Source organism: Bacteroidota bacterium (assembly GCA_017303975.1).
In the GTDB taxonomy this organism is placed as follows: Bacteria; Bacteroidota; Bacteroidia; order JAFLBG01; family JAFLBG01; genus JAFLBG01.
This window is the reverse complement of record JAFLBG010000015.1, coordinates 1-57671: the sequence shown is the minus strand read 5'-3', so window position 1 is coordinate 57671 and position 57671 is coordinate 1. Positions and strand designations below refer to the sequence as shown.

39 protein-coding genes are annotated in these 57671 nt (G+C 36.0%); 22 read left to right on the top strand and 17 right to left on the bottom strand.

Annotation, left to right across the window (positions count from 1 at the left end; translation table 11 throughout):
- Positions 1-34 precede the first annotated feature (34 nt).
- The 4 genes from J0M08_07125 to J0M08_07110 all read left to right on the top strand — a co-directional run bounded on the left by J0M08_07125 (position 35) and on the right by J0M08_07110 (position 8987).
- The gene (locus tag J0M08_07125) at positions 35-5635 is read left to right on the top strand and encodes a hypothetical protein (GenBank protein MBN8702819.1); all 5601 of its coding nucleotides are present in this window, start codon (positions 35-37) and stop codon (positions 5633-5635) included.
- A gap of 150 nt (positions 5636-5785) precedes the next feature.
- Entirely contained in the window at positions 5786-8119 is a 2334-nt protein-coding gene (locus J0M08_07120) for a gliding motility-associated C-terminal domain-containing protein (GenBank protein ID MBN8702818.1), read from the top strand.
- 200 nt (positions 8120-8319) lie between these two features.
- The gene (locus J0M08_07115; protein ID MBN8702817.1) at positions 8320-8697 is read left to right on the top strand and encodes a hypothetical protein; all 378 of its coding nucleotides are present in this window, start codon (positions 8320-8322) and stop codon (positions 8695-8697) included.
- Between the two features lie 29 nt (positions 8698-8726).
- Positions 8727-8987, top strand: a complete 261-nt coding sequence (locus J0M08_07110) for a type II toxin-antitoxin system HicA family toxin (GenBank protein ID MBN8702816.1) — start codon at positions 8727-8729, stop codon at positions 8985-8987.
- A 166-nt stretch (positions 8988-9153) separates the two neighbouring features.
- Here the strand turns inward: J0M08_07110 and J0M08_07105 are convergent, their stop codons facing one another.
- Both J0M08_07105 and J0M08_07100 read right to left on the bottom strand, forming a co-directional pair.
- Entirely contained in the window at positions 9154-12261 is a 3108-nt protein-coding gene (locus J0M08_07105; protein ID MBN8702815.1) for a SpoIIE family protein phosphatase, read from the bottom strand.
- 173 nt (positions 12262-12434) lie between these two features.
- Positions 12435-18557, bottom strand: a complete 6123-nt coding sequence (locus J0M08_07100; protein MBN8702814.1) for a VCBS repeat-containing protein — start codon at positions 18555-18557, stop codon at positions 12435-12437.
- A 196-nt stretch (positions 18558-18753) separates the two neighbouring features.
- On the opposite strand from J0M08_07100, the gene J0M08_07095 reads away from it, so the two are divergent.
- The 12 genes from J0M08_07095 to J0M08_07040 all read left to right on the top strand — a co-directional run bounded on the left by J0M08_07095 (position 18754) and on the right by J0M08_07040 (position 32225).
- Positions 18754-19980 (top strand): T9SS type A sorting domain-containing protein, encoded by a 1227-nt coding sequence (locus J0M08_07095; protein ID MBN8702813.1) that lies wholly within the window; start codon positions 18754-18756, stop codon positions 19978-19980.
- A gap of 90 nt (positions 19981-20070) precedes the next feature.
- Positions 20071-21054, top strand: a complete 984-nt coding sequence (locus tag J0M08_07090; protein MBN8702812.1) for a bifunctional phosphoglucose/phosphomannose isomerase — start codon at positions 20071-20073, stop codon at positions 21052-21054.
- A gap of 1 nt (position 21055) precedes the next feature.
- Positions 21056-21775, top strand: coding sequence for a lipoyl(octanoyl) transferase LipB (gene lipB, locus J0M08_07085; GenBank protein MBN8702811.1), 720 nt, complete (start codon positions 21056-21058; stop codon positions 21773-21775).
- Positions 21776-21810: 35 nt separating this feature from the next.
- Entirely contained in the window at positions 21811-23295 is a 1485-nt protein-coding gene (locus J0M08_07080) for a polysaccharide biosynthesis C-terminal domain-containing protein (protein MBN8702810.1), read from the top strand.
- 5 nt (positions 23296-23300) lie between these two features.
- On the top strand, positions 23301-23735 hold the full coding sequence (gene dut / locus J0M08_07075) for a dUTP diphosphatase (GenBank protein MBN8702809.1): 435 nt from the start codon (positions 23301-23303) through the stop codon (positions 23733-23735).
- A gap of 101 nt (positions 23736-23836) precedes the next feature.
- Positions 23837-24847 carry an NTP transferase domain-containing protein gene (locus tag J0M08_07070; GenBank protein MBN8702808.1) on the top strand — a complete coding sequence of 337 codons (1011 nt, stop codon included), beginning with the start codon at positions 23837-23839 and terminating at the stop codon, positions 24845-24847.
- A 1-nt stretch (position 24848) separates the two neighbouring features.
- Positions 24849-26621 (top strand): tetratricopeptide repeat protein, encoded by a 1773-nt coding sequence (locus J0M08_07065; GenBank protein MBN8702807.1) that lies wholly within the window; start codon positions 24849-24851, stop codon positions 26619-26621.
- Positions 26622-26628: 7 nt separating this feature from the next.
- Positions 26629-27474, top strand: coding sequence for a DUF4292 domain-containing protein (locus J0M08_07060; GenBank protein ID MBN8702806.1), 846 nt, complete (start codon positions 26629-26631; stop codon positions 27472-27474).
- Positions 27452-28699, top strand: coding sequence for a peptidoglycan DD-metalloendopeptidase family protein (locus J0M08_07055; GenBank protein ID MBN8702805.1), 1248 nt, complete (start codon positions 27452-27454; stop codon positions 28697-28699). The genes J0M08_07060 and J0M08_07055 overlap by 23 nt, the downstream gene beginning before the upstream one ends.
- Before the next feature lie 6 nt (positions 28700-28705).
- The gene (locus J0M08_07050; GenBank protein MBN8702804.1) at positions 28706-30823 is read left to right on the top strand and encodes a gliding motility-associated C-terminal domain-containing protein; all 2118 of its coding nucleotides are present in this window, start codon (positions 28706-28708) and stop codon (positions 30821-30823) included.
- A gap of 124 nt (positions 30824-30947) precedes the next feature.
- Positions 30948-31403, top strand: coding sequence for a YbjN domain-containing protein (locus J0M08_07045; GenBank protein ID MBN8702803.1), 456 nt, complete (start codon positions 30948-30950; stop codon positions 31401-31403).
- A gap of 21 nt (positions 31404-31424) precedes the next feature.
- Complete coding sequence (locus J0M08_07040; protein MBN8702802.1) at positions 31425-32225, top strand: carboxypeptidase regulatory-like domain-containing protein; 801 nt, start codon at positions 31425-31427, stop codon at positions 32223-32225.
- A 71-nt stretch (positions 32226-32296) separates the two neighbouring features.
- On the opposite strand, the gene J0M08_07035 is transcribed toward J0M08_07040, so the two are convergent.
- The 5 genes from J0M08_07035 to J0M08_07015 are packed head-to-tail and all read right to left on the bottom strand — an operon-like array spanning position 32297 to position 36631.
- The gene (locus tag J0M08_07035) at positions 32297-32638 is read right to left on the bottom strand and encodes a translation initiation factor (protein ID MBN8702801.1); all 342 of its coding nucleotides are present in this window, start codon (positions 32636-32638) and stop codon (positions 32297-32299) included.
- A 4-nt stretch (positions 32639-32642) separates the two neighbouring features.
- A complete protein-coding gene (locus tag J0M08_07030) occupies positions 32643-34529 on the bottom strand; it encodes a sulfatase-like hydrolase/transferase (protein ID MBN8702800.1) in 1887 nt (628 codons plus the stop codon).
- A gap of 56 nt (positions 34530-34585) precedes the next feature.
- Positions 34586-35266: a DUF5011 domain-containing protein gene (locus tag J0M08_07025; protein MBN8702799.1), complete on the bottom strand. Its 681-nt coding sequence runs from the start codon at positions 35264-35266 to the stop codon at positions 34586-34588.
- Between the two features lie 31 nt (positions 35267-35297).
- Positions 35298-35738: a hypothetical protein gene (locus tag J0M08_07020; GenBank protein ID MBN8702798.1), complete on the bottom strand. Its 441-nt coding sequence runs from the start codon at positions 35736-35738 to the stop codon at positions 35298-35300.
- A gap of 2 nt (positions 35739-35740) precedes the next feature.
- A complete protein-coding gene (locus tag J0M08_07015) occupies positions 35741-36631 on the bottom strand; it encodes a hypothetical protein (GenBank protein MBN8702797.1) in 891 nt (296 codons plus the stop codon).
- 186 nt (positions 36632-36817) lie between these two features.
- Here J0M08_07015 and J0M08_07010 point away from each other — a divergent pair, with 186 nt between their 5' ends.
- The 5 genes from J0M08_07010 (at position 36818) to J0M08_06990 (ending at position 41931) form a co-directional block, all read left to right on the top strand.
- Entirely contained in the window at positions 36818-38968 is a 2151-nt protein-coding gene (locus tag J0M08_07010; GenBank protein MBN8702796.1) for a transglycosylase domain-containing protein, read from the top strand.
- Positions 38969-39022: 54 nt separating this feature from the next.
- The gene (locus J0M08_07005) at positions 39023-39721 is read left to right on the top strand and encodes a CoA transferase subunit A (GenBank protein ID MBN8702795.1); all 699 of its coding nucleotides are present in this window, start codon (positions 39023-39025) and stop codon (positions 39719-39721) included.
- Positions 39722-39789: 68 nt separating this feature from the next.
- Positions 39790-40446 (top strand): CoA transferase subunit B, encoded by a 657-nt coding sequence (locus tag J0M08_07000; protein MBN8702794.1) that lies wholly within the window; start codon positions 39790-39792, stop codon positions 40444-40446.
- Positions 40439-41575: a hypothetical protein gene (locus J0M08_06995; GenBank protein ID MBN8702793.1), complete on the top strand. Its 1137-nt coding sequence runs from the start codon at positions 40439-40441 to the stop codon at positions 41573-41575. Before J0M08_07000 ends, J0M08_06995 begins: the two co-directional genes overlap by 8 nt.
- Positions 41566-41931, top strand: a complete 366-nt coding sequence (locus J0M08_06990) for a YraN family protein (GenBank protein MBN8702792.1) — start codon at positions 41566-41568, stop codon at positions 41929-41931. The genes J0M08_06995 and J0M08_06990 overlap by 10 nt, the downstream gene beginning before the upstream one ends.
- Positions 41932-41942: 11 nt before the next feature.
- Here J0M08_06990 and J0M08_06985 read toward each other — a convergent pair whose 3' ends face one another.
- Positions 41943-42470 carry a CopD family protein gene (locus tag J0M08_06985; protein MBN8702791.1) on the bottom strand — a complete coding sequence of 176 codons (528 nt, stop codon included), beginning with the start codon at positions 42468-42470 and terminating at the stop codon, positions 41943-41945.
- Between the two features lie 73 nt (positions 42471-42543).
- Here J0M08_06985 and J0M08_06980 point away from each other — a divergent pair, with 73 nt between their 5' ends.
- Positions 42544-43056 (top strand): acyl-CoA thioesterase, encoded by a 513-nt coding sequence (locus J0M08_06980; protein MBN8702790.1) that lies wholly within the window; start codon positions 42544-42546, stop codon positions 43054-43056.
- Positions 43057-43211: 155 nt separating this feature from the next.
- Here J0M08_06980 and J0M08_06975 read toward each other — a convergent pair whose 3' ends face one another.
- The 9 genes from J0M08_06975 to J0M08_06935 form a co-directional block, all read right to left on the bottom strand.
- The gene (locus tag J0M08_06975) at positions 43212-44066 is read right to left on the bottom strand and encodes a hypothetical protein (GenBank protein MBN8702789.1); all 855 of its coding nucleotides are present in this window, start codon (positions 44064-44066) and stop codon (positions 43212-43214) included.
- Between the two features lie 329 nt (positions 44067-44395).
- On the bottom strand, positions 44396-44635 hold the full coding sequence (locus tag J0M08_06970; protein ID MBN8702788.1) for a hypothetical protein: 240 nt from the start codon (positions 44633-44635) through the stop codon (positions 44396-44398).
- 181 nt (positions 44636-44816) lie between these two features.
- Positions 44817-45521, bottom strand: coding sequence for a hypothetical protein (locus J0M08_06965; GenBank protein ID MBN8702787.1), 705 nt, complete (start codon positions 45519-45521; stop codon positions 44817-44819).
- Positions 45522-45576: 55 nt separating this feature from the next.
- On the bottom strand, positions 45577-46665 hold the full coding sequence (gmd, locus tag J0M08_06960) for a GDP-mannose 4,6-dehydratase (protein MBN8702786.1): 1089 nt from the start codon (positions 46663-46665) through the stop codon (positions 45577-45579).
- A gap of 51 nt (positions 46666-46716) precedes the next feature.
- Complete coding sequence (gene deoC / locus J0M08_06955) at positions 46717-47529, bottom strand: deoxyribose-phosphate aldolase (GenBank protein ID MBN8702785.1); 813 nt, start codon at positions 47527-47529, stop codon at positions 46717-46719.
- 48 nt (positions 47530-47577) lie between these two features.
- On the bottom strand, positions 47578-47958 hold the full coding sequence (gene gcvH, locus J0M08_06950) for a glycine cleavage system protein GcvH (GenBank protein MBN8702784.1): 381 nt from the start codon (positions 47956-47958) through the stop codon (positions 47578-47580).
- 94 nt (positions 47959-48052) lie between these two features.
- A complete protein-coding gene (gene sprA / locus J0M08_06945; GenBank protein MBN8702783.1) occupies positions 48053-55300 on the bottom strand; it encodes a cell surface protein SprA in 7248 nt (2415 codons plus the stop codon).
- Between the two features lie 13 nt (positions 55301-55313).
- Positions 55314-55904: a Holliday junction branch migration protein RuvA gene (ruvA, locus tag J0M08_06940; protein ID MBN8702782.1), complete on the bottom strand. Its 591-nt coding sequence runs from the start codon at positions 55902-55904 to the stop codon at positions 55314-55316.
- Between the two features lie 23 nt (positions 55905-55927).
- Positions 55928-57671: NADP-dependent malic enzyme (locus J0M08_06935; protein MBN8702781.1), on the bottom strand; the 1744-nt coding region annotated here is incomplete at its 5' end.

The following is a 57671-nucleotide window of genomic DNA, read 5'->3' as shown; positions in this document are numbered from 1 at the left end:
AAAAAATAGTGAGTGTATTGTTAATACTTGAATTATGACAAAAAAAATTTTAATTGCCCTCCCCTTAGCCCTACTAGTTATTGTTGGAGGATTGTTTTTTTCTAAATACCAATCCTCTAATGGTGCTGGTTCATCACAGCAAAAACAAAATTTTAGTAGTTATATACTAGCCTACACATGGTCTCATATTTCTGTAGAATCAACTATTAGAATTGTATTGGCGAATCCTACCCAAGCAGAGGTGGAGATTGGAGTGCCTGTTAAAGAACGGTTGTTTGAGTTTGCGCCATCCATTGAAGGAGAGGCCGTTTGGTTAGATTCTAAAACTATTGAGTTTAAACCCAAGTATAAATTAGAACCGGATAAATTATATCGAGCTTCCTTTTATCTTTCTAAAGTGCTTGATGTGCCTAGCGAGTACGAAAGATTTGATTTTACTTTCAATACATTGAAACAATCTTTTTCGGTAGATGTTCAGAATGTTACATCTGTTGAGCGCGAAGGTGATCTTTCGTACGAAGTGTCCGGAGCGCTTGATTTTGCTGATGTGGTAGATAGTGGTTTGGTAGAGAGAATTTTAACTGCAAAGTTAGATGAAGTGAATATGCCAATATATTTTTTACGAAAAGGAACTAAGGAGTTTCAGTTTATTGTAAAAGATATTAAGCCTGCTGATGTTGCAAAACAATTAGTTATTAGTTGGACTGGTGCTGATTATAATATTGATGGTAGTGGTACAAAAGAAATAACAATTCCTTGCTTTTCTTGCTTGGAGTTAATGAATTTGAAGGTTGTCAACGAACCTGAACAATATATTTCTCTGCAATTTTCTAAAGCAATATTGCCAGACCAAGAGTTAAGTGGGTTGGTAACACTCACAAATGCTACTAATTTGAAATTTAGTGTTGATAATAATGAAGTAAAAGTTTTTCCTTCTGCACCGCTTATTGGTGAGCAAACGTTGCAGCTAAATGTTGGTATTGCAAGTGTAGGTGGCCTTAAGCTTTTAAAGCAATATACATATTCGGTAGTATTCGAAGATATTAAACCTCAAGTAAGTTTTGTTGGAAAAGGGACTATTTTGCCCACTACCAATGGAATGTACATGCCATTTAATGCTGTAAACCTGAAGGCGGTAGATGTAAAGGTTATTAAAATTTATGAAAACAACATTCTTCAGTTTCTTCAAGTTAATACGTTGGACGGAAACAATGAATTGTATAGAGTTGGAAAGACGATTCTAAAAAAGACGATTCCTCTTTCGTATAAGTCTGCAAAGGATTTAAAGCAATGGCAGCTCTATCACTTAGATTTAACAAGCTTGATAAAGATAGAGCCGGGAGCAATTTATAAAGTGTACCTCGATTTTAAGAAAGAGTATTCCCTTTACAATTGCGGTTCTGTAAACAATACCACCGTAGAAGATTTATCGCTTAAAACAGTTGAGGATGATATTGAAGACGAGGAGGCTGAGTATACCTATTACAGCGATTATGGAGATGAAGGGTATTATGAGTACGATGAAGAGTACGATTATAGCTTGCGAGGAGACCCTTGTAGCAAAGAGTACTACCGCTTTAAATCAGCAGTAAGTAGAAGTATTTTAGCTTCCGATATAGGGATAATTGCAAAAAAATCAGAAGATGGTTCGATAAACGTAGCGCTTACTGATTTGAAAACTATCGACCCATTGATTGGTTGCGCAATTGAATTATATGATTTTCAGCAACAGCTTATAGGCAAGGCTGTTACTAACGAACAAGGCTTTGCAACTATATTTTCTACAAAAAAGCCATTTGCAGTTGTTGCAAAGAATGGAACACAACGAGGTTATTTAAAATTAGAAGATGGTGCATCTTTGTCTATGAGTATGTTCGATGTGTCTGGAGAGCAAGTAGATAGAGGCATGAAAGGATTTGTGTATACGGAACGAGGAATTTGGCGACCTGGCGATAGCATATTTTTGGGTTTTGTTTTAGAAAATAAAGTAAATGAACTTCCTTCTAATTATCCGGTAACATTGGAGTTGATAAATCCTCGCGGTCAACAGATTAAACGATTGGTAAATTCCGAGCCTGTAAATGGATTTTATAAATTTGCATTTTCTACCTCTAAAGATGCGCCAACAGGTAATTATACGGCTAACATTGCAGCCGGGAAAGCTGTTTTTACAAAGTCGCTAAAAGTAGAAACGATAATGCCCAATAGGCTTAAAATCAATGTTAAATTTGAAAAAGAATTAATCTCCGCGAGTAAAGAAAACGATGCGCACCTGAAAGTGAATTGGCTGCACGGTGCTCCTGCAAAAAATTTGACTACTAAAATTGATGCGTACTATTCGCCAAACGAGAATTATTTTTCAGATACCTACAAAGGATTTGCGTTTACTAATCCAACATCTAATTTTTATTCAGAGAGCGAGTTGGTTTATGAAGGAAAGACAGATGCCGATGGAGAGGCTATTGTAATGCCTGATTTTTCTGCTAATACAAGTGCACCCGGTATTTTGAATAGTCATTTTACAGTTCGTGTTTTTGAAGAAGGAGGCGCATTCAGTATTGATAAATTTACAGCACCTTTTTCGCCTTATACACATTATGTGGGTGTTAAAATTCCGCAAACAACTAATTATTCTCAAACACTGGTTACAGATACCAATCACGTAATTGATATTGTTTCTGTTTCAGAAAATAAAATTCCAATTTCAAGAGACTTAAGTATTAGTATGTATAAGTTAAACTGGCGTTGGTGGTGGAATAGCTATGAAGGCGAGTTGGCAAATTTTGCAGATAAAACGTACAACCAGTTGTATTTAAGTAAAAAAATTACAACAACCCCAAATGGAAAATCTACATTAACTGTAAATATTCCAAAGAATGATTGGGGTAGATATCTTTTATTGGTACAGGACGAAAAGAGCGGTCATGTAAGCGGGAAAATAATATATTTTGATTGGCCATCGTGGTATGGTCGAACAGACAAAGGCACAGAAGGTGCTACAATGCTTGCTTTTACAAGCGACAAGGAAAAGTATAATGTAAATGATGATGTTACATTAAATATTCCTTCAACAGAAAAAGGAAGAGCGTTGCTATCTATCGAAACTGGCTCGAAAATTATTAAGCAAGAATGGATACAAACAACCAAAGGCACTACACGTTATACGTTTAAGGCAACTGAAGAAATGGCTCCCAATATATACGCATTTGTTTCATTGGTACAGCCACATGCACAACTCAATAACGATTTGCCAATTAGAATGTATGGGGTATTGCCTATAGAAGTTCACAACCCCGAAACGCATTTGAGCCCTTTGCTCGAAACAATAGATGTTTGGACACCTGAAGCAAAAACCTCCATTACTATTAGTGAAAAAGACGGGAAAGATATGGCTTATACGCTAGCCGTAGTGGACGAGGGATTGCTCGATTTAACTCGTTTTAAAACTCCTGATCCGTGGAATTATTTTTATGCACGAGAAGCATTGGGTGTTAAAACTTGGGATTTATATGATATGGTAATCGGTTCGTATGGTGCTGCTGTTGAAAGGCTATTGGCTATTGGTGGAGATGATGCCATAAACAAAAAAGGTAGTTCGAAGGCAAATCGATTTAAGCCAATGGTAAAATACATTGGTCCTTTTTATTTAAAGAAAGGCGAAAAAAGGAAACATGAATTTATGTTGCCTCCTTATGTAGGCTCTGTTCGTATCATGGCAATTGCCGGAAAAGACGGTGCCTACGGCAATGCCGAGAAAACCGTTCCTGTTCGTAAACCGTTGATGTTATTGGCTACACTGCCCAGAGTGCTTGGTCCTGAAGAGGAAGTAGATTTGCCGGTTACCATTTTTGCAATGGATAAAAAGGTGAAAAATGTTAGTGTTAAGATTACACTAAGTAAAGAATTTTCTGCTGTTGATAATGTTTCTAAAGCAATTGTATTTAATGAAGTAGGGGATAAGGTTATTAATTTTAAATTGAAAGTAAAACCTGGTATTGGCGTTGGAAAGGTAGCTGTTGTAGCACAAAGTGGCACCGAGATTGCAAAGCAAGAAATTGAGATTGATATTCGGAATCCGAATCAACCTACTTCCGAAATAATAGAAGCAATTATTGAACCGCAGAAATCGTGGACAAAAGATTTTCAGTTAGTTGGAATGCCTGGTACCAATAGTTCTATGCTGGAGGTTTCGTCAATACCGCCCATTAATTTGCAAGAACGATTAAGTTATTTGGTGAGCTATCCTCATGGATGTATTGAGCAGACAACTTCTTCGGCTTTTCCTCAGTTATACCTGAGTGGTTTAGTAGAGCTTACAGATAATTTAAAGAATCAGATTGATAGAAATATTGCTGCATCTATTGAGCGAATTAAATTGTTTCAAACAAGTGCCGGAGGTTTTGCTTATTGGCCGGGAGAAACTCTTTCTGATGATTGGGGTACAAGCTATGCCGGTCATTATTTATTGGAAGCCAAATCAAAAGGATATACGGTATCAAAACACATGTTAGAGAATTGGAAAAAATTTCAACAGCAAACAGCTCTAAATTGGTCGGATAGAGCAACTTCTGACTATTACTACCATAATACAGATTTGGCTCAAGCATATCGTTTATATACGTTGGCTTTGGCACAAAGTCCCGAGTTGAGTGCTATGAACAGATTAAAGGAAAAAATGAATTTGAGCATATCTGCCAAATGGACTTTAGCTGCTGCTTATGCTCTGATTGGACAAAGAGAAACAGCTAGCAAATTGATAACTCAATTAACTACCAGTGTGGCTCCTTACGCATATGCCGATTATACATATGGCTCTGCATTGCGCGATGAATCTATAATTGTAGAAGCTTTGTTGTTAACAGGTCAAAAAGTAAAGGCAGCGGATGTAGTTAAAAGGATTTCGGGTTCGTTGAATAGCAAGGAATGGTATAGTACACAAACTACCGCATTTGGCTTGTATGCTATTTCTAAGTACTATCTTGGAGAAGCTTTAAGTAAGGGTAATCTGACATGTAGTTATAGTTTGAATGGGGGGGCAACAAGAAGTGCTACAACTATAAAAAGTATTTACCAAGATAAATTAGTTATAAGAGAGTCTGCTAATCAAAAACTTCAATTTAAAAATACTACATCCGCAGTATTGTTTGTAAAGCTTATAAATACAGGTATTCCAAATGTTGGAAAAGCAATTGATGTAAACAACAACTTGAACATGACAATCAAATATACCTCTATGGATGGTAAATCAATTGATGTGTCTAGCTTAGAGCAGGGTACAGATTTTATTGCAGAAGTATCCGTAACAAATCCCGGACTAAAAGAGGCATACAGAAACTTAGCTCTTAATCAAGTATTCCCTTCCGGTTGGGAGATACTCAATACGCGAGCTTTTGATTTACCAACAACAGTAAAATCTGCTATCCCTACTTATCAGGATATTCGGGATGATAGAGTATATACTTATTTTGAGTTGAACAAGAATGAAACCAAAACATTTAGAGTTGTTTTAAATGCGGCTTATACGGGTAAGTTTTATTTGCCTAATACCAATGCCGAGGCTATGTATGATAAATCTATAAGCAATACAAAGCCCGGAAGATGGGTGGTTGTAAAAAGCGCAGCTCCTAATTCTTAATAGTTGTGGGTTACAATAAACTATTCAACTTATAGTGTTGAATAAATGGCAAAAGTATCTGGATTTTGATATTTGTTTTTCGTAAATTGACTAGTGGCATATTTTTGTCTATTTGTATTGCCATTGGAATTGGTTTAAGTTGTTTAATTTATGTATCGAGGGTTTAAGATAGTAATTTTAGTAGTTGCACTTTTTGTTCTTATTAAGAGCAATGTTCGTGCCCATTCTGTGCAAGTAGGTTATTGTATAAGCTGTACCGGAGATTTGCGCTTATACGTAGAGCATTGGCATAACGCAGAAGATCCATCTTCTACAACTATGACATTAGAACTTACAGTAAATGGAAATACTACCAATATAACCGGATCTCCAGCAGGAAGTTTGATTGATGTTGCTTTTGCTGATTTGCCAGCATGTTCTACACCACTAACAGTTTTTGCTAACTGCAATGATGCAAATACCTATAACGATTGGGTGATTTATGATTTCCCAAATGTTCCTTGCGGAGTTCCCTTGTCTTTTAAGATAATTTCAGGAAATACTGCCTTTACGGAGGATGGTTGCGGGATGTATCCAGCTACCGTAAATTTCACAAAATCTTGTGCAACTGCACCACCAACTTTATCTTTGGCAAGCCAAACAGTTTGTGGTGGTAGCTCTTTCGCTGCTACTAACTTTCCTGTTGGAACAGGTATAACATATAATTGGGCAAATGATAATACCTCTATCGGTTTAGGTGCAAGTGGTACCGGTGATATCCCCGGCTTTGTAGCTTCCAATGTCCCAGCTACAGCTGTTTCAACGGTTACTGTGACATTTGGCTGTTTCGATACTACATTTAATTTAACAGTTAAACCTTCGCCCATTGTTACTGTTCCTGCCGATATAGAAGTGTGTAACAACGATAATATTCCTGCAACTAATTTTGTAAGTGCGCCTGCAGGTGGTACCTTTTCTTGGACAAATGATAATACCGCAATCGGTTTAGGAGCCTCCGGTACAGGGAATATACCTTCGTTTACAGCCGTCAATACTACCTCTGCTCCAATTGTTTCTGTTGTGTCAGTAACATCTGTTTTTGATGGATGTACTGGCCCACCCGCTACCTATAATATTACGGTTAATCCTACTCCAACTGTAAATGTGCCTTCTAATATATTAGTGTGTGATGGAGACAATATTTCAGCAACTAATTTTACAAGTATACCTGCTGGCGGTACTTTTACTTGGACAAATTCGAATGTATCTATTGGCTTAGCAGCAAGCGGTTCGGGTGATATAACCTCTTTTGCTGCTGTTAATGGAGGTTCTAGTTCTGTGACTTCTGCTATAACAGTAATTCCTGAAGTGGCTGGTTGTGTTGGAACTCCGGCTGTTTATGCTATTAATGTCAATGCGTTAGCTTCTGCCAATGCAGGTGTAAATACGTTTGTATGCCCTTATACTTCTATTCAGTTGGCGGGATCTGTTGGTGGTTCGGCTACAACCGGCAGTTGGAGCGGTGGTACAGGTACGTATGTTCCTAGTAGCAGCGCTTTAAATGCAATTTACACTCCGAGCTCCGCTGAGTATTTAGCAGGTTCTGTAACACTTACATTAACAACAGACGACCCAGTTGGCCCTTGTGGTGCAGTTTCTGATGATATCACCTATTCTTTTTATCCAAATCCTGTTGTGAATTTTAATGCTGATGTTACAAGCGGCTGTCCTTTGCATTGTGTAAATTTTACCGATTTTACAGTTATTGCAGGAGATGGCAGCAGTATCACAACTTGGAATTGGGATTTTGGAGATGGCTCCGTTGAAACCATTCCCAACCCTAATCACTGTTACACCCAGTCGGGTTTTTATGATGTAGCGTTAACAGCAACTTCTAATAATGGATGTTCGGCTACATCTACCGTAAATCAAATGATAGAAGTGTTTCCCAAGCCAACAGCCGAGTTTGGCGCATCTCCTAATCCGGCAACAATTCTAAATTCGTTGGTTGGTTTTACAAATCAATCATCGTCCGATGTAAATTATTGGGCGTATTATTTTGGAGATGGAGATTCGCTAGTGCCAAGTATTCCGAATGTGCAGCACACATACCCAACGGAACAAACAAGCACATATACAGCGTCTTTAATTGTTCAGAATTCTTATGGCTGCTACGATACAGTAGCGCATGATATTATCATTGGACCAGATTTTATTTTCTATATCCCAAATAGCTTTTCGCCTAACGGAGATGGGATTAACGATTTTTTTAATGGATTGGCTATTGGATGCAATGAGTATCAATTATGGATTTATGATAGATGGGGAGTGCAAATATACACTACCGGAAAGGTTGCTTCCTCTGATGTTGCAACACCCTGGAATGGTAAAGCAAATGGGGGAAGTGATTTAGCTCAAATTGATGTGTATATTTGGAAGGTTCAAATTACCGATGTGTTTGGCAAAAAACACAACTACAACGGACACGTTAGTCTTATACGATAGTGGTTTTTAGCCCATGTTGGTTTTATCAGTTAACTATATATGAGTAAGACCGAAAATGACCATAGTTAGAAGATTTAATTCAAAAGTTAAGGTGTAAAATGTATGTTTTAACAGTTATTTTAAGCTAATTTAGATTAAAACAAAATAATTTTAACAATTTACGTTGTGCTTTATATTGATTTTAATATATCTTTGGGAATATGGCTACAGGTAATGTAAAAGCAACTTATATAAATAATAACAAACGAATAGAGATTACTCTAACAGTCTATTCTTGGGAAGAAAATGGAATATTATATATGTACTCCCCTGCATTAGATTTAACTGGTTACGGAACTTCAAAAAAAGAAGCTGATCAAAGCTTTAAAATTACACTAGGAGAATTTATAAAGTATACACACAACAAAAAAACTATTTTTGAGGAGCTAGAACGATTAGGTTGGACTGTAAATCGTAAAAAGAAAAGAGTAAATGCTCCTACAAAAGAAGAGCTTCTCCAAGATAATGAAGTATTTAGGAAGTTATCCAACAAGAAGAATATTAAGCACTACAATCAGCCTATTGCCATTCCTGTTTAATGTCTTCAAAACAACTTAAAAATATAAGCATTTCTAAGTTTCAATCTTTTTTAGAGTTAGTCCATTGTAAATATGTGAAAACTTCAGGTGGGCATGAAAAATGGACTAGGTCAGATTTGTTAAGACCTATTATATTTCAAACACACATAGATCCAATTCCTGAATTTATTATTCAAAATAATTTAAGAGTGTTAGGATATAAAAAGCAACACTTTTTTGAAATTTTGGAAGGTAAAGTTGAGGTTTCTAAAAAAGGGGATAAAATGTATGTTTTAACATATACCAAATAATATCTTCAGCCCCTATTATTATTATCACTAAAGGTATTCCGAACATACATAGTGATAATACCAACAACGGCTGGAATACCAACAACGTCTGGAAAATTACACACCCCTTTAATCCCCTCTCGAGAGGGGAGAGTTTAGAATGCCTAGTGAATAGAGCTGTTTAGGGTTAAATAGTAATACCAATAATCAATACATCATCAATTTGTTCTGTATTGCCTTTCCACTCGGTAAAGTAAGTAAATAGAATATCTTTTTGTTTGCGCATAGGCAAATGAGCGTTCGACAAGATTAATTGTTGCAAACGTTTACTTGTAATTTTTTTGCTTTTTTCTCCACCAAATTGATCAGCATACCCATCGGTAAAAATGTATAGTTGGTCGCCTTTAGAAACTTCAAGTATGTTGTTTGTAAAAAGCGTTTGCGTGCTCCAGTTGCTGCCTCCAATGCTCAATTTGTCGGGTTTTATTTCTGTTAGTTCAAAAACTCCATCGTTGTTTTTTCTAACCATATACAACGGTCGTTTTGCTCCCGAATACTCTATTGTGTATGTGGTAGCATCTTCTTTTTTAGATAGTGCAATCAACGCTAAGTCCATTCCATCTTTACTATCTACGCCTTCTCTATCTTGCTTCAAAGATTTTTTTACATCTGTATTTAGTTGATTTAAAATAGCTGCGGGTTCTTGTGCCACACCCTCTGCAATAATTTCATTTAGCAATGTATTTCCAATCATACTCATAAATGCTCCCGGAACACCATGTCCTGTGCAATCTACAGCGGCAATGTATGTTTTGTTGTGTGCACTTGTAAACCAATAAAAATCGCCACTTACCACATCTCTTGGTTTGTATAAAATAAAGGATGACGGAATTAATTTATTTAAATCTTCCTGTACAGGTAGCAGTGCGTCTTGTATTTGTTTGGCATATTCAATACTGTCTTTAATGTCGGTGTAGGCATAGCTAAGTTTGTTGTGCGCCACACTTAACTCTTGGGTACGTTCGTTTACTTTGTATTCCAATAATTTGTTACGCTTTTCTAACCTACTGGTTTGGTATCTAAAAATGCCTATAATTAGTAGCAGTGCAGCCGTGGCGTAAGAAGCATACGCCAACGATGTTTTAAATGGATTCTCTAAAATGGTAAATGAAAATTCGTATGATTCTTTTGTCCAATATCCATCGTTGTTTTGGGCTTTTAGTTTAAACGTGTAGTTGCCTGGGTCTAATGGCCCAGTATTGAATTCGGTGTTTTCTGATGGCTGATTCCAGCTGCTTTTTTTTAGACCCTCCAAAATCCATGAAAACTTAACAGATTGAATAGACAACGCTTGAAATTTGAAATATAATTGATTTTGATTGTGTTTAAGTTTTAATCCAACAGGCAGCTGTGTTCTGCTGTCTATGCTGTCTGCAAAGGTAGTCCAATCTACAGGTTGGTTGTCTAATAAAATTTCTGATATCCATAATTTAGGAAGTGTTGTGTTTTCTCTTTCTTTCAAGGTATTGTAAACAGAGACTCCCGAGGTAGATGCCATCCAAATCATGCCATCGTTAGATAGGTAAAACCCATTTTGCAAAATATCATTGCCACACATCCCGTCTTTTATCGAGTAGTGTTTTATCGATTTAGCTTTGAAGCTTGCGGTAAGTTCAATTTTGTTTACACCTGCATCGGTACCTGCCCAAAGTATTCCTTTTTGGTCAACTGCAATGGCATATACATTGTCGGAACTCAGTCCGTCTTTTTCTGTTATGTTTGAAAAAGTGCGACCATCGTAGCAGGTAAGCCCTCCGTCTTCTGTTCCAAAATACATGTTGCCTATTTTGTCTTCACAAATAGAAAGAATGGTGTTTTCGGGTAAATTATTTTTTTCTTGTGTAAATTGAGTAAATGTTTCTCCATTGTATTTCACAATGCCATACTGAAATGTACCTAGCCAAAGCATTCCATTGCTATCAAAAAAAGCGGTGTAAATATTATTGGTTGGTAACCCTTGTTTTGTAGTAATGTTTTCGAGTCCGTTAGTGGTGAGTTTAAATAACCCTGAGCCATAGGTAGAAATCCAAATGGTACCTTTTTTGTCCTTTAAAATACTTACAACAGCCATATTCTCTAGCTTTTTAAGAAAAGGAGGTTGTGTTATTTTGCCGTTTTCAAAAATAAAAGCTCCACTGGTTGTGCCAATCCATAGTTTTTGATTGTCGGCTAATGTGGTAACAATACTGGAGTTGTTGAAATCCTCGTATTTAGCCAAATGCGTCATGGACTTGTTTTGCAGCAAGTACAAACCATCATTTAGTGTAGAAAGGTAGTAGTTGCTTCCTATTGTGTTTATGTTGCTTATTTCCGGATAATCAATACCTGATTCTTTCGTATAGGATAAAAATCCATTGATGTTAAGCACACACACACCGCTGTTCAGTGTGCCAATCCAAATATTTTGCTCATTGTCTTGCATAAGCGAGGTGATGGAGTTGGAGCTCAATCCATTGTTTCGTGTAATAATATCGTAGGTGTTTGTTTTTGTATAATAGTGAACTACACCTGAGTTGCCTGTGGCGATCCATAAATTTTTGTCGACATCAATGATTATTTCATAAATAACATCCCTACTTATTTCAGGTATATTCATTTGTGTTAGCACACCTTCTTTATAATTATATACCCCATTTCCCGCGGTTCCTATGTATAAGGTCGAAGCCTTGTCGTGCTTCATGCAATAGACTGAATTTGCAGCATCAGTAGGTAGTAGCAGTCGTTTTCGTAGTTTGTTGTTTGCATAAATAAATATCCCACTATCTACCGAACCGAAAAATAAAATTCCATTTGGATCTTCTTCTATGGAATAATAAGATGTAACGGGTAATTGCAACGCATCAAATCCCTTTCCATTAAACTTCAAAATTCCGGCACCTTTTGATGCCGCTAGGATATTACCTTGGGAATCTTCGAACAAAGAATTTATTTTGTTGTTTTCCTCATTGCCAAGATTAAACTGCTTAATCTGGTTGTTTTGATATGAGAGAATGCCGTCTTTATTCGAACCAAACCAGATGGTATTGTTTTTGTCTTGAATAATAGATTCAATATTCTTTGATTCGGAATCGAATTTTTTTGAAAAATCAATGAATTTTTTTCCGTCAAATTTATTCAACCCATTTTCACTACCGATCCATTGAAATCCTTTGGAGTCTTGAAATAGACTATATACTTGAATACTGTTAATATGTTCATTTGTCGAGTATTTTTTTGTTGAATATTGTTGAGCCACAATAGTCTTAAGCCCAAGCAAAAACACTATGAATAATAGAGTTTTTTTTAATGGAAAGAAATGGATATATCTGTTGAAATTTAACACGCCAATAAAAATACAAATAAATGAGGGATTGCTAAAAACTAAAATAGCTACCCATGGGTAGCTATTTTAGTTTTCTAATTTAATTTTTATTGCACAATTAATTTTTTCTGCACTTTTATCCCTTCAGAAATGAATTCTAGTGTATAAACTCCTTTTGCGAGTGAACTAGTATCTATGTTAGCGCTCTTAGAAGCATTATTATTGAGTGTTGCGACTTTTAGTTCTTGCCCAATACTATTTACTAATCGGACAGTAAGTTTGGCGGCAATAGCTGAACTAATGTACACCAATCCTTCGGTTGGATTAGGGTACATCGATATCGCATTTCCCAACTCCTCTATACTATTGATAACAATACTGCTTGGCTTTTTTACGTTGGATGCGGAAGAGCCAAATGCCTTACCTTTTGTAGCTGTACAAAACACATTGTTTATAGCTTTTACTTTATAGCTTACATTCGTTTTAGTATATATCGCAACGTAATCTAGGTCGGTAAACACAAGGCTATTAAACGGCACTACACCTAAGCTGTCCCAAATGTTTAGGTTTCCTGTGCTATCTCTGCCTACAGCGTAAGAGCCAAAATTGGCACCTACATAAGGCAGCCAAGATAAATTAGCTTCACCGCTGGTTCCCACGTTTATTTGTAAAAATGCAGGTGCATGTGGTTGACTTAAGTTCCACTCATTTCCACATGTATCGATAGATGATATTTTATAAAAATGCTGTTGGTTGTTAGGATTTGCAGCAGCAGAGGTGTCTGAATACAAGCTCAACGAGTCAAATGGTACAGAGGCTATGTGTTTGTAAAAAGAACCCTGCAAACGATACACTCTAAAACTATCAATATCATGTACAAATGGTTTTTCCCAAACTACAATATTATGGGTAGAGGTTGAATCTACCGTTACCATACATATTTCAACAGGAGGCGGTGTAGTTACGCTTACCGCTAGATTTGAGCTAGCTCCGCTACCACAAGCATTTAAGCCGTATACGGTAATGTTTCCTGCAACGGATGCTAAAGAATAATCTACTGTAATAGAGCTACCGGTGGTTGTTCCTGTAATGGTTGCTCCGGTCGGCACACTCCATACATACGAAGTTGCATTTGTAATGGCAGGTACCGAATAGGTAATTCCTAAATCTAATGGGCAGGTATGTATTATTGCACTTCCAGATATAGCGCTTGCTGCCAATGGTAACGGATTTACTGTAACTGTTGCCATGCTGCTTGTACCACTTCCACAACTATTGGTAGGAGTTACTACTACTTGCCCGGAAATGCTGCCAGCAGGATAGTCGACAGTTATGCTGTTGGTGTTTGTACCTGATTGTATAGTTGCGTTGGCGGGCAAACTCCACTCATATCCTGTAGCACTGGTTGATGTGTTAATGCTGTATGTGCCTGTTCCTGCCTCGCACACAGTTAATGAGCCTGTAATGCTAGATGCTGCGCTTGGCAAAGGATTAACCGTAACACTAAATGCTGGAGAGGATGATCCTGTGCCGCAGGTATTAACCCCTGCTACTGTAATATTTCCGGAGATAGCAGAGTTATTATAGTCAACAAAAATAGTATTGGTACCACTGCCACTGTTTATACTTGCACCCGATGGTAATGTCCAAATGTAACTAGGTGCGTCTTGCAATGCAGATATCAAATATTGATTACCGGTACTTCCTTGGCAAACAACATTGTTTGAAGAAGTAATGGCTCCGGGAGTACTAGGTTTGTCTAAAATGGTAACAAAACCAACTTTTTGTTCTTGATCAAAAGCAGCCAAATTATCAACTACCGTCAATTGCACGTCTTTGGTTCCGGTGGTAGTATAGGTAACAACATGTGGTCCTTGACCGCTAGCGGTAGAAGGATTTGCGCCTGCTCCAAAATTCCAAGCCCATCCAATTATAGTTGTTCCGCTGCTGCTGGTAGCATCGTTAAACACAAACGTGTTTCCGGATAAACATTGTGTTTTATTGCTAGCTGTTGTAAAATCTGCTGTTAATGGACACACTTTACGTTTCACATTTACGTTGCTAGTACTTGGTGCGCAGGCTCCGTTTGATATTGTCCAACGAACCGTTACCGAATCATTTACATTAAACCCTGTAATAGCCGATGTTGGGCTTGTTGGGTTTAAAAGTGTTATGCTACCGTTGGTTGTATTGATAATGCTTAGAGAGCCGGTGCCTACACTTGGAGCGTTTGCTGCTAAGTTGGTTTGAATTCCGCACACTTCAAGTCTTGTGCCTGCATTGGCAGTTGTTGGAGTAGCATCTACGGTTACTGTAAAAGTTCTAACGATGGTGTTGTTGTTTGCTGCTCCATCGTCAACAGTTACTGTAATTACCGCTGTGCCTGATGATGCAGGAGTGTAGGATAAAATAGCTGTTGTAGCCGGGCTGGTATATGTAATTGCTATAGCCGGAATCAACGTGGTGTTGCTTGATACCGCACTAACAGTAAGTGTTTGGGTTTCGGTTACTGTTCCGGAAGAAATACCACTTAAATTAATTGTTTGTGCTCCCGAGCTTTGGCATACAGCAGCAGGATTTGAAATACTGTTAAGTGTAGGTGTTACGTTTAGTGTGTAAATATATCCACTAGAGAAGGTAGAAGTAAGGTAATTTAATTCGCATCCTACTGAACCGTTGTATTCATAAATTGCATAGTGGTAATAGGTGTTAGATTTTAATCCTGTTATGTTCACACTGTTGCTAGAGCCATTGTAAACAACGTAGTTTCCGCCACCTAAATCCGACCCACTTCCAAATGCTGCATTTGCAGAATAACTAGTACCATCAAAAGGTGCTAGGTAAGGGGTAGAAGTTCCAAACTCTCTAACCACTACCACACGATTTATTCCATTTCCTGCAGTCCAGTTAACTGTAGCGGCATTTGTAGTAGTGCCAGTAACAGAAGTGTTGTTGGATGGAGTAGTAGGTTCCGATGCGATAGGGTCAATTTTATTTTCATAAACAAGCAAGGTGTTGGAGTTTGTATTTACCACAATATCGGGATGTCCATCTGCATCAATATCTCCGGAGGTGATTCCTCCATAATAGAATCCGGAATATGCTCCATAGCTATAATCAATACCTGCTGCAAAAGAAGGAACTCCTCCCAAGCTAGCGGTTGTATTTGCTAATACTGTGTGTTTTGTTCCACTTGCATACCCTACAACAATATCCATTTTTGCTGCATCTCCGTCTAAGTTAGCCAGAGAGATAACATCTGCAGTGCCGGAGCTTAGAGTTATGTCAGCACGAGGAAAAGAGTTTGTGTTTATAGTTCCTACGGTAGTAGCGTTTCTGAAAACTGCAATGGTGTTGGTAGCTGTAGCTACGGTCATTTCAGGTTTTCCATCAAAGTTTAAGTCGCCAATGGCTACATCCATGGCATTTGCATTAAGCGTGTAATCAATAGCTGCAGATAGGGAGATAGAGCCAACAGTACTTGAGTTTTTTAGAATAGATACTTTTTTTGCATTTGTTTGAGCAATAGCTATATCGTATTTCCCGTCTAAATCAAGATCGCCTACAGAAAGTCTTCTGCCATTTGCGCTTGTGCCAACAGTATAGTTTACATACGCATCAAAATCAACATTGGTAACAGAGCTTTTGTTTTTTAGCACAGAAATAACATTTCCGCTAAAGTACCCAACAATTAACTCCGGTCGTCCGTCCAAGTCTATGTCAGCCGATTTTAGTTGTCCAGGATAAGATGGTAGCGAAAAATCTTTACGATAATCTATATTGATAGAATTGCTGGTGCTTACATTGTGGAAAATAGAAACGCTGTAAGGGTAATTGTAGTTTGCTGTTGCAATATCTAGCTTTCCGTCTCCATCAAAATCATCTACTACAACACCTACCGGACCAACGTTGCAAGTCAAATCATATTTAGTTGCAAAACTAATATTATTGTTAGTGGAGGTGTTTCGCATAATACTTAGTTTGTTGGCAGACCATCCTGCACTTAATAAATCCGGGCGACCATCTCCATCTATATCAGCAAATACATTGTCATATCCATAAGATGCAACAGCTGTTGTATTAGTTAACACGAATGATCCTGCTGCAATTCCACTTGAAGAGCAAGATTTATTTACAATAAATGCTTTAGAAGAATACCCTGTTAAATTATTTACAGTTACTTGAATAGGAGCATGAGCAACACCAAAAGGAAGTGTTACTTTTAGTTGTGTGGCTGTAGCGCTTACTACGGTGGCTTTAAGACCACCTATAAAAACTTTGTTGTCGGTAAATGTGGTGCTAAAGCCAGTTCCAGTAATCGTAATTACAGTGCCGGGAGCCCCTGATGTAGGGCTAAATGAGCTAATTACAGGTGCTGAGCCAACAGATGTTTGTTGTTCGGCTGTAGCATACGCAGAAGTTAAATAATTAGCGTTACCTGTAGCAATTACACCATTAAAGTCGTACAAGGCAAAATGGTATGTTGTGCCGGGCGAAAGTCCTGTAACTGTTGCTGAAGTAGCGCCTAACATTGAGCCATACATTGCATAATAGCCATTTCCTATTTCACTACCTTGCGCAAAAGTGCTTTTTTGTATGTAATTGTATCCATCTAATGGAGCATCAACTCCTGATCCGGAATAAACCCATCCGCTTGAACTTGTAAAATTACTTGCAGCCGTAGTAGGCATATTGTATAATGTTCCGTTTAGAGTAGGATTTGAAATAGCTTTTGATTTAATACTGCTAGCAGTTGTGTACCCATCGTCTATTGGCCAGTAGCCAGTCATGTTGAGTTCATTCCCTAATAAGGATGAGTTCATATAGGTTTGAATCTCGTATGCACTTAAGTCGGTATTCCAAATACTTACTTCATCAATTTGCCCTTGAAATTGAGATATCCCAGGATAACTTCCTAGACGAATGTTTCTTGTATTGCTTGCTGCTGTTGCAGTTCCAACCCAGTCGTTTGAGCATCTTTTGGCTCCATCCACATATAAATCAGCACCTCCTGAGTTTACAACAAATGCAATATGATGCCAATCTCCATCCGCAATAAAGCCACCGTTTGTTCCTCCTGGTGTTCCTCCGTTTCCTGGCCAGATATAATTAGTAGTATTGCCAAAATACCAGCCTATTATATTCCCTTGGTAAACATAAAGTTGATAGCCATTATAAGAATTAACTACATATTTATTGATGATACTGCTTACGGCATTTGAATTTTGAGTCGTTTTAACCCAACAAGAAACAGTTAATGGAAGGCTGTTTTGTGTATAATGATGAGGAATTACAACCGAGTCGTTTACGCCATCAAAAGCAAGTGCAGTGCGCATGCGGCTAGGCTTTACTGCTAAAAATTTACCAGCTCCATTTCCATTTGTCCAGTTTACTACTAGCGAGTTGGTCGAAACCCCAGAAAAACTAAGGTTTGATGAAGCTATGGTTGGTTCTGCTTGATTGAGTGTGGTTTGGCTGCTAGTTAAGTAAGAGGAAGTAAGATAATTTGTAACAGATCCTGATCCTGCATATTCAATAACCGCAAAGCTGTATTGAGTGCCTGATGAAAGGTTTGAAACGGTTGTAGATGTCCCAATGCCATCGTAAATTACATAGGTATTACTTCCCAATTGTGTTCCATTTCCAAAAACTGCACTTGCGGTGTAGGTCATGCCATATGCAGGCAAAGCAGATACAGAAGAATTTTTTTCTGCCAATACAATTCTTCTTGTGCCATTGCCATTACTCCAGCTTAGTGTCATTTGATTATGCTTTACATTTGTAAAATTCAAATTTTTAGCTTTTGTCGAAGGTTGGGTGTAGAAGGTATAAGTAGGATAGGTATTTGTTTTATAGTTTGGCAAGGCTACTCCGTTGTATTCAAAAACCGCTACAGTATAAGGCAAACTAGGCGATAGATTTGTTACAGGGACTGATGATGCAGAGTTTTTATATAAAACATATGATCCACCTATGGCAGTGCCTGAGCCAAAAGCTGTGCTTGCAGAATAGCCAACAAAATCAGTAGGAACATTTGAGTTGGATGTCCCCTGTGCTAATGTTGTTAATCTATAGGCTCCACTTCCATTTGTCCAAGAAATAGTAGCTCCACTAGATGAAATAGAGGTTGCGGTAATATTTGATGCAGCAGTTGTTGGTTCTTGAGAATAAGACAGGTTAGTTATCCCGATAATTAAGGTGGCAAGTAATGCAATTTTTTTGTAGCTCATTTTTCAAAAATTAATAGCGGCAAATATACTCTAAAAAATGATGGATACAATATCTTAAAACAGGTTGTTTTTTAAGCTGTTGTGTTGTTGAAATGAGTTCATTTTCAGTAAAGTAGGTTCAGTTGAAAATTTAATGTAGTTTATGTATTGACAATCGGTTTAAATAGTGGTAAATTCGCATCCTTAAACAACTGCCATGAAGCAATTTTTTACACTTACTTTCCTTTTTATAACCTTAAATTTTATAGGCTTTAGTCAGAAAGTTTCGATCAACTCCGGGGCATGGAATAGTCCCTCTACATGGAATCCTGCGGCTGTACCGGTAAGTTCAGATAATGTTACCGTACAAAGCATTCACAAAGTAGCACTCAATAAAAATTTAACCGGAGGCGATAAAATTTCTGCTGCTGTTACCGTGTATGGTAACCTGATCGATCAAACCGGTGGTACAGAGTATGATGCAGAAGTTTCTAGTGGAGGTTTTTTGCTAGTAGATGGTAAAACTCAGATGAATGGAAATGTAAAAATTGATGCAGGAGGTTTTTTAATAGTTTATCCCGGAGATACTCTTGTTACAGGAAATTTGGAGTTTGCCAACAATTCTTTTGTGCTGGTGCAAGGAAGCGCTGTTGTGGTTGTAAATGGAGATTTAACAAACAATAATAACAGCTCAGGCATAACTGTAAACGGTAAGGTTCATGTAAATGGCAAATACGAAGGTGGAAATAAATCGGCTATGGATGGTACAGGATTAATGACTACCACAGGGTCGTTAATTACAGATCACAAAGGAACAGTGTTTGGGTCAGAGGACGATTGCTTTGTGGGCCCTTGTTTAGCGCAGGGTGGTAATATAGGTGGATTGCCAATAGAATTGATTTATTTTAAGGCGGAGGCTTTAGGTACTACAGTAAATTTTAATTGGGCAACAGCTACTGAGCAAAACAATAATTATTTTACCATCGAGAGAAGTGCTGATGGCGTTGAGTTTCTTCCTGTGTTAGAAATGAAAGGAGCGGGCAACAGCACTAATATCATCACTTATATTGCAGCAGATAAAAATCCGGTAAATGGCGATAATTATTATAGATTAAAGCAAACAGATTTTGATGGAAATTTTTCATATTCCAAAGTTGTTTATGCAACAGTTTCTAAAAATCAAGGAGTACGTATATATCCAAATCCTGGAGATAAAAATGAAATTGAGTTTGCTATCACCGCAACAGATTATTCCGGTGTTGTAGCTATTTCTATTGTAGATGTTCGTGGTGCGAATGTATTGCCATCCGATTTAACTATAAATGTATCACAATCCGGATTTTTAAAGTTGAGTGATTATGGGGTAAATCTTACTTCCGGTATGTATTTTGCAAAAGTAACTATTGCAAACACCGTTTTGGTGGAGCGATTTGTTATCAAGTAACCCGAATCAAAATTAATCCCTTACTTGCTTTTTTCAGCGAGATATTTGAAAAAAAAATCTATTTTTGGTTTAAACCATACGTAAACTTTTGTGAAGAAATTAATTGAAGATTTTGGTAAACAACTTACACAGGCAATTTCTATAGGAGAAAAAGCCCAATTTACGCAACCTACAACAGCTCTTACTAATATTGTTATTGCCGGGTTAGGTGGTTCTGGGATTGGAGGCAGTATTGTAAGTGAGTTGGTTTTTAGGAATGCAAAGTTGCCAATAACTGTTATTAAGGGGTACGACACTCCTGCATTTATAAACGAACATACGTTGTTTATTGCTTCTTCTTATTCCGGAAATACCGAAGAAACATTAGAAACCTTGTCTGTGGCTATTGCTAAAAAATGCAAGGTTGTTTGTGTTACATCCGGAGGTAAAGTAGCCGAAATAGCCAAACAGAATAATCTAGATTGTGTTCTTATTCCCGGAGGAATGCCTCCTCGGTCGTGTGCAGGCTATTCACTCACTCAATTGTTTTTTATATTAAAAGCATTTGGTGTAATTAATTTTGATTTTTTAGGACAACTGAAAAAAGCCGTAGCCCTATTAAATTCAGAATCTGCAGCTATTCATACAGAAGCAAAAGAAGTAGCGGCATATTTGAATAACAAAATTCCGGTTATATATTCTACCAATTTGTTTGAAGGCGTTGCAATTCGCTTTCGACAACAGATTAACGAAAATGCGAAAATGCTTTGCTGGCATAATGTTGTGCCCGAAATGAATCATAATGAGTTGGTAGGTTGGAAAAACAAGCACGAAGATTTAGCCGTGATTATTTTTAGAGATAAGGAAGACTACCAGCGCAACCAAAAAAGAATAGAGATTAATAAAGAAATTATAAAACAATACACCTCAAATATTATGGAAGTGTATTGTAAGGGCGAGTCTCAGCTAGAAAAGGCTATTTACTTTATTCATTTGGGCGATTGGATTTCTTTTTATTTAGCTGAGCTTAGGCAGGTTGATATTGTAGAGGTAAAAGTAATTGACTTCCTAAAATCAGAATTGGCAAAAATATAACATGCAAAAAGTTTTGTTCCAAGATTTAGCTGTAATTGATTACAAGGAAGCTTGGGATTATCAGGAAAAACTTTTTAATGCAACAATTGCAAATAAAATAAGTAATCGAAATGCTCAAGAAAATGAGCAGATTCAAACCCAAAGTCATTTGTTGTTTTGCGAACACCCACATGTATACACTTTAGGGAAAAGTGGTTCGGAAAATAATTTATTAATTAACTCGCAACAGCTTACTGCGCATGAGGCCACTTTTTATAAGATTAATAGAGGTGGTGATATCACCTACCATGGGCCAGGACAAATAGTAGGTTATCCGATTTTAGATTTAGATAATTTTTTTACAGATATACATAAATACTTACGGTATTTAGAAGAAGTAATTATAGACACCTTGGCTGAGTTTACTATTAAAGCGGGTAGAATTGCCGGATTAACGGGTGTTTGGGTTGATTATGAAAATCCATCTGTGGCTAGAAAAATTTGTGCAATGGGTGTGCGCACAAGCAGATGGGTTACTATGCACGGGTTTGCGCTAAATGTAAATACCGATATAAGTTATTTTAATAATATCGTTCCGTGTGGTATTACTGATAAGGCCGTAACATCTATGCATCTCGAGCTTCAACAAAAGGTGGACGCTACTCAGGTAAAAACTATTCTAAAAGAAAAATTTGCAAAGCGATTCGATTGTGTGTTAAAAGATTCGGGTACTGCTGAATAAATTGCTTATTTTTATTCAAATCAAATAATAAGGAGTTGGCCTCGTTTAAAAAATTAGCCGGAGAAACTGCCATCTATGGAATTCCAACCATTGTTGGGCGGCTATTGAATTACCTTTTGGTGCCGCTTTATACCTATAAATTTAATCCGGAAGAGTATGGGGTTGTTACTGAAATGTATGCCTATTCCTCTTTTTTATTGATTGTTCTTACATATGGAATGGAAACAACCTTGTTTCGTTTTTCGCAAATGGATTACGATAAAAATAAAGTTTATACAACAAGCCTTATTGCCATCGTTACCACATCTGTTTTGTTTGTAGTGTTTTCATTTTTATTTACGCCTCAGTTAGCATCGCTTATTCGTTATCCCGAAAATCAAGAGTATGTAAAATGGTTTGCGCTCATCTTAGGATTTGATGCGTTGTGTAGCGTTCCATTTGCAAAGCTTAGGCAAGAAAACAAAGCCAAGAAATTTGCATTTATAAAGTCGTTGAATATACTCTTGAATATATTGCTAAATCTATTTTTTATAGTGTTGTGCCCATATCTTCTCAAGAACAATATTGCTGTTGATTGTGTAAATATGGTTTATGCAAAAGAAGTTGGTGTTGGATATATATTTTTATCGAATGTATATGCCAGTGCATTTACGTTTCTTCTTTTATTACCTACTATTATTAAGGAGCGATATGATTATGATTATGGCATTTTAAAAAAAATGTTAGTATATACATATCCCTTGCTATTTGCTGGTTTGGCCGGAATTATAAACGAAACCTTGGATAGAATTTTAATAAAATATTTAATACCCGATCATCATGTTGCAATGACGCAAGTTGGTATTTACGGAGCCTGTTACAAAATATCAATATTGATGACCATTTTTATTCAAACATTTAAGTTTGCCGCAGAGCCTTTTTTCTTTTCGCACTCTAAAGAAAAAAATGCAGACGAAATTTATGCAAATGTGATGCGCTATTTTGTTATCGCATGTTTGTTTATTTTTTTAGGAACAATGATGTATATAGATATTATTAAATTTTTTATAGGAAAAGATTTTCGTATTGGCTTACATGTAGTGCCAATACTTCTATTAGCAAATATGTTTTTAGGTATTTATTATAATCTTTCTATTTGGTATAAATTAAGTGGTCAAACTTATTATGGTGCATACATATCGCTAATTGGAGCTGCAATTACATTGATAATAAACTTTTTGTTGATACCTAGAATTGGCTATACGGGGGCTGCCTGGGCTACATTTGCTTGTTATACCAGTATGATGGCTGTTTCTTATTTTGTTGGACAGCGAAAACATAACATAAACTACCCTGTTAAAAAGCTGTCGGTTTATTTTTTAGTAGCAATGTTTTTTTATTTCATCTCCACGTTGATTCCTACCGAAACCATTACAATTCCAGTTAAATTAATTATCAATACCTTGTTTTTATTGGTTTATACATTTTACATTTTTAAAAAAGAGAATTTGTTAAGTAAGATTTCGCTAAAAATTAATTGAGTATGATACAGATTAAAGTTGTAAATAAATCGGAGCATGAGTTGCCAAGTTATGCAACTATTGCCTCTGCGGGCATGGATTTGAGAGCTAATATATTGGAGCCTATTGTTCTTAAGCCACTGGAGCGCGCATTGGTTCCTACTGGATTGTATATAGAATTGCCAGTAGGCTACGAAGCGCAGATTAGACCTCGCAGTGGGTTGGCATTTAAAAATGGAGTAACAGTTTTAAACTCTCCCGGCACAATTGATGCCGATTACAGAGGCGAAATAAAAGTATTACTCATTAATTTATCTAATGAACAGTTTACAATTAATGCCGGAGAACGCATTGCGCAAATGGTTATTGCTTCTCATGAGCAAGCAGAATGGTCATTAACAGAAGTTTTGGCTGAAACGGATAGAGGGGCGGGTGGATTCGGTCATACAGGTAAGAAATAGCAATTCTATTTGTTGTAGAATTTAGATATTCAAAAATCGTTTATTAATCTAAATTACTCCCAAAAATATCTTATTTTAACACCTAAATACGATACAAAAATATGCGAATTATTATACCAATGGCAGGAATGGGAAAACGTATGCGTCCGCATACACTTACGGTTCCTAAACCACTATTGCCAATAGCAGGAAAACCTATTGTGCAAAGACTTGTAGAAGACTTAGCAAAAGTATCCAAAAGCAAAGTAGAAGAAGTGGCTTTTATTATTAGCTCTGCTTTTGGTAAAGATGTGGAAGCTAACCTAATTGCAATAGCCGAAAAATTAGGTGCAAAGGGCACTATTTGCTATCAAAATGAAGCATTGGGGACAGCTCATGCAATATTGTGTGCAGAACAATCTTTAAAAGGAAAAACCTTGGTTGCTTTTGCCGATACACTTTTTAAAGCGGATTTTAAATTGGACGATGAACAAGATGGAATTATTTGGGTACACAAAATAGAAGATCCACGCGCATTTGGTGTAGTAAAGCTTAATACAGAGAATGTGATTACAGACTTTGTTGAAAAACCACAAACATTTGTTTCTGATTTAGCCATTATAGGTATTTATTATTTTAAGGATGGCGAGTATTTAAAGAAGGAACTTCGTTATTTATTAGATAATGATATTAAAGACAAAGGAGAATACCAGCTTACCAATGCATTGGAAAACATGAAAAACAAAGGCACTAAATTTGTGCCCGGTAAGGTTGTAGAATGGTTGGATTGTGGAAATAAAGACGCAACCGTATATACTAATCAACGCGTATTGGAGTTTGTGCGAAAAGAGGAGAAGTTAGTTTCTGCATCAGCACAATTTATTAATTCTACCGTTATTGAACCTTGTTACATAGGAGATAATGTTAAGATTGAAAACTCCATTGTTGGTCCTCATGTTTCGTTAGGAGGCAATACCAAGGTAGAAGGTAGCGTTATCTGTAATAGTATTGTTCAGAACAATAGCGTTATAAAAAATAGCCTCTTGAGAAACTCTATGTTGGGAAGTTATGTTGAATATAAAGGTAAAGCAGATGAGGTAAGTGTTGGCGATTACAATGTGTTTATAAGTTAGTATGATAAATAAATCAGTTACATATTACCTCTTTTTACTACTTATTGCCGTTGCGCAATTTTCTTGCAAAAGCAAGAAAGGTGCTGTGTCTCCATCTTCTGCAAATTCCAACACCACAACTTCTGTTAAAACTTCGAAGCTTAGCGAAAAGCAACAAATTGAAATAGCGCAGAATTATATCAATGCAAGCAAAGAAAAAATGCTTGGAAATATTGATAAAGCAGCAATTTTGTATGCACAATGTATAAAGGCCGATCCCACAAATGCTGCAGCGCTATATGAGTTGGCAGGTATTTATAATTTTAAAAGAGATGTTCGTAATGCAACTGTTTTAGCACGAGAGGCATTTAAACTAGATTCTAAAAATGAATGGTATGGATTGTTGCTAGCAGAGTGTTATACAAAGGAACGAAAATATTCAGATGCCATAAAAGTTTATCTAACCTTGCTTAAGTCGTATCCCGAAAGATTAGATTTTTACGAAAGCTTGGCAAGCCTACAGCTGTTGTCTGGTAAGGTAGATGATGCGATGAAAACGTATGAGAAGTTGGAGTTGATGCTGGGTGTAAACGAAAGCATTTCTATGCAAAAGCTCAATTTATACAAACAACTTAAACAGAACGACAAAATAATAGAAGAGCTAAATAAATTGATTGCTACATTTCCTAATGAGCCTAAGTATTTGGGAATGTTGGGCGAAACCTATATGGAAAAGGGGATGAAGGAAAAAGCGTTGGAGTCGTATTTGCAAGTTTTAAAGTTAGATTCAACGTATGGTTTGGTGCATTTATCACTTTCTGATTATTATAAAACGATTAAAGACGAGCAAAAATCTTTTGATGAATTGAAACTTGCATTTAAAAGCGAGTACATAGATATCGATAATAAAATACAATTACTTCTTCGTTTTTATTATACTTCAAAAGATACCGATTCTGTAGAGCGCACAAAAAATTTAGAGTTATGCAAGATTCTTACCGAGTTATATCCAAAAGATGCAAAGGCGCATTCGGTAAATGGAGATTTTTTAAATAAGTATAAGCAATCCAAAGATGCCAGAAATGCTTATAGAAAGGCTGTTGAATTGGATAAGGAAAAATTTGTGCTTTGGAGTCAGCTGCTTATACTAAATTCAGAGCTAAATGATTTTGATGCAATGTACAAAGAGAGTACAGAAGCTATGGAGCTTTTTCCTAATCAGCCATTGCCATATTTACTTAAAGGAATTGCTGCCATGCAGTTGGGTAAAAGTCAAGAAGCCGTTGATGTTCTTAAGCAAGGTGTTACTTATGTTGTAGATAATAAGCCAATGTTGGGTCAGTTTTACTCCTCCTTGGGCGATGCATATAATAAAGTGCCTGATCATAAATTGTCTGATGAGGCTTATGAAAAGGCACTTTCTGTTGATTCGAATAATGTTTTCGTGTTAAATAACTATGCATATTATTTATCACTTCGCAATCAAGATTTAGAAAGAGCAGAACAAATGTCGAAACGTTCGAATGAGTTAGCTCCTAACAATGATTCGTATTTAGACACGTACGGATGGATTTTGTATCAGATGAAAAAGTATAGCGATGCTCAAATATGGATAGAAAAGGCTATTCAAAATGGAGGTGCAAACAATAGTGTTATTTTAGAACATTACGGAGATATATTATACCAGCTTGGGAAAAAAGACGAGGCGTTGAAATACTGGAAAATGGCAAAAGATAAAGGACAAGGTTCTGATTTTTTGAATAAGAAAGTAGTTGATCAAAAATTATATGAATAATTTTTTGATGAAATATATCTACGCAACCGCTTGCTTTCTTCTAATTCTGACCTCCTGTAAGAGTAAGCGAAAAATTATTAATCAAAGTCAGCAAACAACCGCTAATAACGCAGAGTATAAGAACAAACAAGTTTTGTTGCAGAATTTGAAAAAAAACGAAGTTCAGTTTACAACTGTATCTGGAAAATTTGAATGTGAAGCTGTTATCGATTCTTCAAAAAATTCGTTTAATGTGAATCTGCGAATTTTTAAAGACAGTTTAATCTGGATGTCTATTTCTCCCGCCTTGGGCATTGAAGTTGCACGGGTGTTGATTACCAAGGATAGTGTTAAGTTTTTAAATAGACTCAACTCCTCTTTTTTTATTGGCGATTTTCAATACATAAGCAAACTATTGAATGCTGATTTGGATTATGAGTTGCTTCAGTCGTTATTGGTAGGAAATAGTGTAGAGTTTTATGAAGACGATGACAAGCTGCGTTCAGCTACAGACGGCACATTGCACTTGCTTACTACTACACGAAAAAGAAAATTGCGTAAAGTGCTTGAAAAGAATAAAGAGTATAAAGACCCGATGCAAAGTATTTGGTTGCAGCCAACTACTTATAAAATATCTAGAATTTTATTTAACGAATTTTCTACCGATAGGTCTTTTAATGCCGATTTTTCTAAATTTCAAATGGTTGATTCTACTATATTTCCGTCTAAGATAAAATATGTAATTAAAGCAGAAAAGCAAATAGCTATAGATATTGATTACAGCAAAATTCAACTTAATAAAGAGCTCTCTTTTCAATTTACCATTCCGGAAAAATACGATAGAATAAATTATGAACAGAAAAAGGACAAATAGTATTCTTGGATATTTGTTTGTATGTTTTCTGCTAGTTATTAGCAGTGTGGATTCTATTGTATCTGCTCAAAACAAAAAAGATTTGGAAGGAAAGAAAAAAGCGCTTCAAGACGAAATAAAATACACAAACGAACTGCTGAAAGAAACCAAAAAGAATAAAAAACTTTCGTTAAATCAATTAGTAACCCTTAATAAAAAAATAAATATTCGGCAGGAATTGATTTATACTATTAACAGCGAAATAAAAATTATAAACAAGCAGATTTCGGAGAATAATAAATCAATTGCAGCACTAGAAGCCGATTTAAAAAAGCTAAAGGAAGAATATGCAAAAATGATCTATTTTGCCTATAGAAACAGAGATTCATATGGAAAATTGATGTTTGTGTTTGCTTCAAAAGATTTTAATCAAGCCTATTTGCGGCTTAAATATTTTCAGCAGTATAGCGATTATCGCAAAAAGCAGGCAGCTATTATTTCGCAGACACAAGTGGATTTGAATGTTCAAATAGCCCAGTTAGAGCAGCGAAAAACTGAGAAGACAAGTTTGCTAAGTTCTGAGCAGCAAGAAAAAATAAATTTAGATACAGAAAAGAAAGAAAAAGAAGAGGTGTTGGTTCAGTTGCAAGACAAGGAAAAACAACTGAAGAAAGAGTTAGAGAAAAAGAAGAAAGATGCTGAGAAACTGCAAGCCGCTATTCAGCGTATAATAGAAGAAGAAATAAAAAAAGCACGCGAAAAGGCAAAAGAAGAAAAGCGACCCGAGTCAAAGTCGCTTGTGTTAACACCGGAGTCGCAGCAACTTTCTAATACTTTTTCTAATAACAAAGGTAAGTTGCCTTGGCCTGTTATTAAAGGAATTATAACCGAGCGATTTGGTATACATCCACATCCGCTTATGCCCGATATTGAAGTGTCAAATAATGGATTGGATATTTCTACTACCAAGGGAGCATTAGCGCGGGCTGTGTTTGAAGGAGAGGTTACCGGAGTTACTTCTGTTCCTGGCATTGGAAACGTTGTAATAATTAGACATGGAGAATTTTTAAGTGTGTATTCTAATTTGAATAAGGTTTTTGTGAAAGCTGGAGATAAAATAAAAACGAAAGAAAGTATTGGAAATATTAACTTCAACGAAGATCAATCTGCTACAGAGTTGCATATAGAAATATGGAAAGGTCAAACTAAATTAGATCCAGAGCAGTGGCTTGTAAAGATTAATTAGGCAATAATGAAAATTGGATATAAAGGATTTTCTTTAGTTATATTCTCTGTTTTTTTCTTCAGTTCTATATGTGTTCAAGCGCAGTATAATCAATGGGTTTGGATGAAGGGGGATACTGTTTTTAATACATCAGGTAATTATGGAACTAAGGGCTTTTTTGCTCCCGGTAATTTACCTCCCGCTAGAAGCTACGCAGGACAATGGGTTGATAATATTGGAGATTTTTGGTTGTTTGCTGGAGGGCGACTCAATCTAAATGAATCAAGAAATGATTTGTGGAAATATAGCCCATCTCTAAATCAATGGATGTGGGTTGGAGGAGACAGCAGCATAAATACACCCGGAAGTAAAGGAACTCAAGGCGTTTCCGCTTCTACCAATTGGCCTTCCAATAGAACAGCAGGCTTTCTTACTTGGATTGATGCTGTTGGAAATTTTTGGTTGTTTGGCGGAAATTCAATGAGTGGCGGCTGGTCGATGCTCAATGATTTATGGAAGTATGATTTGTCAACCGGTTGGTGGACATGGATGAAGGGTACACCTAATGCGAGTTCTGTGGGATCTTATGGAGTAAAAGGTGTTTCTTCTGCATTTAACGAACCTCCTGCACGAGATGAAACTTCGTGTGCGTGGACGGATAATAATGGCGATTTATGGTTGTTTGGTGGTCGCATCTATCCTACAGCCGGAGATGGAAATGATTTGTGGAGATATAGTGTAGCTACTAATCAATGGACTTGGATGAGTGGTAGCAATGCCGTAAATGATTATGGGCATTATGGAACTAAAGGTGTGCCAAGCCCTTCAAATGTTCCTTCTGCTCGTCAAGTGTACACCAATTGGAAAGATAGTCAAGGAAATTTGTGGTTGTTTGGTGGTTATGGTCCAAACGGATTGAATAATGATTTATGGAAGTATGATGTTGGAAGTAATCAATGGACGTGGGTTTGGGGCGATTCACTTGCAACATACGGCACGGTGCACAATTCAAAATGTATTTCTTCCGCGCAAAATTCGGTTGGAGAACGAAGGTATTGTAATTCAGAATGGACGGATGATTGCGATAATTTATGGTTGTTTGGAGGATGGACGCAATTTGGCCCAAGAAATGATTTGTGGAGATACAGTATTCAAAACAACGAATGGACTTGGATAAGTGGGGACTCGCTTCCTCAAGCAAATGCTGTTTATAATACGCAAGGAGTGCCCTCTGCATCTAATAATCCGGGTGCAAGATATAGAAGTAGTGCCTGGAAAAATAAGGATGGATTGTGGTTTTTTGGTGGAGAGGATTGGAATGCAGGATTTAATGGAGGTATTAATGATTTATGGAAATTTATGCCTGATACCGTAATTGCTGCTTATACCACATCTATAACAAGTGGATGTGCACCAATCCTAATTAATTTTTCAGATAGCAGTTTGCAAGGTTGTAACGAAATACGTTCGTATGCGTGGTCTTTTGACGATTCTGGCTCAATGTTAAATGATACATCTTCTGTTGCTAATCCGAATCATTTATTTGCTACTTCAGGAGTCTACAACGTTTCGTTATCTGTTGAAGGTTGTTTTGGAATTAAAAGTACTGCTGTAAAATCAGTCAATTTGCTAAGTAATTCGATAAACGTTAGTGCAGATGTAACTATTGATTATGGTAGTAGTACTACGCTATCTGTGTCTAGTGTAGGTGCTACTACTTGCAGTTGGTTCCCTTCCGAATCGTTAGATTGTGACACCTGTTTTTCTACTGTTGCATCTCCAACCGTTACAACAACTTATTTTGTTTCTACTTACAATGCTAATGGTTGTTCAGCAATAGATACTGTAACTGTCTTTGTTGAATATGTGTGTGGAGAAGTATTTGTGCCAAATGCTTTTTCGCCAAATGCAGATAATCAAAATGATAAGCTTTGTATCTATGAAAAATGCATAAAAAATGTCGAATTTGTAATCTACAACAGATGGGGAGAAAAAGTTTTTGAGACCTCAAACCCTAAAGATTGCTGGGATGGAACGTATAAAAACGAATTACAGGATACGGGTGTTTTTATGTACACACTTGTTGCCGATTTTGTAAACGGAAAGAACGTTAAAAAATACGGCAATATTAGTTTGGTGAGATAGAGAAATATAATAGCAGAACCAAAAGGTTGGTAAATTTGACACATCCTTAATTTTGATTTTTATTTTGCTTTTTTTTCTTAGTTTGGGAATCAGCCCTTTTTTAGTTAATTTTTAAAACAGATTTATGGAACTTACGCCTTATTATCAACTTGTCGAGCAGGCAATTTATGAACTAGGCTTAAACCCTGCAGATTGTAGAGGTGAGCAACAAGGAAGTTGGAATCTAAGGAAGGGTTCTGCTACTGTATATGTAAATATTCTTCCTTTAGCCGAGCAAGATGGAACAGTAGGTTGTTATTTTGCGTGCTCATCTCCTGTTGTTGATTTATATGCGATTCAACCCAGCGAAAGATTATTTAAAGAGCTTTTGCAAATAAATGCTCTACTTCACGGAGGTATAGCTTTTTCGATTTTGAATGATTTTGTATACCTTGGATATATAAGGGAAGTTAGAGGGCTTGATTTAGAAGAGGTGTTGGCTACATTTGATAGAATTGGAAACTATACTGACTATTATGACGATGTTTTGAAAAAACAGTATGGTGTAATACGCTCCGAACGCCCTTTTTCGTACAATTAAAACTAAAATCAATACTATATTATGAAAACAAAAAGTCTATTTTTTAATTTATTAATTGGAACTTTAATTCTTACAAGTTGTGATAAGGAAGTTGTTGTAGAGCCTGCAACTCCTATTGCAAATACGAATGAAAATAATATTCCTAATGGAACAACTACTGTTAACTATGCAGTTCAAGTAATTGCAGTTGGCGAAACTGGCAAAACAAGTGGGTTGATGGGCGCAACAGTTAAAATTCAACATAATGGTAGCGTATCTACTGCTACCGTAGATGCATCTGGAATAGCAGTATTTAGTAATGTTTATCCTGGTATAATAAGTGGATTTGTAAGTGCCTCTGGATATACCAGTATTAATTTTTCTGCACAGGTGTTAGAGTTGAATACAAATACCGATGCTAATCACACATCTTATGGTACATCTACAATCTACGTGTATAAAAAGAATAGTGGAGCAGAAGGTAGAGTATATGCAGATTATAACTTGGATGGCAATACTACCATATCTCAAGCTGCAAATTTTCAGCAAGTAAAAATGTGGATGAGTTATAGTCTATCAGGTTATCCAATGGGTAGCGGAAACGGAATGTTGACTAATGTAACATTGGATACTGCTGCATACACTGTAAATAGTAATGTTGCCGGCAATTTTACTTTTTCATCCATTCCATGTATGGGAACAGGTTTGACCGCAAAGTATTGGATGGAAGATGTAGTTAAGCAAAATACATCAGGAGCAAATGTGATTATTAATTTCAATGCAGCTAGCATCGTACTTAATCCTAATGCTACTACACAAGTAGGCGATATTTTTGCACAATAAAATTACCAATATACATAAGCCTTAGACTATAAGCTGCGCAAAGCGTATTTTGTAATCTAAGGTTTATGTTTTTACCCTCCGGCTTTTTTAGCTTTGTAGCCATTATCTAGCAAGAGCTTTAGTATTTTATCTCGGTGGTCGCCTTGTATTAGTATTTCATTGTTTTTAGCTGTGCCGCCTACACCGAATTTTTGTTTTAGCTGTTTTCCTAGGTTTTCCAAATCGGTTGAATTTCCTATAAAATCAGCAATTCGGGTAATAACTTTGCCACCACCTTTTCTATCTAAAAAGAGTTTTAGGTTTTGTTGTTGCGGAGGTAATGTTTCTTGTTCAGAGGATTCATCTTCTTGATAAGAAAAATCCTTATTGGTCGAGTAAACAATATTTACCCTGTTTTTATTTTTGTTTGACATGCTGTTATTTTTTAGTAAATCTTTTTATTGTCATTCTGTTATTTACCATGCACTCATCATACGTTTGCAAAAATGCCTTTAAGCTTTTTTCTTTTATTAATAAGCTTTTTGACGTGTTTGCAGCTTCATTTTCCTGATTCTTAAAATCTGAAATAGACAATGTTTTTTTGCCGTCAAAATAAATAGCAGCTGTACTATCTATCGCTTGGAATATTCCATCGGAGTAGCTTAATGCAAAATTAGTTTTGGAGTTATCGAAGAGATTAAATCCAAAACTAAAATAAGGCTCGTCATAATTTAAATAACTAAGTAGCGAAGGCATAATATCAATTTGTTGAGCAACTTTATTTTTTTTCCCTAAAAGTAATGTATCGTTAGGGCAATAGAACGCAATAGGTATAGCCAATTGCCCTGTTTTTGTATTGTAATCATCGTCTGCTAAAATTCCGGTATGGTCTGCAACTATCACAAACACTGTGTTTTTATACCACGGCATTTTTTCAATGCTGTTAAAGAAAAGCTGTAAGCTGTAGTCGGTGTATTGCACACATTTGTGAATAGGAGATTTTCCTTCTGTAAATTTGTTTTTATGTTGCGTTGGAATAGAGTAGGGGTGGTGTGAACTAAGCGTAAATACAGTTGATAAAAAGGGTTCTCGCATTTCGTTCATTTTTTTTGCCGAGTATTGTAAAAAAGGTTCATCCCAAATGCCCCATCTGCCATCATAATCAGTGTCATTTGCATACTCTGTTCTGCCTATATAACTATCAAATCCGGCTACTGCCGCAAAGGAGTTAAAGTTCATAGTTCCATTTGTTCCTCCATGAAAAAAGGCTGTTTGGTATTTTTTTCTTTTTAAACAGGTAGCAATACTTTCTATACTATTCTCACTATAAGGCGATGAAATAAATGGATCTTCCATAAGTGTAGGAATAGAAGCAAGTATAGCTGGAATGCCTTCTATAGATTTTTTACCATTTGCATATCCATTTTCAAAACAAAAAGATTTTGCCAAAAGTGAATCTAAAAATGGAGTGTAGGTTTGCTTACCTGTTAAGTATCCAATATATTCTTTAGAGAAACTTTCTAATATTAATATAACAACATTATGTGGTTTAAATTCTTTTTCCCCTTTATGAATAGGGCTATATAGGCTATTTGCTACTTCTTCAGAAAAATATTTTTTAGGTTCAATACTATTTTTTTCAATACTCTTAATAATTGAAAATGGAGTGTTTAATACAAGCGGAATATTTTCTGCCTTTGTGTACTTACTTGCATCAATGCTATTAATTGGTCTTAACTGAATGCCTCCTCTACATAATATTAAAAATATACCAATTAAAATAATTGCCTGCATACTATTTGCCAACCAGCTTATTTCATTTGGTAGAAATCGTTTGATGATAATAGTAAATACTTTATATAGTAGATAAACTGTAATTGCACCGGCTATAAAAATATACCAATAGTAAAGTAGAAAGGTGGGCAATAGCCTGTATAAGTCGCCTCCTTGGGTAAAAAAATCAAATACATGTATTGTAGATCTTTTTAGTGTATAGGGATAGTAAACCACATCTACAAAATTTGAAAATAAGGCAATTGAATTTGTAATTACAAAGAAGTGTTTTAAAAAAAAGAGGTAACCATGCTCTTTGTTAAATGCAATAAATCCGAATAGAATAGCAAATGGAATATTTAGTATAAAAATTCCAGCTAGGTCAAAACGAAACCCTCCTATAATTATTTTTACTAAATCGGAGTTGTTTTGGATAACAAACAAATTTGAGTTGGCGGTATAGAACGCGATACGCGAGAAAAAATACAACACCACCATTACTAATAAGAGTAGCAATAGTGCACTTAGTTTATGAAAAGCCTTCCTCGCCATTTTAAATAACAAAGGCTACTTTTTAGGTAGCCTTTTGTAAGTGTTAGTTTTTAATATTACAATTTGGTGTAAATGCCTTTGCATACATTGTTTGGTGTAGATAATGTAACGTGGCTAAAATACATATTTATAATAGTTACAGATCCTGTACTTATGGAACTAGAAAGCGATGACCCAATAGGATTTCCAAATGTTCTAGATACCGCAGGGCTGCCGCAAACTACAGTTTGTGTAGGAATAGATAAGGAGTTAGTTGTTAAGTTAACATCAAAATAGGCTTTCCCATTCACTTGATTTCCAAATGTGGTTACCCACATACGTTTGTTTACTGACTTAGAAACAGAAATTGTTTCGGTATAATTTGTTGTGGAGCCAATGCCAAAAGGCGTTTCATCAGCTACTGTATAACTACCAGCATATGCTTCCGCTTCATTATATATTCTAACATTGCGAGTAACAGATGATTCATTGCCTGAAGCATCCATAACCGTATAGGTAACGGTATAGGTAGCGGCAGAATCTTTGTTTACAGGATTGTCAACTTCAATTACAGACCTTAAGTCCCCGTCTTCATCATCCATCGCACTTGCACCTTGGTCGGTATAAGTAGCGTTTAGTGGGCTACTCACATTTGCATCTCCAATTAGCTCAATTACGGGTAGTGTAGTATCTTTTTTCTTACATCCAACACTCAAAATCATGAAAAATAAAAAAGAAAAACAGATATATTTCGTCATGAAGTAATTTGTTAAAAAATGGAATCCGAAATTATTTTGGATCTTTAAATCCAACTAGTATAGACACGCAACCAGCTTCTACCATGTCTTTGTTTGTTCCAGCAGGAGCAGAAACTTCAACAATCATTTGCTGTGTAGCTTGCACATTAAAATCAAAATAATTTATGTTATCTTTTTTGTTTTCAAACAAAACATTTTTGTTCATGTCCATTAGTTTAAATCCAATTTTGCCAAGTACTTCTTGAGAGCAAATAAATAATCTATATTCTTGACCTGAATAAAATGTCATTTCTAATTCTGCCGACTCACCCGCACGTAGTACTGTGCTATTCATTTGACTATTATTTGTATATGGAGCAAGTTTTGGCAAACAGCCTTTTACCATTAGTTTGCATTGTGCATTAGACATGTTTGCATAAGATGCAACAAAAATTAATACAGCTACTTTTAACAGATTTAAACGATTCATCATACTTATTTTATTAGGTTATTTCTAATTGTTTCTATTTTGTTTGTTATTTTTTTTAATTGTTCGTCATTAATCTCTACAACTGTTTCGCCACTAATAGTACTTATTTTATTAGCTGCATCCGTTTTTATGGTATGTTTAGATTGGTTTATTTTTATTTCGTCAAATAGTGTGCGCAGCGATTTTAAATCCTCAATAACCAGATTCAAATTATCGTCTGCCGGATAGCTTTCTAACAAGGATAATACATTGTTTAAGGATAGTTTTTGTTCTCCGATACGGGTTTTTATTTCGTTGTTATTAGTTGTTTCGGCAACTTTTGTAGCTATGTACAATCCTTCTACCCAGCCTCCTGCAATAATTAATGCAGATATGCCGGCTCTGTTTTCGTTTTTTAAATGGGAGTCTGCCACCCAATAGGCATCGGCAATTATTTGAAGTATAGAATCTCTGTTCCCTGAGTTAGCTTCCATTCTCGATGCTGTTCCATCGTCAAATGCATTGCTAATACCCAATTCTTTAGATAGTTTATTTACACATTTTAAGTAAAGCATTGTTTCTTGCGCCTGGTCGAATATACTTGCAAAGCTCATGTCTGTGCCATAAACTCCTAGATTAATCGCTTGGTTGGCAGAGGTAGTGTATTTGCCAATGTTCTCTACATCATTTAGGTATTTTAAATTGTAAACAGCTCCTGCTTTTCGTAATAGACCTGCCATTTCTATTGGAGATGGAATAGAATAAAAAATGTTGTTAGCTTTTTCGGGTTGACTCTCCTTTGTAGAATCAACAGTTTGAGTATCCTCATTTTTTGAGTGGTTTTCACCACAAGAAGAAAGTAGAATAGTGAAGCACACCGCTACTAAAATAAAACAACGTAAAAAGGCACTTTTCATATGAGCTTCTAATATACTAATATTTTTTTATTGCAATAACATTATTGTATTCCCAATAATATTAATTTTAAGCGTATTATACACAATAGTTTGGCAAGTAAAAAAGGAAATAAAATTAAGAAGTATGCGTGGCTTATTCTCATAAGCCCAATTTTGCTGCTATTTCTGTTGGTTACGTTTGTAGCAATGGGGTGGCTTGGGCCGTTGCCTTCTATTTCGGAACTTCAAAACCCAAAGAATAATTTAGCTTCAGAAATATATTCATCAGACATGAAGCTGCTAGGCAAGTATTATGCCGAGAACCGTGTAAATATTAGGTTTAAGGATTTAGATACGAATATGATAAATGCCTTAATTGCTACTGAAGACATTCGTTTTTACAGTCATTCCGGCATTGACGGACGAGGCTTGTTAAGAGTTTTGGTAAAAACGGTTATTGGTGGCGATCAAAGTTCGGGAGGAGGAAGCACCATAACACAGCAATTGGCAAAAATGCTTTTTCCGCGTGAGAAGAATGCGTCTAAATTGAGCTTGGCTGTGCGCAAATTTAAAGAATGGGTTATTGCCGTAAAACTAGAGAGGCAGTACACGAAGGATGAAATTTTAACCATGTATTTAAATAAGTTCGATTTTATTAATAATGCAGTTGGTATAAAATCTGCAGCTCAGATTTATTTTAATTCAACTCCGGATTCGTTGCGTATTGAGCAATCAGCAATGTTGGTTGGTATGGCTAAAAATCCAGCTTTGTTTAATCCTATCAGACGGCCAGAGCGTACGCAAGAAAGAAGAAATGTGGTGTTGTTTCAGATGCACAATTATGGTTATTTAAATAGACAACAATACGATTCGCTAAAAGCATTACCTCTAGGATTGGAGTTTAAACCCGAAGGACACAACGAGGGGTTGGCTACTTATTTTAGAGAGCATTTGCGCGATAAGTTTCTGAAAAATTGGTGTAAGGAAAATAAAAAACCTGATGGGACAGAGTACGATGTGTACAGAGATGGACTGAGAATTTATACTACCATCAATTCTCGTATGCAAAAATATGCCGAAGAAGCTGTGTCAGAGCACATGGCAGATATTCAAGAATTGTTTTTTAAAGATTGTAAGCGCAAAAAAAATGCACCTTTTGCATGGAATGTAAATAAAAAGGAAATAGAGCAAATAATGAAAATGGCTGTTAAGCGCTCCGAAAGATATCGAGTTCTTAAAATTGCAAGCATGCCCGAAGATTCTATCAATTTGGTATTTAATGCACCTATAAAAATGAAAATATTTACATGGAAAGGCGAGAAGGATACTATTATGAGTCCGTGGGATTCAATAAAATACGCTAAAAGTATTTTGCAAACAGGTTTTATGGCTATGGATCCACAAACGGGATATATCAAGGCTTGGGTGGGCGGCATTAATCATAAACATTTTAAGTACGACCATGTAAAAGAGAGCAAACGTCAGGTAGGTTCAACATTTAAACCATTTATTTATGCTCTTGCAATTCAAGAAGGATATTCTCCATGTTATAGAGTGCCGAATGTTCCTGTAACTATTACGTACGATGATAAACAATGGACTCCTTCTAACTCGGATGACAAGGACAATGGGAAAATGGTAACATTGCAATTTGCATTGGCTCGCTCCATAAATTTTGTAACAGCTTATATCATGAAGCAATTTGGGCCAAAAGCTGTTGTTGATTTTGTGCACCGAATGGGTGTTACAAGTACAATAGACCCCGTGCCATCAATCTGTTTGGGAACAGCAGATATATCTGTGTTTGAGATGGTTGGAGCTAATAGTACTTTTGCCAACAAAGGACGTTGGACAGAGCCAATTTTCGTTACTCGTATAGAAGATAAGAATGGCAGGGTGTTGCAAGAGTTTATTCCGAATACCGAAGAAGTGATGAGCGAAGAAAAAGCGTATGTAATGTTATCTCTTATGAAAGGTGTTGTACAATATGGAACAGGCGTGCGTTTGCGTTACAAATACAAATTAAATTCTCCTATTGCCGGTAAAACTGGTACTACCCAAAACAACTCCGATGGTTGGTTTATGGGGCTTACTCCCGATATCGTTGCAGGTTGTTGGGTTGGAGCTGAAGATAGAAGTGTACATTTTAATTCAACCGACCAAGGGCAGGGCGCAAGTATGGCATTGCCTATTTGGGCTAAATTTTTTCAGAAAGTATATGCCGATAAAAAATTAAAAGTATCTCAAGGTGATTTTGATAAACCACAGAAAAAACTTGATATAGAAATGGACTGCAGTAAATACGATAGAGAGATGGATACCAGTGATGATTACGATCCTTTTGAATTTGATAAATAGTGCTTTTAGTTAGAAATATAAATCACAAAATTTAGTACATAAATAATTGAAGGAATGAATAAAACAGTAACAAATGCAGAAGAAGCAATAAAAGATATACAGGATGGGATGGTGCTCATGCTTGGAGGTTTTGGTTTGTGCGGCATACCGGAGAACTGCATTGCAGCATTGGTAAAGAAAGGGGTTAAGAATTTAACTTGTATTTCCAACAATGCAGGTGTTGATGATTTTGGAATTGGATTGATGTTGAAAGGACATCAAGTAAAAAAAATGATTTCCTCTTACGTGGGCGAGAATGCAGAATTTGAACGACAGTTACTAAGTGGCGAATTGGAAGTTGAATTAATTCCGCAAGGAACTTTAGCTACACGCTGTATGGCTGCCGGCTATGGAATGCCTGCTGTATTTACTCCAGCTGGGGTAGGTACAGAAGTCGCAGAGGGTAAGGAAGTCAGAAGTTTTAATGGAAAAGATTATTTACTTGAACATGCATTTGATGCTGATTTTGCGATTGTAAAAGCTTGGAAAGGCGATGCTCACGGCAATTTAATTTTTAAGGAAACGGCAAGGAACTTTAATCCATTGATGGCAATGGCAGGTAAAATAACTATTGCAGAGGTAGAGCAATTAGTTCCTGTTGGAGAATTAGATCCTGATCATATTCATACTCCAGGTATTTACGTTCATCGTATATTTCAAGGTGTGGATTACGAGAAAAGAATTGAACAACGCACGATAAGAAAAAAAAGCTAGAAAGCCCTCCTTGAATAGGTTTGGAGCCGTTGTTAGATTTAGTGTAAATCAAAAAACAATCAACTATAATGTTAGATAAAATAGGAATAGCAAAAAGAATTGCACAGGAACTGAAAGATGGATACTATGTAAACCTTGGTATTGGTATCCCTACACTAGTTGCAAACTATATACCGCAAGGAATGAATGTGGTGTTGCAGTCGGAGAATGGATTGTTGGGAATTGGTCCCTTTCCTTTTGAAGGAGAAGAGAATCCGGATTTGATAAATGCCGGGAAGCAAACAATTACTACCATTAAAGGTTCTGCTTTTTTTGATTCGGCAATGAGCTTTGGAATGATTCGATCCGGAAAAGTTCATTTAACAGTACTTGGGGCCATGGAGGTAAGCGAACAAGGTGATATAGCAAACTGGAAGATTCCCGGAAAAATGGTGAAAGGAATGGGAGGCGCAATGGATTTGGTGGCATCGGCAAAAAATATTATTGTGGCTATGCAACATGTAAATAAAGCAGGAGAGTCGAAATTACTTCCTAAATGCGATTTGCCTATTACCGGCCTAAAGTGTGTAAAACGTATTGTTACTGAATTAGCAGTTATTGATGTTACATCACAAGGGTTTAAATTGATAGAGCGCGCACCGGGTGTTTCGGTTGAGCAAATAAGAAACGCAACAGCAGGAAAGCTCGTAGTGGAGGGGGATATACCTGAAATGAAAATTGACTAAGCATTCAAAAAAAATAAATTTTTCTTTCGAAGAGGGCGTTATTGGTGTAATGGCTCTCTTTTTCTTTTTGTATATAGCAATTAGAGCATTTGTTATTCCAATTACCTGGGACGAATCTTATACGCTGAACGAATATCTTTTAAAAGATATTTTGTTGCTCAGGAAATTTGATTTAATGTCGGCTAATTTTCATTTGCTCAACGTGTGGTTGAGTTGGCTTGTTGCTAAGCTATTGGGGTTCTCAACGTTTGTAATTCGTATTCCTAACATAATAGCATTTTTGTTTTATTGTTTGGGTGTAAATAAAATAGTTCGGCTCTATATAGCAGATTATAGAAGTGTTTTATGGTCTTGTTTGTTTATTGTAAATCCATTTTTACTTGATTTTTTTGGCTTGTGTAGAGGCTATGGTATATCTTTCGCCTTGTTAATATGGAGTATTTATTTTTTTCTATTGTTTATTACAGGAAAAAAGACAATTATATATTTTTTTCTTGCCAGTATATTAATTCAATTGGCTTGTTTGGCAAATTTATCGATGTTATATACATGTGTATCCATGAATGTTTTGGGGGTGTTTATTTTAATCAGAAATAAATTTACATTTCACCATTCAGAAAAAAAATTAGTGTTTACTTGGTTTGTAAGCAGTATTGCTTTTTTAATTTACGTAGTATATAATTTGATTAACCTGAAAGCCAATGGTAGTTTGTTTTATGGTGGCAATACTGGTTTTTGGTTCGATACCATTAATTCCATTGTTTTCAAAAGTTTTTATGGAGCTTCTTACCCTAATTTTGTTCAACTAGTTATAAAGATTTTTTTTCTTTCTAGTAGTGCATTTGTGGTTGTTTCCGCAATTAAAGAAAAAGGTGTTCCTGCAATTGTTTTGCTAGCAGGCGCTACAGTACTTATAAATATTCTTACTTCTCTCTTTTTTGATGTAAAATATTTAGTGGATAGAACAGCTTTGTTTTACTATATCCTGTTTGCTTTGGTATTGTTTGATTTGGCAAAGACAATGAATAATAAGGCTGTAGAGCAGGTTTTTTTAGTAGGAGTTGTTGCAATGTTGGTTGTTAATTTTTTTGTTAGTTTTAATTTTGAATATTATTTGTTATGGAAGTAACACCCAAACATATTGGTGATAAAGGCGAGGTAATTGCTGCTGAATTTTTAGAAAGAAAAGGATATAAAGTTGCCCATAAAAACTGGAGAGTAAAGCAATACGAAGTTGATATTATTTGCGAAACAAAAACAGAAATTGTTTTTGTAGAAGTTAAAACACGAAAAACTGCAGCGCTAGGAGCCCCGGAGAGCTTTGTGGATAAAACAAAACAACGAAATTTGATACAAGCTGCAAATTACTACATGCAATCTGTAAATGCAGATAAAGAATTTAGGTTTGATATTGTTACTGTTATTTCAAACAATCAGGGGCAAAAGGTAGAACATATCGAAAATGCATTTATGCCAAGATGGTAGCTTTTTAAAAATTATTCCGAACGTTTTTTCTTGTAAATTTGAATAGCAATATACATTGCCGCCACAAGTGCTACAATGCCTATGAGCAGCCAGAGCAGTCCGGAGTTGCTTTTCACCACAATTAAAAAAACAATGGCCACAAGTAATATACTTGCCACCTCATTCAATATTCTGAGTTTAAAGGAACTTAGAGGGAATATATCTTTTTGTGCTTCTTTAAATATTTTGTGGCAATACACATGATAGATTCCTAATGCAAAAACAAACAATAGCTTTACAATAAAATAAGCTTGATACAAAAACACTGGATTTTCATATACTAACCACGGGCCAAAAATAAACGTGAAAATGGCGGATGGCCATGTAATGCCATACCATAATCTACGTTGCATAATTTTAAATTGTTCGGATAGTATGTTTTTTTCTAGTTCGGGTTTTTCTTGCGCTTCTCTGTGGTACACAAAAAGTCGTACAATGTAGAACAAGCCCGCAAACCAAGTTACTATGAAAATAATATGAAGAGCCTTGATGTATAACATATTGTAAAGTTACAAGTTATCTAACAGATAGTCTCAAAAAATCTTCCTATTTTACTGTAACCAAAACTATATTATGAAATCGAAATATATACGAGAAACGTTGTCTATAATGACAGAGTTTGTTTTGCCCAATGATACCAATGCGTTGGGGAATTTAGCCGGAGGAAGGTTGTTGCATTGGATGGATATTTGTGCTGCTATAGCTGCACATAGATTGTGTAAGCGTGTGGTGGTTACTGCAGCAGTAAATAATGTCTCTTTTAATCATGCTATCAAATTAGGGAGTATTGTTACCCTTCAGGCAAAAGTTTCACGGTCTTTCAATACCTCTATGGAAATATTTATTGATGTATGGGTAGAAGATGCAGTTACCGGAGATCGTACAAAATGTAACGAAGCTATATATACTTTTGTAGCGGTAGATCAAAATGGTTCTCCATTGCCTGTTCCGCAAGTTGTGCCTGAAACAGAAGAAGAGAAAAGCAGATTTGATGGTGCTTTGCGCAGACGTCAACTGAGTTTAATTTTGGCAGGAAAAATGAAACCTAATGATGCAACAGAGTTGAAGGCGCTATTTAATTTGTAGAGAAAAAATGCCTTACTACAGATACTGTTTCCCTTGCAAACACTTAAAGTCGTTTTGCATTAAGTGGGATTTCTCTACCCCAAGAACTAAGGACCGAAATATTCTCAAGCGAAACAATTACAAAAAAGTGTAATTTTATTAGTATTTATGTCGGGCTAATATGGAGAATAATTGGTAGTTGTGGTTTTTATTTTGTTTAACCTAAGTAATTGACTAAAATTTTCAAGCTTATCGTGAACTATGTATCCTAATTTTCTTTTTCCGTTCTTAAAAATAAAATAAAAAGAACTACCCCAGTCATAACTAGTTGTATTTGCAAAAAATGAAACTTCTTCAATGTTTTTAATGTCAATCTCATATTTTCTAGGTAGTCTAAAAATATATTTAATAGTTATTTTTTTTTCGTAAAAATGAAACTCACATATTCGTCTGAAAAACTGAGCATGCTTTAGTATAATTAATAATAATAAAACTACAGCCATCAGCCAATAATTAAAGATGTATTTACTGTCAACTTTAGAAATAGCAAAGTAGGGTACTCCAATAAGTATTAACCATATAAATTCGCGTATCATATAAATTCCCCAAGGTGGGTAGCTTTTAATATATGTAGATTGATTATAGGAATCCTCCGCTTTTGTATTTCCTGTAATGAGTTCTTTTGGGCTAAGGCTTGTTATGTAGTTATAGCTTTCGTTTAGCAGGGGTGTAAGCCTTTGTGAAATAAACTCTATTGATTTGCCCGAAACATAGGTTTTGGTTGTGTGAAATCTTTTATCTTCTTTAGTGGAATGTGCTACACAGCATAATGTCCAAGAGTTTTTTTTATCGTCAATGTAATCTTGATAAACTGCTATATTATAGCTTATTCCATCTTGTATCCAATATATATCTACTACAAAATCATCATAATATACATAATCATTTCTCTGCTCATAATTAAACCTAAAATTTAACCCTTTTTCTTTAGAAAATAATTTTACTTTTTGTTTTATATTTTTAAAATTCATCAAACTTAATTACGGTTATAATAAAGAGTGAAGAATGTTGGGTGTTAATCACGAATATAATAACCTATTTTATTGCATTAAAGTGTCCTGAAATTAGGTGCTTTTACCAACATTGTTTTTTACAATATTAAATATACAAAAATATCTTGTTGTGTGGTTTGGCTTCCGTTATTGACAATGGAGAATCCATAAACTAATTTCACGAATTCTTTAAAATTCCAAAGATTGAACTGCAAAAACGGGCTTTTTTGCGCACTTTTGCAGTTTATGAAAAATGCTGGATGCAGTTTGTAACTTCACGCTAAAACTACATTGCAATTTAAAACTGCTTATTCCTTGTGAAAAGTTGTATAAATCATCTTGAGGCATTTAAAATTTCTATTCTCCTCCAATCTGTCTTTTCTCGCTTGCTCATTATTCTGTCTCATTTCAGCGAAATCAATTTCTACACCACCCAATACTTCAAGCGGTGTATTGGCAAAGTGAATTTGTTTAGGGCGATTGTTATACTGTTCAACCGTATTGTCTATGGCAGTCAATAGCTCTCCTCTATCTTTAAAGACTTTCAACTTTAAAAATCGATATTTAATTTGCTTTATTACAGCTTCAATCATACTATTCGAAAATGAAACCTAATGATGCAACGGAGTTGAAGGCGCTATTTAATTTGTAGAAGGAGTTTAGTTTAACACAGATAAAATTTTGTTGATTTAGCGCCTATGTAAGGAGGGACTACTTTTTAAAAAGGAACTATTTTTTATCCAGTACAAATACGCCAAACCCCACACAGTTATTGCGACTTATAAACTGACTTTGAATTAATTGAAAATTATTTTTTGCAATTATTTTTTCGAAAGAAATTAGATAGTCTGTGCCACGGGCATTAATTACATTGTCTAGTCCATAAAATGTTTTTCGTGCTGTAATCCAATTCGCGTCTAATTGATTAACAGATGTGTTATATAGTTTGGCAAAAGCTTCTAGATTATTATAGATAGTTACAATTACGACAGATTTTTTTGCTAGGTATTTTAATGAATTTTCAAAGACTCCAAAACTTTCGTAGCTGCCATCATTTAAGGCAGAAGAAATATTGGAGTCTATCACTAAAAAATTATAATCATCTCGCAATAGCTTTCCATTTGCAATAGCCTCAACACTATCTCCGCATATTACTTTAGCGTTTGGATTTATTTTTTGAGCCTGTTTTGCATAGTACGGGTCAATTTCCCATAGTTCTAGGTAGTCGGTTAGCTCTGCATAATCTAAGGAAGTGCTGGTTCCAATAAAGCCAAACACTTCTAATGCAATAATTTTTTCAGGAAGATATTTATTCGATTGCAATGTTTTGATAATAAGTTGCAAAGCGGTAAATGCTCTTTCTCTAGAGAGTTTTAATGCAAAAAATCTACTAAATAGCTGCCTTTTAGTGTATAGATATTTCTTTAAACTCATCTATTTTTTGGCAATGGTTGAGCTGTAATTAACAAAAATGAATTATTTACTTAACCTATTCATTAAAATTCATCACATCGTGCCCACCGTCTAATAAATATTTATCTCTTTCAAACACTTTAAGATCGCTTGCAACCATTTCTTTTATTAAATCTTCTACGGTGTATTTAGGTTTCCACCCCATGTTTTTATATGCTTTGCTGGCATCGCCCACAAGCAAATCTACTTCTGCAGGGCGGTAATATTTTTTGTCAATTTCTACTAATATTTTTCCATTGGCTTTGTTTATTCCCTTTTCATTTTCTTCTTTTCCTTGCCATTCAATATCTATTCCAACTTCTTTAAAGGCTAAGTCTATAAATCGTCTAACAGATATTTTTTTGCCTGTTGCTAATACATAATCATCTGCCTCTTTTTGTTGCAGCATCATCCACATTCCTTCTACATAATCTTTTGCATGACCCCAATCACGCTCAGAGTCAATGTTTCCCATGTAAATTTTTTCTTGCAAACCTAAATGTATTTTAGCAACTGCTCTTGTAATTTTACGAGTAACAAATGTTTCTCCGCGTATTGGACTTTCATGGTTGAACAAAATTCCATTGCATGCAAACATTCCGTATGCTTCTCGGTAGTTTTTGGTTATCCAAAATCCGTATAGTTTGGCTACTCCGTATGGAGAGCGAGGGTAAAATGGTGTTGTCTCTTTTTGTGGTATTTCTTGCACCAATCCGTATAGCTCGGATGTAGAGGCTTGGTAGAATTTGGTTTTCTTTTCAAGACCTAGAATTTTAATTGCTTCTAATAAACGCAGTGTACCAATTGCATCTGCATTGGCAGTATATTCCGGTGTTTCAAAAGATACTTTAACATGGGACTGAGCCGCCAAATTATAAATCTCATCGGGTTGTACCTCTTGAACTATTCGAATTAAATTTGTGCTATCGGTTAAATCGCCATAATGTAAAAAAAGTTTAACTCCTTTTTCGTGCTGGTCCTTGTATAAATGGTCAATTCTGTCGGTATTAAAAAGAGAGCTTCTGCGTTTTAATCCATGAACAGTATATCCTTTGCTCAACAAAAGTTCTGCAAGATATGCTCCGTCTTGTCCTGTAATTCCTGTAATTAATGCTACTTTAGACATGCTTGTTTTTTTTATAAAAATAGTATAAAATAATTAGGTTTACTCATCTCCTTATAATTGATTTACGTAGGATAGTGGAGGAGGTTTGAGGCTACTAATGGTTTCGTTTAATTGAATAATATTATCTAGCAATTTGCTGGTTCCTATTCTGAAATAATTTTTGTGCAACCATTTGTTTCCCAAAATGTTTTTTACAATGCTGTAGTAATCCAGTGCTTGATTAATGTTGCTAATGCCTCCAGACGCTTTTATACCTACCATTTTTTTATGAGTAATAAAATGCGCTAAAATACATTCACAAATAATTTCAATGGCTTCATTGGTTGCACCAATGGCTGTTTTTCCTGTTGATGTTTTTATAAAGTCTGCCCCTGCTTTTATGGCTACCTCGGTAGTTTTAGCTATTATTTCTTTCGACTGTAATTCTCCGGTTTCCAAAATAATTTTTAGAGTAATGTCTTTTCCGCATACTTCTCTTATGGTCGCAATTTCCTCATATAAATCATCCCACTTTTTGTTTAGTGCCTTGTATCTAGGAAAAACATAATCAATTTCATCGGCACCATGATCAATGGCATATTTTACTTCAGAGGTTTTGATAGGCAACGGTACTTGCCCACTTGGAAAGCCGCCTGCTACTGAAGCGGTTTTTACAAAGGTGTTTTTTGTTATTTTTTTTGAAGATTTAATCCAAATTGGGTAAATACAAATAGCTGCTACGCCATTAGTAATTCCTTTTTCGCATAAGGAGGATATGTTTTTGGAGTCGTCTGTACTGTTTAGCGATGTTAAATCAATACAAGAAACAAGATGAGTTAAAATACTACTTGGTATTTTAATGTTTTTAGCGTGCGTTTGTGTCATAGTGTTTTTATAACACTACAAGTTAAAAATTAATAGGTGTTTGAAAAATTATTTACCTATCAAGTTTTTATAATCATCTGCACTTAGTAGAGAGTTTAATTCGCTTGTGTTGGAAAGTTCTACTTTTATCATCCATCCATCGCCATATGGGTCAGCATTTACCTTTTCCGGATTTGTTGTAATGGCAGGATTCACTTCTGTAATTTTTCCCGATACAGGCATAAAAAGATCTGAAACTGTTTTTACGGCTTCAACGGTACCAAAAATTTCCTCTTTAGTTAAAGTCTCTCCTTGGGTTTCAATTTCTACGTAAACAATATCACCCAGTTCGCTTTGCGCAAATTCTGTAATTCCAATAAAAGCAGTGTTGCCTTCTGTGCGAATCCATTCGTGATCTTTTGTGTACTTTAAGTTTGATGGGAAATTCATAGTTTTTGTTTTTGGTACAACAAAATTATACTTTTTTTTCTTGTAGCAATGGGTGTCGATGGTCTTACTCAAAAAAAAGCAGAAACTTCTTAGTTTATTGAGCTAACGAGAAGCGTAATGCAATACCCCAATTTGTATTTTGGCTAGGGAAGGTGTTAGATACAATAGGGTTGTTAATTACGCGATTGTAAAAAAATCGGATGTTTAATTTGTCGCTAAGTTGGTAATCTGCGGTGGTATTTATGTTTATTACTCGCTGTCCGGCTTGTGGCTGGCTTACTTCCTCGTTTATTCGTCTTATAACGGTGCTGTTTCTTCTAATAGAAAGATCGGCTTTTAAATTCATGTCGCTTTTTACAGCTTTTCCTTTTATTTTTATTTGTTTAATGGTAATGTCTCGTATTCGATAACCGCTGCCAATAACAATTTCACGACTGGTAGTTTCGGTTAAAAGTTGCGAACCGGTGCTCAACGAAATATTTCTATCTCTCTTAATTTCTATGTTACTAATTAAGCTGTTGTTCCAGGTGGCATCTAGCTTTAATAACGGGCTAAACTGCTCTGAAATGGTAACGGCTGTAATAATTTTTTCAGGTACATAGTTGTTGTCTACCAAACCTCTCACGGATGAGTAGCCTTTACCTTCGTCTTCGATAAATAATAAGTTGTTGCCATACGAACCCACATTATACGTTGATTTGTATCCATGAGACAGTGTGAAGCTCTTGAAATGTTTTTTTACTTTTTCGAGTTTTTGCAATCCATCGTAGGTAATTTTCCAATTAGGCAAAGGGATTAATGGAAATACATTGGTATTTGCTTTGGTTGGACGTTTCCCGGAATATGCGCTCATAAAGGCCGGTATTAATACGTCTTGAGAAAGTTCTCCGTATCCATCATAAAATCCATCACCTCCTTTTGCAAGAGTGGAGCCTGTTTTTTCATTTCTTTCCTGAGCAAGTATAGCAGACACATCTGCACGGTAGTTAAGTAGATTTTGGAAAACTTCGTTGTCGTAGGTGCCTTTTTCATCTTTTTTGAATGCGGTTCTAATGGTTAAGTACGACATAGAAAAATTTCCACTTTCAACAGGAGATTCGCCTTTATAAACTTGTTCTAAGTTATCCCAACGATAAAATTCGTTATAGTTGCGAGAGCGAGTCTGGTTTGCAGTAAGCTCAACTCTAAAGCTTGGAAGCGGTTCCATGTTTGCTCTAAAATTAAGTGTTTTGGAGCTGGTGTTTGAATAAGGTAAATTGAGCAACGGATTTTTTATGAGCCAACCTTCTTTCCCGGCTTGTGGTCTGATATCTTTTTGGCTACCGAAAACAAATCCAAATCCTGGTGCCATAGTTTGTGGGTTAATACCAATTATTTGAGTAGAGTCGTTAAATCCGGGTAATATAGTTCCGGAATTATGTGTGTAGTTTGCCGATACATTTCTTATACTAAGAATAAAGCGAGTAACATACTTAAATGCATCAAAATTGCCGGATTCTTCTTCTTTCTTTTTTTCTTTTTTCTTTTTAGCGTCAGTGGAGTCTTTAGGCTCTTTTAGATTGAAATTTTTTGCCACTTCTTTCTTCTTTGCTGCTTCTTTATTTTTTTGTTGTAATACTTTTTTAAAGTAAGGTACTTTGTTGTACAGCGTAGTCATATTTAGCTGTGCATTAAATTGTTTAGAGTTTGAGTTTTGAATAGTATTTCCAAGCGAGTCGGCCGCAAAAGACGCTCTTGTCCACATGTAAGTACTTGAGTAGCGGACAGACGATGTTACAAAATCAAATAGTGGAATTTTGTTAATAGGTATGGTATAATTTACATTCGCATTTTGTCGGAAACTTGTATTTATTCCTAAATTTTTAATATTGTCCATCACACTATCTCTTTTTTCTTTGGTGTCTATTCTTCCTCCGGGTTCCATTATACGAGCTGTATTGGAGGCGTTGTAATCAAGTTTTATCCCTTTCGACAAATCATAATTTAAATTGTAATTTCTATTCCAGTTAAATGTTTTGGTATAGTTTGTTGGGAGTTTAAAGTCAGTAGCAGTAATGTCTCTGTTTTTTATTTCACTAAAAGCTCTGTCAATATCACTTGTAAAGCTGTATTTGTTGGGGTATGGACTAAAATTAAAATCTCTAACCAACGCTAAATGTTTAGATTTTAAAAAAGAAATTTTTGCGAAAGGTTTTATACTTTTCGGATTTGCAGAATAGTTGTAGGTAAGCCCAACTCGGTGCGACCGTTGTGAACTATACTCAGTATTAATGTTTCGTTTGTACAATTCGTTAAATGCGTATGTAGCCGAAAAATTCGACAAATCGTAAATATGAGATTTTTTGGCATCCGGGCTTTTTTCTTTACGTACGTTGGTAAAGTTTATACTTCTACGTTGCGTATAATCTTCTGTGATTCGCTTTAAGGAGTCTCGTTGTGCTTTAGGCAAATCCGGGAGAACTTTTTTCATTTCAATATCCGGGTCAAGTGGGTTGAACTGAGGTGTTTTTATGGTTTCTCCAACACCAACATACATAGGTATTTTAACGCCTAACTTATCCGGTAATAATTTACCTACTTCTAAGCTCGAAGAAATGTCGTACTGTTTAACCGTTTCTCTGCTTCTTTCACTTACTTTTTTCTCGATACTTCCAAAAAATGGTGTGCTCATATTTCCTGCCAACGATAAATTACCTAAGTCGGCTAGTTTTGCATTTACACGCGCATTTGCAGCCCAACCGCCACGTTTGTCAAATTCAGATAATCGTAATTCGTTAATCCATACTTCTCCGCATTTTGCCTGGCCATCGGCACTTTTAGGATTTCTAACACCAATCATCACTACTTTTACAGACGCTAGATTAGGGTTACCTACAATGGTTATTTTGTTTTTCCCTTCGGGGCTGTCTTCATCAATAATGGTATAGGGCATTTGATTATTTATGTTCGGATTTTGCCCCACAGCCAAATTCCTTTTTAGTTTTGCTTCTTGCAATAATTCAAACGGGAGTTCTAATCTATTCGCATCCGGCCAAACACGCAGTTGGTCATCTTGGTTATTGTTCGTGTAAGTACCAGCAGGTGTAAGTTGAAGCGGAATTTCATATTCGTAATAGTTGTTTATGTAGTCCGTTCCTAATCTAATAAAGGCAGTAAGTTCATTGTCTTTTAAATTGTCATTTGCAGATGATTCAGCATGAACAAACATTTCAATTTTTTTGAAAGAGCGTACATCGTATTCCGTGTTTTTAAATACAGCTCTTGCTTCGCCATCTTTTAAATCGCATAGGCGCAATGAAAGAGCTTGTTCATTTAAAAGGGTTTGTCCTACAGATTGAATATTGTTTTGTCTTTCGATACCCGGAGGTAATACATAATTTACAGGATTTCTATTAGAGTTCTCTTCAATATTTACACCCGACATGGTAAATAGTGTAGTAGCGTCATTTGGGTCGGCAAACTCTCCTGGAGATAAAATTGGTTTTTCGTAAACACGCCACTGGTTACTTACCAATTCGAATCGAGCAAATCGAAGTACAATAGGTTTGTCAAAACCTTTTAAAAAAGTTCTAATAAAACGGATAGATCTAAAATCTTCAATTTCTCCTATTTTGCTGTCAAATTCTTTAATTGGGATTTTGAATTGAATCCATTTAACAGGCTTGTTTATTCCTTGTGGATTAGCAGTAATAATATCCGTAATGTAGTTTTGTCCTACGGTATTTAAATCTCCCGGTCGCATACTAATTTTGTATTGAAAATAGTTTTCAATTTCGTTTAGTGTGTTGTCTCTGTTTATATCTTCCTCGTTGGGGTTGGCCGATGCCATGGTTGGATATTTATCGCTATTCAAGTTGTCGGACTGTTCTTGTGTTGGAGAGTTCCCTTCCAATCCGTTCCATTTTTTGTAGCGGTCTAATGTTTTTAATTGCGCATTGTCATAATCATCATCTCTGTAATAATTATAATTATCTGCCGATGGATCGCTGCTAACTAAGTCGTATGCAGGCGAAGTTGTTCCATATTTTGAAGCAATATCTTGTAGATACGAATTAAAAAAACTTCTTTCTTCGTCATCGTTAAAGCCGTCTAGTCCTACATCCTGAAATTCTCTTCCGGTAAGTTCAAATGCTTTGTTTACGGGCTGTATAATTGGAATTCGTCCCCAGCTGGTTGTATCTACGTTGGTAATATTCGCTGAGTTTGGAAATCCGTTTTCATAACTTCTTCTTGAATCTCTTAGTACATCTTCGGAAACGTTACCGATGTTTAAGTATAAATCACCGGTAGTGCTGTTAAAGGTGTTGTCCACATTGTACGGATCCATCATCCAAAGTTGGACAAACCCAATATTAGCTGCTTCAAAATCGTTTGTTTCAATTCTACGCATAATACCACCCCAGCGGCTTTCCGGATTTTTTAAAGTTCCGTTTACTGTTATTGAAGTGTCGTAGTTATAAGCACCGCGCTCTTCCGGATAATACGCTAAATCAAGTGTTTGAATAGGTTGTGGTTGATTGTTCGGGTTTTGTCTGTTAGGGAAAACCTCTTGCTCAATTACTTGTCGTGTTAAATGGTTGTTAAAGTCGGTAGTAGAATAGTAGCTGGGAGTTTTGTTACTGGTTTCTATTTGAAACAAATTATCTAATTGATACCATGCTAATTTAGCTCTATTTCTATTGTATCTAATGTCGTTTATATACGAACCTTCTGGAAATAGAAGTGGCTGGTTTTGGGGCGTACTGGCAATGCTCCAAGCAAATTGAGATCTTAAGTCGATGGTATTTTGACTTCCTTCAAAATCGTCAATGTAGGAGTTCCCTTCTTTTCCAATTGCTTTTGAATGTCCGGGAATTAAATGCGCAAACTCTCCTGCAACATTAATATTAGAAGGCTCTTTAGTAGATATGAGCGGAAGTTTGTCCAAAAATCTTGTTATAAAAGGAGCTTCGGTACGGTAGTTTCCGTCCAAGCCCCAAATGGTATTTTTAATTGGCTCATCACCAATATTTACTTTTTGTGTTATTGGTCGTTCATTTAACCGTAAGATAGTTCCTCCCAAAGAAAAGTCTCTGTTTACTCGGTAATCGAGTCGAGTACCAAATAAAGATTTAGATTGAATATTAAATAAGGAATTGCTTTCTAATGACACCTTTATGGGCGTTCCTGAATTTAAGATTCCTTGATTAATAATTTTAACACGTCCTAATGTGTAATCTACAGTATAGTCAACATTTTCTTGCAATACCATACCTCCGGCTGTTACATTTACAGAGCCTTGCGGGATGTTAATAGCGTTTAACGAAATTTCAGAGCTGCTAGATGATTTGTAAGTTCCTCTAAATTTAAAACGATTTTTGTCAGGATGCTGTTGCGCAGAAACGCGTGTAGAGTCATATAGTTGTTCAAATACGAATTGGTCGGCTACGTTTTGATCGATAAATTTAGACCGAAGGTCCTTTCCAAAAGGCTCGATGGTAGGTAAAAAGATTCGTCCATTATTTGGCGTGATTGTCAATCCGTCCAAAAAGTCAAACGTTCCATCCGGTTGCGCATCTCCATTTACGTTTATTTTATCCATTCGTAATGTTTGTAACAGTACTCTGCCACTCACATTAGTTTCTGATGCAGGAGCTGGTAAAAAGTTGATGTCTGTTCCTGTAGAAGGATTTGAATAAACCGCATCTAATTTAAAATCTTGAGGGTTTACTTGGTAGGCGCCAATAGAATATACGTTTTTCATCATTAAATCCCACAGCTCCGATTGATTTCTTGGGCTCATAATTTGGCCTTTAAGCATTTTTACAATAAGCAAGCTATCGGTTGCAATGTTATCGGTAGAAAACTCTCCAACTTGAAAAGTTTGACCATTGAAGGTGTATTGGAATGCAACTGCTAAAACTTCATCTTGCAAGCGTTGGCTTAATGAAATATAACCCAATCGAGGGTTAAAGGTAAATTCGCTTGCTGATAATTTTCTGGCCTGCTCCAATTTTACAAAATGTTTGTCTGTTAACCCAAGTGGTAGTAAAATAGGAACAGCGGTATTTATATTTCTTATGCCCGGAAAGTTGGTTGTTAAATTTTGTGGATTTAAGGTGTTGTTGCCATTTTGAGGATTTTCTGTTGCACTTGCAAAGTCGGCATAAATAGTTGGCGTTGTATGACGTGCTGTATCTCCTAGGTCAGTTAAAGCTAGAATGTTTCGTACGTTATCTTGAGAGCCATTTCGGTTGGTAACCCATACCTCTACTTTTGTAATATTTATTCCCGATGAAACAATTGGTAACGTTGCCATTGCACCGTTGTATTTATTTCTAAAGTATTGTGATAAGAAATAATGTTTGTTGTCCTCATACATATCCGCATTAATCTCAAACTTACTGATTTGCGCACCCCCGGTAACTTCTACTTCGGAGCGTTTGCCGCGTTGTTGAGAAAAGACAGTTGTAGCTGTAAGTTTTCCAAATTGCATTTGGGTTTTTATACCAAATAAGCTTTGGCTTCCTTGAATTAAAGACCCAGTAAGTGGTAAACTAACATTTCCAGCTTCAATTTTTTTAATAATATCGTCTTCGTATCCATTAAATTCCAATTTCATTTGATTTTCAAAATCAAATTGGGCTTGGGTATTGTAGTTGGTAGATATTTTGAGCTTATCTCCAATTTTACCTACCACGTTTAGCTGTATATTTTCGTTGAAATCGAAGGTGGTTATTTTACGCTGTCTTTCGGGTAGTGCCGGATTTTTATTGCGAGATGTATTAGCTCCAAAAGATAGTTCTGCAGACCCTTGCGGACGGATGTCGATTGTGTTTCCTCCAAATATTCTATCAAATACTTCGCCACCTACGTTTAGTTTGGGTGCAAATACTTTAGATGTATTGCCGCTGGTTAAATTCTCCGCTTCATTTTTTTGTTTCCAATAGCCTTTTACAAATTTGTTTAGTTCGTAGTTGCTAAACTCCTCGGCATCCATATAGGTGGGAGTGCGGTATAGTTTGTCGCCAATTTTCTGAACAATGTTGTATGTGCCGGTTATTGGGTCGTATTCAATGGTTGTAGTTATGTTCCCTGGATTATTAAGTTTTAGACCTCCTGTATTCGGAAAGTTTAATGGGTCTTGATACGAGTCTTTAAATTTATACTTCAGTTCTTCTGCTTTACCTGTGTCTCCGGAATTTGTGGTGGTTTGCTTTTCTGATTGTTGTTCGGATGGGGCAGAGGTAAAGTTATAGCGGTATTTTCTTTCTACACGAGCTCTAGCACTGGAATTCCACATAAGTGAAAAGAATACAATACATGCAGAAAAGAAACTTATATGTTGTTTGTATTTCTTCAAAACTAAAGGCTAACTAAATGTTTTTTAATGCTTGTTTAATAAGATCTTCTACAGAGTTTATAGAAGGGTTAACCTTTAATGCTTTTTCAATACCTTTTTCTGCTATATTTTTGGCAAATCCCAACATGTTTAAAGCAGATAACGCTTCAGTTTTAAAAGTATTGTTATTAGTAATAAAAATATTTGCACCCATATCTTTGGATGAGATGCCCACTTTGCCTTTTAAGTCAACAATAATGCGCTGTGCAGACTTTTCTCCAATTCCCTTTACGCCTTTTAGAAGGGCTACATTTCCCGTAGCAATTGCAGTTGATATTTCTTCCGGTGATAAGGACGATAAAATCATTCTAGCAGTACTAGAGCCCACCCCTGATACCGAAATCAACATCCTAAACATTTCTCGTTCTTGTTCGTCTGCAAATCCATATAGTGTATGTGCATCCTCTCTAATGGCTAGATGGGTAAATAGTTTGGCAGATTTTAATTCACCAATTTTAGTATAGGTATTTAGGGAAATATTCACTAAAAATCCAATTCCATTGCACTCTACCACTACGTAAGTGGGGGTTTTTTCGGTAATATTTCCTACAAGGTGATTATACATGTTAAATAAAAGACGTGAATATATTAAAAAGTTGCCTGAATTTTTTTTGTTTGTGCATCAACTACGGCAATTGTTACCATGTTTACTATTTCTCGAACAGAACTACCTAATTGTAATATGTGAACCGGTTTTTTTAAACCTATTAGTATTGGTCCAATTGCTTCGGCTTTGCCCATTTCTTGCATAAGTTTGTAGGCAATATTCCCGGCAGCTAAATTTGGAAATATTAATGTATTTACCTTTTTATCTAATAATTCAGAAAATGGAAATTGTTCCTTAAGTAGCGCATTATTAAGTGCAAAATTTGCTTGCATTTCTCCATCTACAATTAATCCCGGATAATCTTTATGCAGCATGTTTACTGCATCTCTTACTTTGTTAGGTATTTCGCCTTCGGCAGATCCAAAATTAGAGTAGGATAACATGGCTACACGCGGAGTAATGTTAAATTGCTTTACAGTACTTGCCGTTAAAACGGTTATATCTACTAAATCTTTGGCAGTCGGATCTACATTCATGGTAGTATCTGCAAAAAAGAAAGGACCTTGTTTAGTTACCATAATGTACATTCCCGCTACACGACTTACGCCTTCTTGCACCCCAATTACTTGCAATGCAGGTCGTATTGGGTCGGCATATTTTCGGGTAAGTCCGGAAATCATTGCATCTGCATCTCCCGTTTCTACCATCATGGCGCCAAAATAGTTGCGCTCTTGCATAATTTTACGCGCTTCAAATAAGGTATATCCTCTGCGTTTACGTTTGTTAAAAAACAGGTCGCCAAACGTATTACGTCTTTCTTCTTCTTCCTTGCTGCGTGGGTCTATAATTGGAATGTCTGATAAATCGAGACTGTGTTTTTCTATCAGCTCTTTTATTTTTACAGGGTCGCCTAAAAGTATAGGTTTTGCAATGCCTTCGTCTTTAACTTGCTGTGCCGCTTTTAAAATTTTATAATGGTCGGCTTCGGCAAATACAACACGTTTCGGGTTTTGTTTGGCTCTATTTGCAATGCTTCTGATTAGCTTATTATCTAACCCTAGTCGGTTATTTAATTCGGTTTTGTAGGCTTCCCAGTTGGTAATACTTTTTTGAGCTACTCCTGATTCCATAGCCGCTTTTGCAACGGCAGGTGCAACGGTGGCAATAAGTCGGTGGTCTATAGGTTTTGGAATAATATAATCTGATCCAAAAACAATATTTTTTAATCCGTATGCAAGATTTACCGAATCGGGCACAGGTTCTTTGGCTAAGTTGGCAATGGCATAAACCGCTGCTAGCTTCATTTCTTCGTTTATTTTGGTAGCACGAACATCTAATGCACCCCTGAAAATAAACGGAAATCCAAGTACATTATTTACCTGATTAGGATGATCGGAGCGGCCTGTAGCCATAATTATATCTTCTCGAGCGGCAATTGCTTCTTGATAGGATATCTCAGGAGTTGGGTTGGCCAATGCAAATACAATTGGGCGGGCTGCCATGGATTGAACCATTTCTTTTGTTACAATATTACCTTTTGAAAGGCCAACAAAAACATCTGCACCAATCATTGCTTGCGGCAAGGTCTCAATATTTTTTAGGGTAGTAGCAAAGTGTCTTTTATTGTCATCGATATCTGTTCGTGATGTGGTTATAACACCTTTGCTATCTAGCATTACAATGTTTTCTTTTTTAGCTCCAACAGCAATGTAAAGTTTAGCACACGATATAGCAGATGCACCTGCACCATTTACCACAATTTTTACTTTGTCTAATTTTTTGTTT

Bases quoted from the DNA above. Each gene is read 5' to 3' on its own strand.
- J0M08_07125 (MBN8702819.1), top strand. From the start codon at position 35: ATGACAAAAAAAATTTTAATTGCCCTCCCCTTAGCCCTACTAGTTATT.
- J0M08_07120 (MBN8702818.1), top strand. From the start codon at position 5,786: ATGTATCGAGGGTTTAAGATAGTAATTTTAGTAGTTGCACTTTTTGTT.
- J0M08_07115 (MBN8702817.1), top strand. From the start codon at position 8,320: ATGGCTACAGGTAATGTAAAAGCAACTTATATAAATAATAACAAACGA.
- J0M08_07100 (MBN8702814.1), bottom strand. From the start codon at position 18,557: ATGAGCTACAAAAAAATTGCATTACTTGCCACCTTAATTATCGGGATA.
- J0M08_07095 (MBN8702813.1), top strand. From the start codon at position 18,754: ATGAAGCAATTTTTTACACTTACTTTCCTTTTTATAACCTTAAATTTT.
- lipB (MBN8702811.1), top strand. From the start codon at position 21,056: ATGCAAAAAGTTTTGTTCCAAGATTTAGCTGTAATTGATTACAAGGAA.
- J0M08_07070 (MBN8702808.1), top strand. From the start codon at position 23,837: ATGCGAATTATTATACCAATGGCAGGAATGGGAAAACGTATGCGTCCG.
- J0M08_07065 (MBN8702807.1), top strand. From the start codon at position 24,849: ATGATAAATAAATCAGTTACATATTACCTCTTTTTACTACTTATTGCC.
- J0M08_07060 (MBN8702806.1), top strand. From the start codon at position 26,629: ATGAAATATATCTACGCAACCGCTTGCTTTCTTCTAATTCTGACCTCC.
- J0M08_07055 (MBN8702805.1), top strand. From the start codon at position 27,452: ATGAACAGAAAAAGGACAAATAGTATTCTTGGATATTTGTTTGTATGT.
- J0M08_07050 (MBN8702804.1), top strand. From the start codon at position 28,706: ATGAAAATTGGATATAAAGGATTTTCTTTAGTTATATTCTCTGTTTTT.
- J0M08_07045 (MBN8702803.1), top strand. From the start codon at position 30,948: ATGGAACTTACGCCTTATTATCAACTTGTCGAGCAGGCAATTTATGAA.
- J0M08_07040 (MBN8702802.1), top strand. From the start codon at position 31,425: ATGAAAACAAAAAGTCTATTTTTTAATTTATTAATTGGAACTTTAATT.
- J0M08_07035 (MBN8702801.1), bottom strand. From the start codon at position 32,638: ATGTCAAACAAAAATAAAAACAGGGTAAATATTGTTTACTCGACCAAT.
- J0M08_07030 (MBN8702800.1), bottom strand. From the start codon at position 34,529: ATGGCGAGGAAGGCTTTTCATAAACTAAGTGCACTATTGCTACTCTTA.
- J0M08_07025 (MBN8702799.1), bottom strand. From the start codon at position 35,266: ATGACGAAATATATCTGTTTTTCTTTTTTATTTTTCATGATTTTGAGT.
- J0M08_07020 (MBN8702798.1), bottom strand. From the start codon at position 35,738: ATGATGAATCGTTTAAATCTGTTAAAAGTAGCTGTATTAATTTTTGTT.
- J0M08_07015 (MBN8702797.1), bottom strand. From the start codon at position 36,631: ATGAAAAGTGCCTTTTTACGTTGTTTTATTTTAGTAGCGGTGTGCTTC.
- J0M08_07010 (MBN8702796.1), top strand. From the start codon at position 36,818: ATGGGGTGGCTTGGGCCGTTGCCTTCTATTTCGGAACTTCAAAACCCA.
- J0M08_07005 (MBN8702795.1), top strand. From the start codon at position 39,023: ATGAATAAAACAGTAACAAATGCAGAAGAAGCAATAAAAGATATACAG.
- J0M08_07000 (MBN8702794.1), top strand. From the start codon at position 39,790: ATGTTAGATAAAATAGGAATAGCAAAAAGAATTGCACAGGAACTGAAA.
- J0M08_06990 (MBN8702792.1), top strand. From the start codon at position 41,566: ATGGAAGTAACACCCAAACATATTGGTGATAAAGGCGAGGTAATTGCT.
- J0M08_06985 (MBN8702791.1), bottom strand. From the start codon at position 42,470: ATGTTATACATCAAGGCTCTTCATATTATTTTCATAGTAACTTGGTTT.
- J0M08_06980 (MBN8702790.1), top strand. From the start codon at position 42,544: ATGAAATCGAAATATATACGAGAAACGTTGTCTATAATGACAGAGTTT.
- J0M08_06975 (MBN8702789.1), bottom strand. From the start codon at position 44,066: ATGAATTTTAAAAATATAAAACAAAAAGTAAAATTATTTTCTAAAGAA.
- J0M08_06965 (MBN8702787.1), bottom strand. From the start codon at position 45,521: ATGAGTTTAAAGAAATATCTATACACTAAAAGGCAGCTATTTAGTAGA.
- gmd (MBN8702786.1), bottom strand. From the start codon at position 46,665: ATGTCTAAAGTAGCATTAATTACAGGAATTACAGGACAAGACGGAGCA.
- deoC (MBN8702785.1), bottom strand. From the start codon at position 47,529: ATGACACAAACGCACGCTAAAAACATTAAAATACCAAGTAGTATTTTA.
- gcvH (MBN8702784.1), bottom strand. From the start codon at position 47,958: ATGAATTTCCCATCAAACTTAAAGTACACAAAAGATCACGAATGGATT.
- ruvA (MBN8702782.1), bottom strand. From the start codon at position 55,904: ATGTATAATCACCTTGTAGGAAATATTACCGAAAAAACCCCCACTTAC.